Raw genomic sequence first — 55490 nt, forward strand, 5'->3', positions numbered from 1 at the left:
GGTTCCGGAAAGCTTTCAGCTTTGGGCCAGTTATTAAAACCCCTTTTGATTTGTTAAAACACCTTGCGGTCTGGCAACTGCAAGGGTTAAACAAGAAATCAAAAGGGGGTCCCAATGGGGGACGAAAAGAGCTTAGCGCACACCCGATGGAACTGTAAATATCACATAGTTTTTGCGCCCAAATACCGAAGACAAGCATTCTACGGGGAGAAACGTAGGGCGATAGGCAGCATCTTAAGAAAGCTGTGTGAGTGGAAAAACGTGCGGATCCTGGAAGCGGAATGCTGTGCAGATCATATCCATATGCTTGTGGAAATCCCGCCCAAAATGAGCGTATCCGGTTTTATGGGTTATCTGAAAGGTAAAAGCAGTCTGATGTTGTATGAGCAGTTTGGTGATATGAAGTTTAAATACAGGAACAGGGAGTTCTGGTGTCGTGGGTATTACGTAGATACGGTGGGTAAGAACACAGCAAGGATACAGGAATACATAAAGCACCAGCTTGCAGAGGATAAAATGGGCGAGCAGTTATCGATCCCTTATCCGGGTAGCCCGTTTACGGGCCGTAAGTAACGAAGTCTGATGCAAATGTCAGATCGTATGCGCCTGTTAGGGCGCGGCTGGTAACAGAGCCTTATAGGCGCATCAGAAAAACCTCCGGCTATGCCGGAGGATATTTATTATCTCAAATTCTATTGATTTAAGTTGATTGCTTAATCTTTTCTTAATATTCCTGGCGTAATCTGATAAAGAAAATCTTAATTGTTTTAACCATCGTTGACATGATATTCAAAAAAAAGTTAAAACATTATTCTCTTATCAAGATGTACGGCATCATGATTAAATATTAAGATAATACTGAGAGCATGAAATGAAAATCGCCATTTCTGGTACTGGGTATGTTGGTCTGTCAAATAGTCTTCTTATCGCCCAACATCATAAGGTCATTGCTCTGGACATTGTTCCCTCACGTGTCGAGATGCTAAATAATCGGATGTCTCCGATAGTTGATCAAGAAATTGAACAGTATCTGCAATCTAAAGATATAAAATTCGAAGCTACACTAGATAAATACTACGCTTATCAGAGTGCAGAGTTTGTCATTATTGCAACCCCAACAGACTACGATCCTAAAACTAATTACTTTGATACTAGCAGTGTCGAGTCAGTCATACAGGATGTTATTGAAATAAATCCAGATGCCTTAATGATAATAAAATCGACAGTTCCTGTCGGTTTTACTCAATCAATGCGTCAAAAATATAGAACAGATAATATCATCTTCTCCCCTGAATTCCTGCGTGAGGGTAAAGCTCTATACGACAACCTGCACCCGTCTCGTATCGTTATTGGTGAACGTTCTGAACGTGCCGAGCGCTTTGCCGGGTTGCTGCTGAAAGGTGCAGTGAAGAAAGATATCCCGACCTTATTTACCGACTCGACTGAAGCCGAAGCCATCAAGTTGTTCGCTAACACCTATCTGGCGTTACGTGTGGCCTACTTTAACGAACTGGATAGCTATGCCGAAAGCCTTGGTCTGAACTCACGGCAGATTATTGAAGGCGTGTGCCTGGATCCCCGTATCGGTAATCACTACAATAACCCGTCATTCGGTTACGGTGGCTACTGCTTGCCAAAAGATACTAAGCAGCTGTTGGCGAATTATGCATCTGTGCCGAATAACATTATTGGCGCAATCGTTGATGCTAACCGTACGCGTAAGGACTTCATTGCAGACTCTATTCTTGCCCGTCACCCTAAAGTAGTTGGCGTATACCGTTTAATTATGAAAAGCGGTTCCGATAATTTCCGTGCATCATCCATTCAGGGCATCATGAAGCGCATTAAGGCAAAGGGCGTGCCCGTGATTATTTACGAACCCGTCGTTGAAGAGGACGAATTTTTCCACTCTCGGGTAGTGCGTGATCTTAATGTGTTCAAAAATGAAGCGGATATTATTATTTCTAACCGCATGGTGTCAGAATTAGCTGATGTTGCCGATAAAGTTTATACCCGCGATTTGTTTGGTAGTGATTAATCTCGTCTCCATAAAAAAGGCCTTAATATAAGGCCTTTTTTATTTTAATCAGGCCAGTAATCAAACTTTGTAGAAATCACGGTACCAGTCAACAAAGTTCTTCACCCCATCTTTTACCGTGGTTTCAGGTTTAAAACCAATTACCTCATACAGTGCTTTAGTGTCCGCGCTGGTTTCCAGCACATCACCTGGCGGTAGCGGTAGCATATTTTTCTTCGCTTCAATACTCAGTGCATCTTCCAGAGCCTGGATATAGTCCATTAGCTCAACCGGTTAACTATTGCTGATATTGTCGACGTGATAGGGCTCATGCTGGCTGCGGGCGTGCGCGTCTCTACGGTCCATTACGTGTCTGCATCAGTCCACTTTTTTAAACGTATCGTTTTCCAGTAGTGTTTGAAATACCAATCAAAATACCTGAAACAATTTGATTTTTTTATCATTAATCCTATGGTATTGCCGCAATTTATAGCTAAACTAACCCCAGTTTAAGTCTTTCCTTACCTAGGGTTTCTATGTCTGTAAGTGATAACAGCATGTCCGGGCGCAATCACGATCCGGAACAGATTGATCTGATTGATTTACTGGTACAGTTGTGGCGTGGGAAAGTAACAATCGTTATCGCGATTGTTATTGCCATAGTACTTGCTGTGGGCTATTTGGTAGTTGCTAAGGAGAAATGGACCTCAACAGCCATTATTACTCAACCGGATGTTGGTCAGATAGCCACATATAACAACGCCCTCAATGTGTTGTATGGTGTCAGCGCCCCCAAGGCTACTGAACTGCAGACAAACGTGGTTGGTCGTTTCAGTACTTCTCTCTCTGCATTGGCTGAAACGCTTGATAATCAGGAAGAACCACAGAAACTGTCAATTGAACAGTCTGTTAAAGGTCAACCGCTGCCGTTAGCGGTTTCTTATGTGGGTGGCTCACCTGAAGACGCTCAGCGTCAGCTGGCTGAATACATTCAACAAACAGATGAAAAGGTCGCTAAAGAGCTGAAGCTTGACCTGGTTGATAATATCAAGTTGCAAACCACCACGTTGCAAGACTCTCTGAAAACTCAGGAAGTGGTTGCTCAGGAGCAAAAAGATCTGCGAATTAAACAAATTCAGGAAGCGCTGCGTTATGCAGAGCAGGCCGGGGTGACTAAGCCGCAAATTCAGCAGACGCAGGATGTGACGCAGGACAGTATGTTCCTGTTGGGGAGTGATGCCCTGAAGTCCATGATTGAGCACGAATCTACACGTCCTTTGATATTGTCTGATAACTACTTCCAGACCAAGCAAAAGCTTTTGGATATTGAAAATCTTAAGCTTGAAGGGGCTGAGTTACACGCCTACCGCTATGTGATGAAACCAACGTTACCGATTCGTCGTGACAGCCCGAAAAAAGCGATTACCCTCGTACTGGCAGTTCTGCTCGGTGGGATGATTGGTGCAGGCGTAGTGCTGGGGCGAAATGCTCTGCGCGGTTACAAAGCCAAAGCTGAGTAAGTTTGAACCTGACAACAAAAAACCGGGCAGCGCCCGGTTTTTTTACGTCTGCAACTTACTGATGACGCTTACGTAAATTCTCAATCACCGTCGTCAGATCGAGGTCCTGATCTTGCAACAAAACCAGCAGGTGATACATCAGATCAGAAGCTTCATTTGTCAGCTCAAAACGGTCGTTCACCGTAGCGGCCAGCGCGGTTTCTACGCCTTCTTCGCCCACTTTCTGCGCGATGCGTTTGGTGCCGCTGGCATACAGTTTCGCGGTGTAGGAGCTGGCTGGGTCAGCGGTTTTACGTTCGGCCAGCAATTGCTCAAGCTGATACAGGAACAGCCACTGGTGGCTAATGTCGCCAAAGCAGCTTGAAGTGCCTTTATGGCAGGTCGGGCCAATCGGGTTAACCAGCACCAGCAGGGTGTCGTTGTCGCAGTCAGGCGCAATGCTCACCACATTCAGGAAGTGACCGGAGGTCTCTCCTTTGGTCCACAGGCGCTGCTTGGTCCGCGAGAAAAAGGTCACTTTGCCGCTTTCGATCGTTTTATCCAGCGCCTCCGGGTTCATATAACCCAGCATCAGCACCTCACCGGAAACCGCATGCTGCACGATGACTGGTATCAGTCCGTCGGTTTTTTCCCAGTCCAGTTCGCGGCATTGTTGCTTCGTTAACATATCCTGATCTCCACGCCCTGTGTTGCCAGGTACGCTTTTAATTCGCCAATATTGATAATTTGTTTGTGGAAGACGGAGGCGGCAAGCGCGCCGTCAACGTCGGCATCCCGGAAAGCTTCGAGAAAGTGTTCCATGGTGCCCGCACCGCCGGAGGCAATCAGCGGTACGTGGCAAACATCACGCACTTTTTTCAGTTGTTCCAGGTCATAACCGTTACGTACGCCGTCCTGGTTCATCATGTTCAGGACGATTTCGCCCGCGCCGCGTTTTTGGACCTCCTGCACCCAGTCCAGTGTTTCCCACTGCGTGACGCGGGTACGGCTTTCATCTCCGGTATACTGATTTACATGATATTTGCCGGTGTCGGCGTCATACCAGGTATCAATGCCCACCACGATGCACTGCACGCCGAAGCGGTCCGCCAGACGGGTGATAAGCTCCGGTTCGGCCAGCGCCGGGGAGTTGATGGAGATTTTGTCCGCCCCGAAGGAGAGAATGCGCGCCGCATCGTCGATGGATTTAATGCCGCCAGCTACGCAGAACGGAATATCGATCACTTCCGCCACGCGTGATACCCAACTTTTATCCACTACGCGGCCATCGCTGGAAGCGGTGATATCATAGAACACCAGTTCATCTGCGCCTTCATCGGCATAGCGTTTTGCCAGCGGGACGATGTCACCAATAATCTCGTGATTACGGAACTGGACGCCTTTTACCACCTGCCCGTCACGGACGTCCAGACAAGGAATTATGCGTTTTGCCAGCATTGAATGGCCTCCTCAACGGTGAACTTTCCTTCCAGCAGGGCGCGTCCGACGATCACGCCGCGAACTCCGGTCCCGCGCAGGGCCGCTACGTCCTCGATTCCGCCAATGCCGCCAGATGACTGAAATGCCACCTGCGGGTATTTGGCGCACACTTCTTCATACAGCGCGACGTTTGAGCCTGCCAGCGTACCGTCGCGGGAGATATCGGTGCACAGCACGTGCTTCAGGCCGACGGGTAAATAGGTCTCAACCAGTTCTTCCAGTGAAACCCCGGAATCTTCCTGCCAGCCACTGACCGCAACCTGTTTATTCCCGTGCTCGTCAATACGAACGTCCAGCGCCAGTACCAGCGCATCGGCACCAAAACGGGCAAACCAGCTCTTGACTATCTCGGGGGATTTTACCGCCGTCGAACCCACCACCACGCGCGCCACACCTGCGTCAAGAAGCGCCGCCACGTCTGCTTCCGTACGCACGCCGCCGCCAACCTGTACCGGAACATTGACGCCAGCGACCAGCGTTTTGATCAGCGGGATCTGGCGCTGTGCCGGGTCTTTCGCGCCGGTTAAATCAACCAGGTGCAGCACTTCAGCACCCTGGGCTGCATAATCCTGCAAACGGGGGAGAGGATCGTTACCGTAATCACGTTGCTTAGCGTAATCGCCCTGATGAAGACGCACCACCGTGCCGTCGATTAAATCTAATGCCGGAATAATCATTACATCTCCAGAAAGTTTTTCAGCAACTGTGCCCCAGCCGCGCCCGAACGTTCCGGGTGAAACTGTACGCCAAAGAAATTGTCCTTTTGTACTGCCGCGGTAAACGGTTCGCCGTAATTGCACTGGGCGATGGTCCACGGGTTTACCGGCATAGCGTAGCTGTGTACAAAGTAGAAATACGCACCATCTTCAATGCCCTGGAACAGTCGATTTCCCGCCTGCGGATAGACGCGATTCCAGCCCATATGCGGCAGCGGCAGACCGAAATCGGTCATCTTCGGGACGTCCTGCTCAATAATGCCCAGCAGGGAGACACCGTTACTCTCTTCGCTGCGGCGGCCCAGCAGTTGCATGCCTAAACAGATCCCCAGTACCGGTTGCGTGCAGGCTTTAATCAGTTCAATCAGTTCGCGCTCGTGCAACTGGTCCATAGCCGCCTGCGCGGTGCCGACGCCCGGCAGAAACAGTTTATCGGCGCGCAGCACTACGTCCGGGTCACGGCTGACAACCGGGTCGTATCCGTGGCGTGCGACGGCTGATTTTACCGAGTGCAGGTTGGCGCAACCGGTGTCCAGAATCACCACGTTCATTACAGCACTCCTTTTGAGGAGGGCAGCGTGCCGCCTTCTACACGAATCGCCTGACGCAGCGTACGGCCAAAGGCTTTAAACAGGCTCTCCACACGGTGGTGGTCATTTTTGCCTTTGGTTTTCAGGTGCAGGGTGACGCCCATAGTGTAAGAGAGTGAACGGAAGAAGTGTTCGATCATCTCCGTGCTCAGATCGCCCACGCGCTGGTAGGTAAACTCCGCGCGGTACTCCAGGTGTGGGCGGCCGGAGATATCCAGCGCGCAACGTGCCAGGCACTCATCCATCGGCAGTACAAAACCAAAACGATTGATGCCGCGCTTATCGCCTAACGCCAGCTTTAAGGCTTCGCCCAGCGCCAGACCGGTATCTTCAACAGTGTGGTGATCGTCTATATACAGATCGCCCTTGACGGCAATCTCCATGCGAAAACCGCTGTGGGTGGCGATTTGATCCAGCATGTGGTCAAAGAAGCCAACGCCAGTATTGATTTTGCTGCGGCCTTCGCGGTCCAGCCAGACTTTGACGTCAATCTGCGTTTCTTTGGTATTGCGCTCAACGTGTGCGTAGCGGTCACGTTTGGTCAACTGCTCGCCGATCATAGCCCAGTTCAGGGTATCGCGATGGTAACGCAATCCGCTAATGCCCATGTTTTCAGCGAGCTGAATATCGGTCGCCCGATCACCAATGACGTAGCTGTTCGCCATATCCATGGCCTGTTCAACCAGATACTGTTCAACCAGCTTCACTTTTGGCTTACGGCAATCACACTCGTCTGCTGGCAAGTGCGGGCAGATCAATACCTCATCAAACGTTACGCCCTGAGAGGTGAAAATTTGCATCATCAGGTTATGCGGACCGTCAAAATCAGCCTGCGGGAAACTCTGGGTTCCGAGTCCATCCTGGTTAGTGATCATAACCAGCTTAAAACCTGCTTTTTGCAGTTTCAGTAAAACGGGAACAACTTCCGGCTCGAAGGCAAGTTTGTCAAAGCGATCGACCTGAAAGTCACTTGGCGGTTCGGAAATCAGGGTTCCATCACGGTCAATAAAAAGATACTTCTGGCTCATACTTGCTCCGCACGTAAGGCGTCAATGACGCGCTGGCTCTCTTCACGGGTTCCGACAGTAATTCGCAGGCAGCCGCTTAACGAAGGTTGTTTATTCTGATCTCGTAAGATAATGCCCTGATCCCACAAAGATTTAAATACGCTGCTGGAGGCAGTGAAGCGCGCCAGAACATAGTTGGTTTCAGAATCGAATACCTGCTCTACACAGCGAATTGTTTTCAGGTTATCTACCAGATACTGACGTTCTTGCAGGATCTGCTCTACGCGTTTACGCATGGCGGAAATCCCTTGCGGCGTCAGCGCCTGGGCGGCGATATCTGCCACCGGCGTAGAGAGTGGGTAAGGGGCAATCACTTTTAACAGCAGATTGATAACCTCTTCATTCGCCAGCGTAAACCCGCAGCGTAAACCGGCGAGCGCAAACGCTTTGGACAACGTGCGTAATATCACCAGATGCGGATACTCAGACAGCCAGCCTGCCAGCGTGGCCTGCGGGCAAAACTCAATATAGGCCTCATCAGCGACCACAATAGCTTTACCCTGCGTCATGTCGAGCAGTGAACGCAGATCCTGCGGGTTAATCAGCTGGCCGGTTGGGTTATTAGGGCTGCATACGTAGACTACCTTCACGCCATCAAGCTTGTCCGCGATGCCTTGCAAATCCAGTTGCCAGTCGTCGAGTGTTGGAACGGTGCGGCACTCAACGCCAATCGTTTCGGCGCTGACGCTGTACATGCCATAAGTCGGCGGGCAGTACAGAATCGCATCTTTACCGGGTTCGCAAAACGCGCGCACCAGCAGTTCGATCCCTTCATCTGCGCCGCGGCTGACCAGCACCTGCTCCGGTTTGACGCCAGCATACTGCGCGTAATTCTCAATCACCGCTTTCGGCTGACACTCCGGGTAGCGGTTCAACGTTTGCTGAGTGAGCTGGAACTCAACGGCGGTGGGGTATTCATTCGCGTTGAGCCAGACATCGCCGTTACCGCCGAGACGACGGGCAGACTGATAGGGCGTTAATTCGCGAACATTCTTACGGGCTAAATCAGTGACGCTGAGAAAGTTGTCAGTGCTCATGCTTGCTCCTTCAGGGCGTTAACGCGCAGAGTGACGGCATTTTTGTGGGCAGTCAGTCGTTCAGCAGCGGCCAGTGTTTCAATGGTTGAGGCCAGGGCAGAGAAACCTTGTGGGGTTAATTCCTGTACGGTCATCCGTTTTTGGAAATCAGCCAGCCCAAGGCTTGAGCAGGTCGCGGTATAGCCGTAGGTCGGAAGAACGTGGTTGGTGCCAGAAGCATAGTCGCCTGCGGATTCCGGCGACCAGTCGCCGAGGAACACCGAACCGGCGCTGGTGATCTCATCAACCAGTTCACGCGCGTTGCGGGTCTGAATAATCAGGTGTTCCGGACCGTAGGCGTTAGATATTTCAACGCACTGCGCCAGATCTTTCGCCACGATTAAGCGGCTGGAGGAGAGTGCCTGACGTGCGGTCTCAGCGCGGGAAAGCTCAGCAAGCTGGCGTTCAACGGCTTTGGCAACGCCTTCGGCAAGCGTAGCGTCTGGCGTAAGAAGGATAACCTGCGAGTCGGGGCCGTGTTCTGCCTGAGATAGCAGGTCAGAGGCAACAAAGTCCGGTGTCGCACCGCTGTCGGCGATAACCAGCACTTCGGACGGGCCTGCAGGCATGTCGATGGCCGCGCCGTCAAGACGCTGGCTGACCTGGCGTTTGGCTTCGGTCACATATGCATTGCCCGGCCCGAAGATTTTATCGACCTTAGGAATAGATTCGGTGCCCAGCGCCAGCGCGGCAATGGCTTGCGCACCGCCCACATTAAACACCTCTTTTACGCCACACAACTGCGCGGCGTAGAGGATTTCATCGGCAATTGGCGGCGGTGAGCACAGCACCACTTTTTTGCAACCGGCGATGCGCGCCGGGGTCGCCAGCATTAATACGGTGGAAAACAGCGGTGCCGAACCTCCAGGAATATACAGGCCCACGGAAGCGATAGGGCGGGTAACCTGCTGGCAGCGTACGCCCGGCTGGGTTTCGATATCCACCGGCGGTAGAATTTGCGCGCTGTGGAAAGTATCAATATTACGCACCGCCGCCTGCATGGCTTGTTTCAGTTCGTCGCTCAGGCGACTGCTGGCTTGCTGGATTTCTTCCTCGGTGACGCGCAGCGCGCCAACCTCGGTTTTATCAAACTTCGCGCTGTATTCACGCAGCGCCGGGTCGCCGTTATTTTTGACGTTCTCAAGGATCTCAGCCACTGTGCGGCTGATGCTTTCAGAGGCGGAAATTGCCGGGCGCATCAACAGTTCGCGCTGCTGCTCAGGGCTACAGCTATTCCAGTCAATCAGGGTATTGAAGCTCATGGTCGTTACTCCATCATCGGGTGTTGCCGGATGGCGGCGCTGCCTTATCCGGCCTACAAGACCCGTAATATCAATAATTGTGACAATTCTTGTAGACCTGATAAGCGAAGCGCCATCAGGCATCAGATCACTCCATCATCTTCTCAATCGGCAACACCAGAATTGAGCTGGCACCGAGCGCTTTCAGTTTTTCCATTGTTTCCCAGAACAGGGTTTCGCTGCTGACCATGTGCATGGCAACACGCTGCTGGTCGCCCGCCAGAGGCAGAATGGTAGGGCGCTCAGCACCGGGCAGCAGGGCGATGACCTCGTCCAGACGCTCGCTCGGCGCGTGCATCATGATGTATTTGGATTCACGGGCCTGAATAACCCCCTGGATACGGGTTAGCAGTTTGTCGATCAGTTGTTGCTTGGCTTCGGCCATTTCGCCGTCGCGCTGAATCAGACAGGCTTTAGAGCGGTAGATCACTTCTACTTCGCGCAGACCGTTGGCTTCAAGCGTTGCGCCGGTGGACACCAGATCGCAAATCGCATCAGCCAGACCCGCACGGGGAGCAACTTCTACAGAACCGTTTAACAGACAAGATTTAAACGAAACCCCTTTCTGATCGAGATAACGTTTGAGCAGGTGTGGGTAAGAGGTCGCGATACGTTTACCGTTCAGCGCTGCCGGGCCATCCCAGGCTTCATCAACCGGGGTAGCCAGCGAGAGACGGCAGCCGCCGAAGTCCAGACGGCGCAGGGTAAAATAGCGAGGGTCTTCACCCTGTGCCCGGCGGTTGAGCAGTTCCTCTTCCAGAACGTTTTCCCCGATGATGCCGAGATCAACGACACCATCCATCACCAGGCCCGGGATATCGTCATCACGCACGCGCAGAATATCGATCGGCATGTTCTCCGCCATCGCAATCAGGCGCTGGGTGTGAAGATTAATTTTAATGCCGCAACGGGCCAGTAATTCGCGTGAATCATCGCTTAAGCGGCCTGATTTCTGCATAGCTATGCGTAAACGGGTGTTGTCTAACATTCTTTATTCCTCGTTATCCTGTCTGAATCAGTTTGGGTTACGCACAAAAAAAAGCCCCCGGAAGAAATCTTCCGGGGGCTTTCTCATACGCTCATGCACCGCTGGAAGATTTAAACGTCTCCCAGCACACATCGCCTGAAAGACTAGTCAGGATGATGGTGATGATGGTGTTTGAATTGAGCGCGTGTCATAAATTTTCTCGATGAATGTTTATTCATTTGATGTCTTTTAACCTAAACCACTTTAGCTACGGAAAGCAAGGGCTTTTTTTGATCATTAATTCATTTCATATTGATACTATGAATTGTCAGCCACCGTGGGCTGGCGTAGCCTTGCGTTATAGGCCAAAAGTCAGGAGAGAAGGCATGAAAAAGGTCGCAATTGTCGGGTTAGGTTGGTTAGGCATGCCGTTAGCCATGTCGCTGGCGGCGAGAGGCTGGCAGGTTACCGGCAGCAAAACCACATTGGATGGGGTGGAAGCGGCCCGCATGAGCGGTATCGAGAGTTATTCGCTGCGCCTGGAACCTGAACTGGTCTGTGAGGCTGACGATCTCGATGCACTGATGGACGCCGATGCGCTGGTTATTACGCTGCCTGCGCGTCGTAGCGGTCCTGGGGAAGCATTTTACTTGCAGGCAATGCAGGAGCTGGTCGACAGCGCGCTGGCGTATCGGATCCCACGAATTATTTTTACCAGTTCGACGTCAGTCTATGGTGACGTTCAGGGCACAGTGAAAGAGGGGACGGCGCGTAATCCGGTCACGGCGAGCGGTCGTGTCCTGAAAGAACTTGAAGACTGGTTGCACAATTTGCCAGGCACGTCGGTGGATATTTTGCGTCTGGCCGGGTTGGTCGGTCCGGGAAGACATCCTGGTCGCTTCTTCGCTGGCAAGACGGCACCTGACGGACATCATGGCGTCAATCTGGTGCATCTGGACGATGTAGTTTCTGCCATCACCTTACTGCTGCAAGCGCCTAAAGGGGGACACATCTATAATATATGTGCGCCTATGCATCCAGCGCGTAACGTGTTCTATCCGCAGATGGCCCGCCAGTTGGGGATGGAGCCGCCGGAATTTCGCGGCGGTACGGATAACGGTAAAGGTAAAGTCATTGATGGCAACCGTATTTGTAATGAGCTTGGGTTTGAGTACCAGTATCCTGACCCGCTGGTGATGCCGATGGAGTGACAATCCAGCAGAGTGCCGCTGTATACCGCCAGGGGGCGAGTATGAAACCACTGCTGGACGTTCTTATCATCCTCGATGCATTAGAAAAAGAGGGCAGTTTCGCGGCGGCGTCGGCAAAATTGTTTAAGACGCCGTCTGCGCTTAGCTACACCGTCCATAAGCTGGAAAGCGATCTTAATATTCAGCTACTCGATCGCAGCGGACACCGGGCTAAGTTCACCCGCACCGGGCAGATGCTGCTGGAAAAGGGGCGGGAGGTGCTGCACACCGTCCGCGAACTTGAAAAGCAGGCGATTAAACTTCACGAAGGCTGGGAGAATGAACTGGTTATTGGCGTAGATGATACGTTTCCCTTTTCACTGCTGGCCCCACTCATCGAATCTTTCTATCAACACCACAGCGTGACGCGCCTGAAGTTTATCAATGGCGTGCTGGGCGGCTCCTGGGATGCCCTCACTCAGGGCCGGGCGGATATTATCGTTGGCGCCATGCATGAACCCCCTGCAGCGAGTGAATTCGGCTTTGCACGGCTCGGGGTTTTGGAACAGGTGTTTGTGGTTGCGCCGCATCACCCGCTGGCGCAGGAACAGGAACCGTTAAATCGTCGTACCATTCGCCGTTTTCGCGCCATTGTGGTGGGCGACAATGCGCAGCATGCCAACGTCTCAGGTTCCCAGGTGCTGGACGATCAAGAAGCCATTACCGTTTTTGACTTCAAAACCAAGCTGGAACTGCAAATCAGCGGTCTGGGATGTGGCTATATTCCGCGCTACCTGGCGCAGCGATTTCTGGAGAGCGGCGCACTGATTGAGAAAAAAGTGGTCGCGCAAATTGTCTTTGAACCCGTGTGGATAGGCTGGAATGAACAGACCGCCGGGCTGGCCAGCGCCTGGTGGCGGGATGAGATTTTAGCAAATAGTGCTATTGCCGGGGTGTATGTTAAAACGGCTGCTGACAAATCAATCAGTTAAGAAAAAATATTCTTTTGTGGCCGCTTCAATCTCTTGTTATTTCTCCCCAATTTAGGGCAAAATACGCCGCTTGCAAAAAATGACATTAACCGACGTTTTAATACGCGTCGGTTATTTTTTTGCATCAAACCAATCATTCATAAAAGAGGCCGGGCTTCGTACCGGATAGATACTTACTTAAAAATCGACAGTTGTTGTCGCTGAGGATTAACAAAAAATGGGGCAATTTTTTGCTTACGCGACGGTTTTCGCCGTAATGGGGGATAACCATGTCGCATAACGCTACTCCAAACACCTCTCGCGTGGAATTACGTAAAACGCTTACGCTGGTTCCGGTTGTCATGATGGGCCTTGCCTATATGCAGCCGATGACGCTGTTCGATACATTCGGTATCGTATCAGGAATGACCGATGGTCACGTCCCGACAGCTTACGCCTTTGCACTGATCGCCATCCTCTTTACCGCACTGAGCTACGGTAAACTAGTGCGTCGCTATCCGTCTGCAGGCTCTGCCTACACTTACGCCCAGAAATCCATTAGCCCGACCGTTGGCTTTATGGTGGGTTGGTCATCACTGCTGGACTACCTGTTCGCTCCGATGATCAACATTCTGTTGGCAAAAATTTATTTTGAAGCCCTGGTGCCGTCGATACCGTCATGGATATTCGTGGTGGCGCTGGTGGCCTTTATGACCGCCTTCAACCTGCGCAGCCTTAAATCCGTTGCGAATTTCAACACCGTAATCGTGTTGTTGCAGGTGGTGCTGATTGCAGTGATCCTCGGCATGGTCGTTTATGGCGTGTTCGAAGGGGAAGGTGCCGGTACGCTGGCGAGCAGCCGTCCGTTCTGGTCAGGTGATGCACACGTGATCCCGATGATCACGGGCGCGACCATCCTGTGCTTCTCGTTCACCGGTTTTGACGGTATCAGCAACCTGTCAGAAGAAACCAAAGACGCTGAGCGTGTGATCCCGCGTGCGATTTTCCTGACCGCGCTGATTGGTGGCCTGATCTTTATCGTCTCCACCTATCTGTTGCAGCTGTACTTCCCGGATATCTCGCGCTTCAAAGATCCAGACGCTTCACAGCCGGAAATCATGCTGTACGTCGCCGGTAAGTTCTTCCAGGTTGGCGCGCTGATTTTCTCTACCATTACCGTACTGGCGTCCGGTATGGCGGCGCATGCTGGCGTAGCGCGTCTGATGTACGTGATGGGGCGTGACGGCGTGTTCCCGAAAAGTTTCTTCGGTTATGTACACCCGAAATGGCGTACTCCGTCTATGAACATCATTCTGGTTGGTGCGATTGCTCTGCTGGCAATCAACTTCGACCTGGTGATGGCGACGGCGCTGATTAACTTTGGTGCGCTGGTGGCGTTTACCTTCGTAAACCTGTCGGTGATCTCCCAGTTCTGGATCCGTGAGAAGCGTAACAAGACGCTGAAAGACCACTTCCAGTATCTGTTCCTGCCGATGTGCGGTGCGCTGACCGTTGGTGCGCTGTGGGTGAATCTGGAAGAGAGCTCAATGGTTCTGGGTCTGATCTGGGCCGGTATCGGTCTGATTTACCTGGCTTGTGTGACCAAAAGCTTCCGTAACCCGGTGCCGCAGTACGACGAAGATGTCGCGTAATAACAGCATTTAACTAAAAAAAACGGAGACATGTTCTCCGTTTTTTTATGTGTGGGATTTATACAATCTCTTCGGCATACTGCCAGAGTGATTTCAGCAGCATCAACTTTTCTTTGTTATCCGCATACTGCTGGCTCAATAACTGCAGTTCATTGGCGTAATTTTGCAAAAACTCCGGTGTGAATACCTGGCGGCGGTGGTCCAGCCAGCGTTGCTGTTCTGCTTCGTCCAGCGTTCCCGGGAAGTTACGTGCACGGTAATTAAACAACAGTTTTTCAATGCGCTTATCGACAAAGGAGATATCCAGCGCCGGTAAATTGCGTGGTTCTGTTTCCAGAACGATTTTCATCGCCGCACGGTCAGCATCGCTGAAAAAGCCGTTATAAAGTTGGGCATCTACGTTATCTGATGGTGTAAAGGGTTCCGCATCTGCAAAGATCGCGACCACTTTGTCTCGTATCTGCGGATTTTCGCGCAGAACTTTGAGATTATCCAGACAGTGCTGGCGGTTAATGCCAAGACGGTCGGCATCTTCCGGACGCAGGGTATTAGCCTGTGCCAGTACCGGGCATTTGTTGATGTGCACCAGTTTAACCGGTACGGCCGGGTTATCACCCAGATCCGCTTTAGACGTGTAAAGCCGCTCGCGCAGGGCATCACTGTCGAGTTCGAGCAGCGGCGAAATATCACCGGCTAAGTCGACCATAATAACCGCGTTACGATTCTCCGGATGCCACGCCAACGGCGCTACCCAACTGGTGTTGCCGCGCCATGCGCCGAACATACCAGAGACATGGACCAGCGGCTTCATTTGCGGGACATCAATCAGCGCGGCCAGCTTGTGCTTATTACGATGGCTGTAGAGATAATCAAACAGACGCGGCTGGCGCGACTTCACTAATTGCGCCATTGCGATTGTGGCGTATACGTCCGCCATAGCATCGTGAGCATTGGTATGCTCAATACCATTGGCTTTGGTCAAATGTTCCAGGCGGAAGCTGGGTAAGCCGTCGTCGTTTTCCGGCCAGTTAATGCCTTCAGGACGCAGGGCATAGCAGGCGCGCATCACATCCAGCAGATCCCAGCGCGAATTATCGTTCTGCCAGCTCCAGGCATAGGGATCGTAGAAATTGCGATACAGGATGTTGCGCGTCACCTCATCATCGAAGCGCACGTTGTTATAACCCAGGATGCAGGTTTTCGGAACGGTGAACAGGGCGTGGATGCGTGCAGCAAATGCGGCTTCATTCTCTCCCTTTTCTCGTGCTTCCTGCGGTGTGATACCCGTAATCAACACCGCCTCAGGCTGCGGCAGATAATCGTCCGCGGGTTTGCAATAAAAAACTTCTGGTTCACCGATGATGTTGAAATCATTATCTGTGCGGATAGCCGCAAATTGCGCGGGTCTGTCCAGCGCCGGATGGGTACCAAAGGTCTCGTAATCGTGGAAGAGAAAACCAGGTTGCTGCTTGCCGTCATTCATTGTTCAGTTATGTCCGGGATCAATTTAGCGCTGGTTCAAGAATACCAAAAAATAGCGAGATAATCAGCTATGGCATTATCGAAGCTGGATTGTGTACGCAATAAAATTGAGATAAACAGGATATTAATGGAATTAATTAATAAATTTCGCACTGTTAAAATAAATTACGGAAATAAAATGTCTTGAGGTTGCGGGTTTGTAAATAATCTAACTGATAACCATTATTGTTATTTCCCTCTTCTTTGTTGTGTTCTGGAAACTTTAAAAATCTTTTATAAACAATGGGTTTTTATTTATGTTAATTCGCTGTCATACATTGTAATGAAATGTGATTGATGTAAAAAATAAATAATCTAAACGCCATATAATTATTGGATATATCTAATAACAGGAGGTTATATGAGCATTAGTCGGCGTAATTTTTTGCGAGGAGTGGGTATAGGCTGTTCAGCCTGTGCGATAGGCAGTTTCCCGCCTGGGGCACTGGCGCGAAATTCTCCAGAGAGTATCAAAGGGAAAACATCCCTGACGCCAAGTTTGTGCGAGATGTGTTCTTTTCGCTGCCCAATTCAGGCTCAGGTGATTAATAATAAAACGGTTTTTATTCAGGGAAACCCTAATGCGCCACAGCAGGGGACACGTGTCTGCGCTCGCGGCGGCAGCGGCGTTAGCCTGGTCAACGACCCTCATCGCATTGTTAAACCCATGAAACGCACAGGACCTCGTGGGAGCGGTGACTGGCAGGTTATTAGCTGGGAACAGGCGTATAAAGAGATCGCCGAAAAAATGACGGCAATAAAAACGCAATATGGTCCCCAGGGAGTCGTCTTCTCGTCTAAATCTGGCTCGCTGTCTGGCCATTTATTTCACCTCGCGACGGCTTTCGGGTCACCGAATACCTTTACTCACGCATCAACGTGTCCTGCCGGTAAAGCCATTGCCGCTAAAGTGATGATGGGTGGCGATTTAGCCATGGATATCGCCAATACCCGTTATATGGTCTCTTTTGGCCATAACCTCTATGAAGGGATCGAGGTTGCTGATACGCATGAGCTGATGACCGCGCAGGAGAAGGGGGCGAAGATGGTCAGCTTCGATCCCCGTCTGTCCGTATTCTCCAGCAAGGCGGATGAATGGCATGCGCTCAAGCCGGGTGGCGACTTACCGGTGCTGATGGCCATGTGTCACGTCATGATCAATGAAAATCTGTATGACGCGGACTTTGTGGCGCGCTACACCACGGGGTTTGAGCAACTGGCAGAAGCGGTACAAGAGACCACGCCGGAATGGGCGCAGCAGCTCGCGGATGTGCCTGCTGATGTCATTGTTCGGGTCACCCGCGAAATGGCCGCCTGCGCGCCTCATGCTATCGTCAGTCCGGGCCATCGCGCGACGTTTTCGCAAGAAGAAATTGATATGCGGCGCATGATTTTTACCCTCAATGTGCTGCTTGGCAATATTGAGCGTGAAGGCGGTTTGTATCAGAAAAAAGCGGCGGCAACTTACAATAAGCTGGCTGGCGAGAAGGTCGCTCCGGTGCTGGCAAAACCCGATGCCAAATTACCCAAGCCAACGGCGCAGCGTATCGATCTGGTAGCCCCGCAGTTTAAGTACATCGCGGCGGGCGGTGGTGTGGTGCAAAGCATCATTGATGCTGTGTTAAATCAGACGCCTTATCCGGTGAAGGGATGGATTATGTCCCGACACAACCCTTTCCAAACCGTAACCTGTCGACCAGATCTGGTCAAAACCGTTGAACAGCTCGACCTTGTGGTCAGTTGTGATGTCTACCTAAGCGAAAGCGCGGCGTATGCCGACTACCTTTTGCCTGAATGTACTTACCTTGAGCGCGATGAAGAAGTTTCAGACATGTCGGGTCTGAATCCAGCCTATGCCCTGCGTCAGCAGGTAGTAGAACCTATTGGTGATGCGCGTCCGAGCTGGCAAATCTGGAAAGAGCTGGCCGTGCAGTTAGGCCTTGGCCAATTCTACCCATGGCAGGATATGCAAACGCGTCAGTTATACCAGCTTAATGGCGATCATGCGCTATCTGCTGAATTGCGTCAGAAAGGGTATCGGGAGTGGGGTGTTCCGTTGCTGCTGCGTGAACCTGAAGCGGTGCGTCAGTTTGTGGAACGCTATCCGGGCGCGGTGGCGGTTGACAGCGACGGTACCTATGGCAAGCAACTGCGCTTTAAATCTCCGTCAGGAAAAATTGAACTCTATTCCGAAGAGCTGGAAACGCTCCTGCCTGGATACGGTATTCCGCGCGCGCGCAATTTTGCGCTCAAAGGCGACAGTGAACTCTATTTTATCCAGGGAAAAGTGGCGGTTCATACCAACGGTGCGACGCAATACGTGCCACTGCTTAGCGAGTTGATGTGGGATAACGCGGTGTGGATCCACCCGCAAACGGCCCGTGAAAAAGGCATCAAAAGCGGCGATGACATCTGGCTGGAAAATGCGACCGGCAAGGAAAAAGGCAAAGCGCTGGTCACCGCCGGAATTCGGCCCGATACGCTGTTTGTTTATATGGGATTTGGCGCCAAGGCGGGAGCCAAAACCGCAGCGACAACGCACGGTATCCATTGCGGTAATTTGCTTCCGCATGTTACCAGTCCGGTTTCCGGTACGGTGGTCCACACCGCTGGCGTTACGCTTCGTCGGGCATGAGAAAGGAGAACATCATGAATCAATCTACAAACCCTTATGTCATGCTGCATGACGAGAAACGCTGTATCGGCTGTCAGGCATGTACGGTTGCCTGCAAAGTTCTGAATGATGTGCCAGAGGGATTTAGCCGTCTACAGGTGCAGATCCGTTCACCCGAACATGAACCCGAGGTGCTGTCCCACTTCCAGTTTGTTCGCGTTTCCTGTCAGCATTGTGAAGATGCGCCGTGTGTCAGCGTCTGTCCGACTGGTGCGTCATTTCGCGACGAAAATGGCATTGTGCAAGTGGATAAGTCTCGCTGTATTGGCTGTGACTACTGCGTTGCCGCTTGTCCGTTCCATGTCCGTTATCTCAATCCGCAAACGGGAATTGCCGACAAATGTAACTTTTGCGCAGATACCCGACTCGAGAGCGGTCAATCGCCCGCCTGCGTTTCCGTTTGTCCGACGGATGCGCTGAAATTTGGTCGTCGTGACGACCCGGAAATTCAGCACTGGATAAATCAAAAAGAGGTTTATCGCCAGCAGGATACGCGTAGCGGTCCGGTGAGTGTTTATCGGCGTAAAGAGATCCATCAGGAGGGTAAAGCATGAATTCTATCTGGGGAGCAGAGCTTAACTATGCGCCGGACTACTGGCCGCTGTGGCTCATTTATGCAGGCGTTGTTATTGTGCTGATGATTGCGGGCCTGGTTATGCACGCGCTGTTACGTCGGATGCTGGCACCCAAAACAGCAACCGGAGAAGAACATCGGGATTACCTTTATTCTCTGGCAGTCCGCCGCTGGCACTGGGGTAATGCGCTGCTTTTTATCCTGCTTTTGCTGAGTGGCCTGTTTGGTCACTTCTCTCTCGGACCGGTGGCATTGATGGTGCAGGTACATACCTGGTGCGGTTTCGCCTTGTTGGCCTTCTGGGTTGGTTTTGTGCTAATCAACGCAACCAGCGGCAACGGTTGTCATTACCGGGTGAAGTTTAATGGGTTGATACCACGCTGCTTGTTGCAAACGCGCTTTTATCTGTATGGCATCATGAAGGGTGAACCACACCCGTTTGCCGCAACGGCAGAGAGTAAATTTAACCCGCTACAACAGCTGGCTTATCTGGCCATCATGTACGCGCTGGTTCCGCTGCTAATCATCACCGGGTTGTTATGCCTCTACCCGCAGGTGATAGGGGCAGGGCCTGTGATGCTGGTGCTGCATATGGTGTTAGCGATTGTCGGCTTACTGTTCATCTGTGCGCATATTTACCTGTGCACGCTGGGTGACACGCCGGGGCAAATTTTCCGCAGTATGATAGATGGCTATCATCGTCATCGTAGCCATCACGCAGAAACGGCACCGCGCAAAGGGTAACGCCAGACGCGGTCGATATCTGAAATCCTTTCCTTACAGCAAGAAAATGTGCCTTATGTCACATTTTCTTGCAATTTATCCATGTTTGTTCGCCAGAACTTCCGTAAAAAGAACGGCTATTTCTCCATTTCCTGAGGACATGCTGTTGAAACGCCGTTTGTTTATTGCCGCTTCACTATTTGCGATGAGTTTTTCGCCCGCGTACGCGACCGACGTCGCCAGTTTCGCTCCACAGCCTCCGGCAATTAATGCCGGTGCGTGGGTATTAATGGATTACACCACGGGCCAAATCCTGACAGCCGGAAATGAACACCAGCAGCGCAACCCTGCCAGCCTGACCAAGCTGATGACCGGCTATGTTGTCGATCGCGCAATCGACAGCAAGCGTATTAGTCCGACAGATATTGTCACCGTAGGACGAGATGCCTGGGCGAAAGATAATCCGGTCTTCGTCGGTTCATCCTTAATGTTCCTGAAAGAAGGGGATCGCGTTTCTGTGCGCGATCTGAGTCGCGGGTTAATTGTTGATTCCGGTAATGATGCCTGTGTGGCGCTGGCGGATTACATCGCCGGAGGGCAGCCGCAGTTTGTCGCGATGATGAACAGCTATGTGCAAAAGCTGAACCTGCGGGACACGCATTTTGAAACGGTACATGGTCTGGATGCGCCAGGTCAGCATAGCTCAGCTTACGATCTGGCCGTGCTGTCGAGAGCTATCATCCATGGAGAGCCGGATTTCTACCATATGTACAGTGAAAAAAGCCTTACCTGGAACGGAATCACGCAGCAAAACCGTAACGGTTTGTTGTGGGATAAAACTATGAACGTCGATGGTCTGAAGACAGGACATACCTCCGGCGCTGGATTCAACCTGATTGCTTCTGCCGTTGATGGGCAGCGCCGCCTGATTGCAGTTGTGATGGGGGCGGAGAGTGCGAAAGGGCGTGAAGACCAGGCGCGAAAACTGCTGCAATGGGGACAACAGAACTTCGATACCGTGCAGGTATTACGTAGCGGTAAGCAGGTTGGTATTGAACGGATCTGGTACGGCGATAAAGAAAAAATTAGCCTTGGCACAGAGCAGGATTTCTGGATGGCCCTGCCTAAAGCCGAAGTCGCTAATATCAAGGCAAAATATGTTCTTGATAAGAAAGAACTGGTTGCCCCCATTGCTGCCCATCAACGTGTGGGGGAAATTGAACTCTACGATCGGGATAAACTGGTGGCGCACTGGCCTCTGGTTACGCTGGAGTCTGTCAACGAAGGCGGCGTCTTCTCGCGTTTGAGCGATTACTTCCACCACAAGGCGTAGTTTTTCCTGATGTGCCTGACTGGCAAGAGTGCGAATCTGCTCACATAATAATCACTGATTCCTTGTGGCCGTCATACCTAAAAATTACACTGTATATAAATACAGTGTAATAACGGAGGTTATATGGAGTACGAGATAAAGCAGGTTGAGAAACGCATAATTGCCGGTTTCCATATGGTTGGACCGTGGGAACAAACGGTAAAGCAGGGTTTCGAGCAGTTAATGATGTGGGTCGACGGTAAGCAGATCGTACCGCTGGAATGGATAGCCGTTTATTACGACAATCCTGACGTTGTTCCGGCGGAAAAACTGCGTTGTGATACCGTGGTGTCTGTGCCTGAAGGTTTTGAGATCCCAGAAAACAGCGAAGGGGTGATCCAGACCGAACTGGCGGGGGGCGACTATGCTATCGCCGTTGCCCGCGTTGAAAATCATGACTTCGCGACGCCGTGGTATCAGTTCTTTGAGCGCCTGCTGCAGGATTCGACGTATGCGATAGCCGCTAAACCTTGCTTTGAAGTTTATATGAACAATGGCATGGAGGACGGCTACTGGGACATTGAAATGTACGTGCCGGTACAGTCGAAGTAACTGTTTTTGGTGTAAATCAGGATGAATGTCCTGGTCATCAGGGTGATGTTTTCACTCAAAAAACAGGTACAATTCTGTTCTTTGCAATTCCCTGACGGAGTGCATGAGTGCGTGCAGATAAGTCACTGAGTCCTTTTGAAATTCGTTTGTATCGTCATTATCGTGTGGTGCATGGTGTTCGCATTGCGCTGGCGTTTCTTTTTACTTTTCTGTTGGTTCGCCTGTTGAACATTCCTGAAGGTACATGGCCTCTGATTACGTTGGTGGTAATTATGGGGCCTATTTCCTTTTGGGGGAACGTTGTCCCCAGAGCGTTTGAGCGTATTGGCGGGACAATTCTGGGTTCGGTACTTGGGCTGGTGGCTCTTCGTCTGGAGCTCTTTTCACTTCCGCTAATGCTGATATGGTGCGCGGTGGCGATGTTTCTCTGCGGCTGGCTGGCACTGGGTAAAAAGCCGTATCAGGCGTTGCTGATTGGTATAACGCTTGCGGTCGTTGTGGGTGCCCCCGCTGGAGATATGAACACAGCGTTATGGCGCGGTGGCGATGTTATTCTGGGTTCATTACTTGCAATGCTGTTTACCGGTATCTGGCCGCAGCGGGCATTTATACACTGGCGAATTCAGCTGGCGCATTGCGTTACGGGGTACAATCGGGTGTATCAGGCTGCGCTATCTCCCAACCTGCTGGAGCAACCGCGACTGGAGAAGCATTTACAACAGCTTTTAAGTGATGTTGTCAAAATGCGTGGGCTCATCGTTCCTGCCAGCAAAGAAACCCGCATTCAAAAATCAATCTTTGAAGCTATTCAGACGGTTAATCGTAACCTGGTCTGCATGCTTGAGCTGCAAATCAATGCGCTCTGGGCCAGCCGTACAAGCCACTTTGTTATGTTGAATGCGCATACTTTGCGTGAAACACAGCTCAGGACACAACAGGCGCTACTGACGATAACCCACGCATTGTATGAAGGTAATCCACAACCGGTGCTTGCCAATACGGAAAAACTCAATGACACCGTGGTGGAGTTACGTCAGCTTATTGCTGAGCATAAGGGCGATAATGTCGCTGAAACGCCCATTCACGGCTACGTTTGGCTAAATATGGAAATGGCGCGACAGCTGGAGTTGCTCTCTCATTTGATCTGTCGCGCGCTGCGCAAATAAAGAGCAGATGAGGGGATTGGTTATACTGCTGCTTCGATTCAGCAACGATTAGAGGTATGATACTGAAAAAGGCTAAAACCATTGGTAACTGCAATGGCTTTACCCTCGATAATTCAGGTTTCAACCATGCATGGTCGATGCAGATGCAACTTGAAGTATGGCGGGCATGAAAGTAATGTTGACCCACTTTAGCCGTTGTTTTAACGAATCCGAATCTCACATTATCAGGGGTGTAAAAATGGAAACTACCAAGCCTTCTTTCCAGGACGTGCTGGAATTTGTTCGTCTGTTCCGTCGTAAAAACAAACTGCAACGTGAAATCCAGGACGTTGAGAAAAAGATCCGTGACAACCAGAAACGTGTTCTGCTGCTGGACAACCTGAGCGACTACATCAAGCCTGGAATGAGCGTGGAAGCGATTCAGGGCATTATCGCCAGCATGAAAAGCGATTATGAAGATCGTGTTGATGATTACATCATCAAAAACGCTGAGATCTCTAAAGAGCGCCGCGACATCTCTAAAAAGCTGAAAGCGATGGGCGAAGTGAAGAACGGCGAAGCGAAAGCCGAGTAACGATTTTATGCTTGTCCGGGTCGCTGCTTAGCGGCGGCCCTTATTGCAGTTCGACCCCGCCAGTTACCATCCGCAACAAATGCTGTTCCGGCCAGTGTTCCGTTAATTTTTTCTGCGTCAGCATCCATTTAATGTAGTCCACATCATGACGCTTTCTGTCGAGCATCAGACCGACTACGCTGCCACTGTGCGCAACGTTGACACCGTATAAATCACATTCTTCTACCAGCGCTAAAAGTGAATCAAAATTTGGTTTAGGTAACAGCAACTGGCTGGCGATCGCGCTCAGCGTGGCGGCTTCACCCATCCGATAAGGATTTTGACTGATACAGGCTTCCTGTACCTTTTCCCATGCGCGTTTCAGCGCTGGAGCGCCTGCCAGTAACCCTGACTGGCGTGGAGTACGGTGATAATCAGCAGTAAGCAAGATTTCCGGACTTTCGAGAACCAGCAGATCGAGTTGAGGCTGGGCTTCACAGGCAATTTGCGTGGAGGCGTCGTTATGATCGAACAGCGTAAGCTGGCGGAAAACGGTGCTGTCGGTAGGTTCCAGCGAAACGCAAAGCTGCGCCAGAGTGGATTCGTCTAGCTGATGCCCCAGATACTGCGCCGTGGCGATTGCCGTGGCGGCGATATCCGCTGTGCTGCTGGCCATCCCTTTAGCGACAGGAATGGTTGACTGGACATCAATTCGAATATCCTGACTCATTTGTGCCGGGTATTGCCAGTGCAGCAATAACCTCTCAACCATCGCCCGAGAAAGTGGACGTTCATCTGTCAGCGGTGAACCTGAAGTGACCTCAACGGTGCTATACCATTCAACCGGGCAGGAGACCAATTTCTCACTGCCCAGAATCCAGCCCTGGATAAGTTCTCCGCACGATGCGGGACATTGCGCAACAGCCACGTCTTCACCTATGTGATCAGCAATCCTCGGCGCATAGTGTCATGGCGATCGCGCTATTACCATGATTTGCCGCAATTTGCGGTGCGGCAGTATTATGCAGGAATGCCCAATGTCACAGTTTCAGATATCGCTAAACGCATAACGTCTTGCGCAATCATCAGCTCTTCATTGGTATTAATCACAGCTACTTTGACCATCGCATTTTCCGTCTGAATGAAGGTGGCATTACGCTGATTTTTTTCCTCATCAACGGCCAGCCCCAGGAAATTCAGGTTACGACAAATCGCAGCGCGCGCCCGTGCGGAGTTTTCGCCAATACCACCGGTAAATACCAGGGCATCCAGACCGCCCATCTGCATAATATAGCTACCAATGGTGGCACGAATGCGCTCAGCAAAAAGCGTCAACGCCAGCGCAGCCTGGTGATTGCCCGTATCTGCGGCATGTTCAACGTCGCGGTAGTCAGGGGAGATGCCAGAAACACCGAGCAATCCGGACTCATTGTTGAGCAATTGGTTGAGCTGCTGCGGTGTTTTGCCTTCTCGCAGGGCAATCCACGGTAAAATGGACGGATCGATATCGCCACTTCGCGTGCCCATCATCACGCCAGACTGCGGCGTAAAGCCCATTGACGTATTCACCGATTGTCCGCCTTTGATGGCGCAGATGCTGCTGCCGTTGCCCAGATGACAACAAACAACGCGCAGGGCGCTGAGTGGTACACCCAGTTTTTCAGCAAGCTGTGAGCTAACGTATTTGTGGCTGGTACCATGAAAACCATAGCGACGAATACCCAACTCTGAATAGTAACGCCAGGGCAGGGGATAGATGAAAGAAGGCTCATCAAGCGTTTGATGAAAGGCAGTGTCGAACACCGCAACGGCTGGCGTTTTGGGCAATAGCTGGCGGAATACCGCGATCCCCAACGCATTTACCGGGTTATGCAGAGGGGCCAGTTCCGCGAGTCGCTCGATTTCTGCCAGCGTTTCATCAGTTACCAGCGCGGAGTCTTTAAAGGATTCTCCGCCGTGCGCGACGCGATGGCCCACGCCGTCGATCTCTTCCAGACTGTTGATAATGTGGTGGTTGAGCAGTTTTTCCAGGAGCAACGTTACGGCTTCACGGTGATCGGCTACGGGCAAAGTCTCCTGCCATTTCTGCGCTGGCGTTTTTAGGGTGACCTGCGCATCAGACAAACCGATACGTTCAATCAACCCCTGACAGATCATTTCACCCTGCGGCATCGCCAGTAGTTGAAATTTAAGCGAGGAACTACCTGCATTAATGGCCATTATTTTGTGAGACATGAAGGTTCCTTTGCATTCAGAAAAATGAACATCTCATCGACCCCAGTATTCTCCAGCGCGCTGGTGACAAATACTTTTTGCGCACCAGCCTGAACTAACCAACTCTCCACAAGAGAAATACGCTGCGGATTGGCTAAATCGGCTTTGGTAACGAGGCCAATAACGGGTCGGTTCATTGGTCCGGTAAAACCGGGAGAAAATGGTGACCACGGCGCGTCAGCATTGAGTACCAGCGCAATAATGTCTGCTTCACAGGCGCTGACCAGCAGCGCACTGTACAGGCAGCGGTTCTCAAGATATTCACCCGGTGTGTCTATTGTCGTAGGAGACCAGACTATGGCCTGAGTTTTCTGGTAGTGAAGCGCTTCTCCCCGCATGCACTGTGTGAGCGATGTTTTACCGCACTGGCTGGGGCCAATTAGCATGATACGTTTCATGAGATTACGTCCGAGTGATGGGACACGCGGTAAAACGCATCATTTCGCCGAGCGTTCGGGTTACCTGTTTCAGCGCGTACTCAACGGCGGAAACATCACCCGTCAGAACCACCGCACCGGTAAACCTGTCGAGAAAACCAATCTCTACCGCCCCGGATTTCGTGGCGATATCGCAGGCGATAATTGAGGCTTCGCTGGGGGTTATCGTCAAAATCCCGATTGCGGATACTGAATCCTGTAATCCCAGCTTCTTGAACAAATCTTTACCTGGATTAGCAATAAGATGCGCCAGCGTGACCTGTTTGCCAGGAACATATTCCTGAATCATTCGATCCGTGGTGGGTTGTCTTTCCATTATCCCTCCACCATTTGTCGCCACATGCTTTCATGCGGGCGAGGTATGACCGAGCGGTAAACCAGCAGGCCTTTTTCACCCGCACTTTCACTGGCAACCGTCACTGCGTTATTCACATCGGATACATCGCCAGCAACGACCATGTAGCACTTACCGCCAATACCAAATGCCATATGGACGCGTACCAGCGTGACGTTGGAGGCTTTAACCGCCCGGTCGGCGGCGCAGATGCAGGCAGCAACGCTCCATGTTTCGACAATACCAACTGCCTGACGCTTATCCACGCTGTTTAGCCCGCTGATTGCGGGGAGTACGCTGGCATGAATGTTGGGGAGTACCAGACTGTCAACGAGCATATCGCCGGCAAGAGATGTTCCAGTGGCAATCGCCTGTTGTACGGCACCTACGTCACCACCGAGCATGAGTAGAAATTTTCCCGGGCAGATGGTCTTGCTGACCAGTAAATTCACATTCGCGCTTTTTAACATGGCATCACCCGCTTCCATTCCTTTGGCAATGCTGGTGAGTTCTAAAATCCCTATAGCCTGAGACATGATTAACCTCTAATTACCGTGATAGATTGCTCAGTGATTTCGCTGACAATACCGTCAATGCTGGCGTGAACAGGCGCGCCTAATGCACCGGACGGCACATCGGCAACGCATTGACCGCGAACAACGTGTTCGCCTTGTTCTACACATGGGATGGCGCTGGCACCAATATGCTGGCGTAACAACAGCGTCGTTTTATCTGTGGAATAATCAGTCTCAGCCAGTGGCGCATCGTGATACCAGTCGCTAAGACCCAGTTTGGTAATAAGGCGCTTAACCGGGATCAGCCGGTACTTCGCCATTTCATCCTCAGGATTTAGCGGCCCTTCATAACGATGGTTGAGCGCCCGCAGCTCGCGTTTCAGCATACGGTTGATGCGCATCGGTGAAATCCCAACCGGGCAGGCTACGCTTTCACACACGTTGCATTCTGAACAGGTCAGGGCCGTGAGCAGCAGCTGCGGTGTGGCCGCCTGCTGATAATTAACCGCACGAACCAACAGGTGCGGGGATAATTCATGGCCGATCAAATGCCTTGGGCACAAATCCGTACACAAACGGCACTGCTCGCAAACGGTTTTTGCTACAGAAAGCACGGTGCGTTCATCCTGCATCCGCCGCTGAATCAACGCATGAGACTTAGGCAAAACCAGCAGGCCCCCGGTGGTCTTGCTTACGGGGGTATCCAGTGAAGTAATCAGGCCGCCCATCATCGGACCACCGTTAATAAAGCCGGGATCGTCAACGGTTGCGCCACCGGCCAGCGCCAGAACGTCACGTAAAGACATTCCGATAGGGACATTGAGTGTGATGGGACTGGCGACTGCGCCGTTAACAGTCAGGGTACGACGCGTAACGGGGTACTGCTGCTCAACTGCTCTCGCGATGTTGAGCACGGTCTGGACGTTATTGACCACCACACCGACGCTGACTGGCAGCGCGGCAGGCGGAACTCTCCGACCTGTTGCCATCCAGATGGTCAGAACCTCGTCACCAGCCGGGTAGACATCAGGCAAAATATGTAAGCGGATCCCGGCAGGTAGAAGGGGCGTTAATGCATTGATAGCACCTTGGTATTTCTCCTTGAGCGCAATAATTCCGGCACTGGCTCCCGTCGCCGTCATGGCATATTGAACGCCGCGGATAAGTCGCTCAGCCTGGACGGCCATCAACTGCTGGTCAACTTTCAGCATTGGCTCACATTCAGCCGCATTGACCAGAAAGGTATCGACCTGCGCCTGTAATTTTACGTGAGCAGGAAAGCCTGCGCCTCCGGCTCCGACAACACCCGCTGCGCGAACGCGTTCGCGAATGGTCTGCGCATCATAAAGCGTGGACTCTGCCGTCATGGCTGTCTTCATAATAATTCCTCAAGCAGTTCCTGCATGGCACTGGCATCGGCAACACGAGGATTGGTTTGCAGCGTGACGTCAGCCAGCGCGGCCTGAACCATCGATGGGATACGTTGTGACCAGACTTGCTTTCCGTCTTTAAGCGCGTCAACGAAAGAAGGTAACGTACACTGTTTTTTGAGAAGCTCAATTTGATGAATGAGCGCATTCAGCGCAGCCGTATCGTTCGCATTATCCGGGCATAAATGGCAGGCTTTAGCAAAACGGGCATAGCGCTTCGCAGCTCGCGGATCGCGGGAATTAAAATAAATGACATGGGTCAGCAGCAGCGCATTGGCAAGTCCATGCGGCAGATGAAACTGACCACCCAATTGATGGGCAATCGCATGATTGATCCCCAGTCCAGCCTGACTAAATGCCATTCCCGCGAGCGTTGATGCATTGTGCATTTTCCCCCTGGTTGCCAGACAGTCGCCTTTGCTGACGGCGACAGGCAGGTACTGGAAGACGATTTGAGCGGCTTTTTCAGCCAGTGCGTCTGTGAAGTCGCTGGCCTTCGTGGACACGTAAGCCTCCAGCGCATGCGTTAACACGTCCATGCCGGTATTCGCGGTGATGGCAGGTGGTACGCTGACGACCAACGTTGGATCAAGGATGGCCATGTCCGGGTAAAGCGCATTATTAAACAATGGATATTTAATGCCTTTATCCGGATCGCTAATCACGCAGGCACTGGTTACCTCGGAGCCTGTGCCGCTGGTGGTGGGAATTGCGACACAGGTTTCAATTTCAATACCGAACTGTCGGCTGAACCAGACGATGGCTTTTGCGGCGTCCAGTGCTGAGCCGCCACCAAAACCCATCACGACGTCCGGTCGCAGGGACTGCATTTGTGCAATCCCTTGTACTACCGTGCCGATGGTGGGATCGGGGGTGATATCGCTGAAAATGCTGATGCGGTTATCCGCTGGCAGAGCGTTGCGCAGCTTTTCAATCAGGGGAGAACGCGCGAGAAAACCATCGCAGATAATCCAGATATGCTTATTCGTGAAGCGCTTGAGCACATCCAGACTTCCCTGGCCGCTGTACAATCGAGTTTGCAGTGAAAAGCTTTTCATAACGGCCCCATTAGCGAATAGAAAAACCGTTTGTCAGCACGCAACGACGAGAGCGTGCGAAAGTGCGTGCAGATGTTGTTCCTTCACCGGTTGGCGTCGCAATAGTGAAGGTTGTAAAACCTTCGCCACCAACGCCGATCCCGGCGTAAGAGGGGCCATTTTTCACAAAGATGGAGGTCTGAAGCGTGCGCGCGGCAAGGTTCAAACGTGACACATTTTGCGAATGCATAATGGCGGTGTGATGCAATCCCTCTTCAACTTTCAGGGCCAACGTTAATGCACTGTCAAAATCGCTCACCGTTACGACGGGGAGCATTGGCATCAATTGCTCGCTGGTAACCCACGGGTCGTCAGCCTTGACGATGCCTGTCAGTAATCGAGGTACTTTTGCCGGAACCGGTATTCCTGCTGCTTCCAGTAAGGTTGCCGGGCTTTTACCCACCAGTTTTTTATTGGCTATGCCTTCTGGTAGACAGACAGCGCGCAGTTTGTCTACCTCTTCGCTATTGAGAAGCATCGCACCAAAAGACTGCATCTGTTGAACCAGTCGTTCGGCAACGGCATCAACAACAATCAGGCTCTTCTCAGCGATGCAGGGGAGGTTGTAATCAAAGGATGCGCCATTGATGATATCCTCTGCCGCCTTAACCAGGTCGGCCGTTTCATCAACAATGCAGGGTGGATTTCCTGCGCCTGCGCCGATGACTTTTTTCCCGCTTTTCATGCCCATAGCAACAATGCCTGGGCCACCGGTAATCGCGAGAACTGCGATTTTAGGGTGCGCCATCATCTGCTGGGTAGCCTCAAAGGTGGGTTCTGTGACCGTAACGACAAGATTACGAATTCCGCAGCAACGGAAAGCAATATCTTCGATCATGGCAATCAGCTTGAGTGAAACCTTTTTGGCACCCGGATGCGGACTGAAGTAAACGCTATTCCCTGCCGCCAGCATGCTGATGCTGTTGTTAATAATGGTCTCTGTCGGGTTAGTACTGGGGGCGACAGAACCAATCACGCCAAATGGGGAATACTCGAATAACACCATGCCGCCGTCACCGGTTAACGCCGTGGTAGTGAGATCTTCGATTCCTGGAGTGTTGTCCAGCGCGGCTTTATTTTTAAGGAACTTATCCTCTTTGTTGCCCATTCCTGTTTCAGCTGCGCTCTCAGCGGCCAGTGAAGCAAGATGAGGCGTCAGTTCCTCGCGTAGGGCGTTTATGATGGCGCTGCGGGTTTTCAATGGACATTGCTGGTAACGCAGAAAAGCCTGATGCGCTGCATCGATAGCTTCGCCAACGGACGGAAAAATACCGTTACCCTGAACTTCTGCTTTTGCCGGGGCGAGTTGCTCACTCAAAATGTTACGAATAAGGGTTTCAAGTTCTGAAGTATTCATTGATGTGTTCTCACGTTAATCGCCGCAATGGCCGTTTCTGCAATGTCCATATCCTGTTCAACGCTTCCTCCGCTGATGCCAAGACCCCCGAGGAGTAAACCCTCACGCCATAATGCGTATCCGCCACCGAAGGTGACGACTTTTCCCTGCATATGGCTTTCCAGACCGTAAAGCGCAGCGCCGGGTTGCACTGCCGATGTCAGCTCATGTGTGGCGGTTTTCATCGCCACGGCAGTCCAGGCTTTTTTGGGTGCCAGTTCGCTACTCACGAGTAAAGCGTCAGGCATGCGCCAGGCCACCATTTGGGTCCCGTTCGCATCAACAATGCTTATGACGACCGGAACCTGAAGTTCTTCTGCTCTCGTCACCGCAGCGCGAGTGAGTTGGTGGAGCTCCTGAAAAGACAGAGACATAGTCGGCTCCTTTATGGCTGGTGCTTGAACGGCAGCGAGATAGCGCTCAGCCACTTTCTGAATGATGTCGTTTTGATGGGCGTCATGATCTTCTGCTCGTGCAAGCGCATATAAGCAGTCGGACAGGCGATTGATATAACGCATCAGCACGTGTCTGACGGATATCTCGGTGGAGAGCTCGACCAGTCGTCTCTCTGCGCGGCGTGCTAGCGTACGGGCAAAGTGCAGTCGGCTGGCGGCTTCGCTGCGGCCAGGTAGAATAAAGCTGCGCAGGGGCGGTACTCTTCCCATTGCGGTATCGATGGCCGCTTCCAGTGCCGCAATTTCTTCTGAGCTGATGTAGCGCTGCTCTGGCGTTGGTTCTTCGCTTTCGCTTGCCAGTTCGGCGCTGAACCAAAAAAGCTGCAGCTGGATATTTTCAAGTAACTGCTGGTGCTGCGGGGTTTTCGCTGCACAAACGCACAGACTTAGCGCCGCGTTCAGTTCGTCCAGCGTACCGTAGGCTTCCACGCGTGGATGCGTTTTGCTCACGCGCTGTCCGGTAAAGAGGGCTGTTGTTCCGGCATCACCAGTGCGGGTATAAATCGCCATAGTTCCTCCTAACGAGAAAGCGTGTCGACAATGCCGACGATAGCCAGATCGATGGCCTCATTAGGGCCAGAAAAAACGTGTCTGGCGCTGGATCCGCTGCTGAGTAATACCAGTTCGCCGGTCCCTGCGCCGACAGAATCAACAGCGACTTCATCTCCACTCACAGGGGATGCAGGAAGCTCTCCGTCAGCACTTACCCGACGTACCAGCAACAGTTTTTTTCCCACCAGTGATGGGGATTTTTGCGTGGAAACCACAACGCCTGTAACCCGGGCCAGATGCATAGCTCACTCCTGCTTAATTAGTTGGACATTTCGCAGACTGACTGCTTCCTGAGCCAGAGCCGTCACGACACACCGACGGCGCAACACCAGTACGCCATCCCTTAATTGGGCGACGTCGGCATAGCTGAGAAGCTTCTCAGGATGCAAAAAGATGGTTCGTCCCCGTTCGTCATTGAACTCCAGCGGCAGACGTGCGAGTTTTTTCACGGGGATTGCGGGTAACAATCGGTGTTGTAGTAAAATTTTCACGCGGACTCCGCATGCCAGCGCGTCGTGAATCTTTCCCACCGACATGTTGGCTGGGCAGCCTTCGGCAATTTGCTCCAGTAATGGCAGATCCACTTGCTGGAGAAGGAGCGACGAGTACTGGCAGCATACTGTTCGTGAATCGATTTCCCGTAACTGCGCGACGCTAAGAGTGAGCGTGCTTTCCGCGCGTTTTTTTAATCGGGAAACAACCTCCTCGATAATGCGTTGCAGCAGTTCGTTGTTCATCGTGAGGTCACCAGTGTGGCGAATGCCTGGGGATTATCAGCGCCTGCAGCATTGGCTTCGTCTGTATCGATATGCATTTCGAGGCGCATATCCGGCGAAACGCGTACGGCGACGTTATCGAAAATCAGTCGACGTTCATCGCCATTAATGGCGACCGAAACTTTATCGCCATGGGAAACCCGCAGAATCAGAGCATCGAGCGGAGACATATGGATATGCCGTTGGGCGACGATCACCCCGGATGCTAAGTCCAGTTCAGCAAATGGGCTGACGAGACGAACACCGGGTGTGCCCTGAATATTGCCCGACATCCGCAGCGGAGCAGCAATCCCCAACGTGCGGGCGTCGGTACGAGAAATTTCGACCTGGCTGGTACTGCGCAGCGGGCCGAGTAAACGCACATTTTTTAACTGACCTTTTGGCCCCACCAGCGTGACAGTCTGCTCTGCTGCATATTGTCCTGGCTGCAGCAGCCCTTTTTTCTCACTAATGGGGTGATTGGGAAACAAGCGACCGTAATCTTCAGCGCACAGATGAATATGACGATTAGAGATCCCCAGCGGAATCGGGCGCTCGCGCATTTCGTCCAGAACCTTAGCGACAGTGGTCTCCAGTTGCTGTTTATCCATTACGCTTCACCTCGTTTGCCAGAGTGAAGACAAAGCGTGCGCGGCTCGCCTTTTTGGCGAGGGCAGGCAGGGTCAAGACACAAATTGCAGCTAATCAACTCTGCATCTTGCGGTGCTTCGGGTACATCATGGTCTACAAATATCTCTTCATGCGCTACGGCTGGTATGGGTTCGGGCGTTGGCTCAGGCTCCAGGACAACGCTATGCGACAGGATCCCATCCCCGGGTCTGGAAATGACTTTGTGAGCCACCAGTCCATCTCGCTGGTCAGCGAAACTGACACCGGTGGAAATGGCCGCCTGGACGGAGGCCACATCCCCGATTATCTTGATCACCGTCCAGCCTGAGCCGTTGGTTTTTTCGAGGCCCACCAGCGTGATGGAGGCGGCTTTCGCCATGACGTCCGCGCAACTGATGGCTAATGCCAGACCACTAACTTCAAGTAATCCCAGTGATTGCTTCACGCTGTTCTCCTTGGTTGCAACGACTTATGCGGATTTAGGTAAAATGGCTTCAACGTCGCTGTGCGGACGCGGGATAACGTGGCAGGATTTCATCTCACCAACGGCGCTTGCGGCTGCGCTTCCAGCATCTACGGCTGCTTTCACTGCGCCGACATCACCGCGAACCATAACGGTGATAAGGCCAGAGCCGATTTTTTCGTAACCAACCAACTGCACGTTTGCGGATTTCACCATGGCATCAGCGGCTTCAATAGCGCCGACAAGCCCTTTTGTTTCAACCAGTCCCAGTGCGTTATTCATACTGCTTTTCTCCTGTGGGTTATGAGTGGCATTCCCGGAACGGAATGCCTTTAACCAGCCGCGCAGCGTTGTTACCAATGCTGCGGCGATCGTGGCTATTTTGTTGATACGTCAGCGTAAAAAGTGGTGCTGATGTGGGTAAGTTTTTGTAGTGCACGACCAGTTTTTCGCGGCTACAGCCAATACCGACCAGCAATGGAGACTGGCAGGCGGCCAACCATGCGTTGTGGATAACGTCAGCTGAGCCACTCTCCTGAATCACAAAGGGAATCCCTTCTTCTTCAATACCCAGCAGTACGTCATTCCAGACGTCAGCACAGTCAGCACTGGTGAAGATAACGATGGCTGGTGTGGTGAGATTACTTTCCATGAGCGAATGCCTTATGCCAGGAGAGAATCAGTCCTGTCGCAACCGCATTGCGCGGACCTTCGGTACCACGAATGTTGCCGCGCCCGGCAACCAGTCGATAATGCGCCAGAGCATCGGTGACCAGCTGTGGAACTTCAAAATCCAGAGATGAGCCGCCAACCAGCACCACAAAGGGAATATCTCGAATGTTCCCGGTCGGACTGACCTGACGTAGCGCTCTGAGTGCGTTAGTAACGAAAACGCGCTCCTTGGCGCTTCGACGAATGGCCCGTACTTTCTCCAGCGCCAGTTCACCAGGCAGTGGCACCAGTTCATCGGGTTTCACTACGCACACGCGCGCAAAAACCGTTGGTGGGAGAGGCGCAGGGAAGAACTGAACGCTGCCGTCTTCGTGGCGAAGGTGGAACAAGCTCTCAACTTTCGCCAACGGATACTTTTTAATTTCTTCAGCGAGATAACGGTCATCCAGACCCAGTTCACGGGCAATGATCATCGTGACCATATCGCCTGCGCCTGCCAGGTGCGTGGCAATAATTTCGCCCTTAGGATTGATGATAGAAGCGTCGGTTGAACCCGCGCCGAGATCCAGAATAGCCAGTGGTCGTGTTGTGCCCGGAGTTGTTAAGGCTCCCAGAATGGCAGCTTCGGCTTCGGCCCCGCCAACCTGGACGTCAATGTTGAACTTTTGCTTGATCTCCTGGGCAATCATCGCCATTTGCAGGCGGTCTGATTTCACCATGGAGGCTATGCCGACAGCCTGCTCCAGCGAGAACTCACCGGCAAGTCCACCCGTCACGCTGACGGGAACCGAGGTATCGACCGCCAGCAGATCCTGAATAAAAATTTCATGACTGGGTTTGTTGGTTAATTCTGCCATCGTCTGGCGCACATGCTCCAGCATGCCGCCAATATTGGTGCCAGCTTCTCCGGTCACGTTATCCAGTTTTGGGCATTCACCAACCGCTTTCATAATCGCTTCGGCGCCCGCGGCAACGTCGACCCGTACGGTACGACCCTGAGACTGTAGCTCCAGATTTCCGGCAGGAATCGCTCGCGCTTTCACATCACCTGACGGCGTTTTCACCACCACGGCTGAACGGTTGCCGATCAGCGCCCGTGCCATCGGAACAATGTTTTTAGTCTCATCGGCATTGAGGCCAAAGACAGTTGCAATGCCGTAGGGGTTAGAAAGGGTTTCAATGACCTTTCCTGGTACAGCGACCTCAATGGCAGCCAGCATCCCCAACGGGATACGGTCGATATGAAGGACTTCATCGACGATGGGCAGGGGATGAGTCAGACGATTACTGACCAACACGCCATCGTCCTGCTGCAAAATAACGCCAGTCAACTGGTATCCAGCACGGACGGAGGCATTAATCATCGTAGCGACATCGGCGAAATCAAATGCCGACGACACCACCAGAATATAGGGCGTATCCGCCGGGCGACTGAGAAGGTCTTCCGGCGTAATAGTGACGCCCACGCCTAACCCGACGCCGCCCGGTGTTTTAGGGTTATGGCCGATCATGGTGGATTCAGTGATGATGGTTTCGGTTATTGTTTCCATCGCCACATCGCCAATGACCGGGGTGGCTTCGTTAATACGGATGAGCGAAATATCGCTGACATTGATACCGGCGTTTTTTGCCGCCAGCGTAAGGGCCTCCTGAATGCCAAACACATTACGTAATGTGCCCTTAATTCCGGTGGTTTCTGCCAGCGCGCTGCCGGTGATGCTCAGCACGCCAGACTCATCCAGAGTAGCCAGAGCGACTTCCGTTGATGAGTTGCCTATGTCAATGCCAGCTATATATCGCATGATCCTTTCCCTGAGTTAGTCGTCGCCTTTGAGTTTTTTACGCTCAACGTACAGCGCTGCCGCTTCACGAACGAAAGCTGCACAGATTTTTGCCTGATAACGATTTTCGAGATCGTCGGCGATAGCCATCAGCTCATCTTTTGTTGAGCGGTACGGGCGCAGCGCGTTGTAGATCTCAAGAATGCGATCGTCAGGAACAGCGGTTAGCTCGGCTGCGCGCTCGAAGTTCATCGCCAGCCTGTCACGTCCGGCATCTTTGGCGATTTCCGCCTGCAGGCGCAGTGTTTCAGGGGTGATGCGCATGTCCTGCGCGGTCACTTTGTTGCTCAGAACATTTTCAAGCGTGAAGTCGTCCAGCGTTTTGTTGGTCGCAGTTTTTACCCACTCAGGATGTTTATTCGCGAGAGGGTAATCCGTGACTTTCGCGGTATGTGCTGATGAACTCGCCGCGGGCGGAGTCGCAGACTCGCCTTGCAGGCTGTTCATCCGGCTCAACACATCCCGAACCATCGATTCAATTGCGTCGGTATTCATGGAGGTATCCTTTATCAAAGCGCCACGCGCAGTTCCTGCGGGTTTTTGCCTGTCACAACGTATTTGGTCTCTTTAATGTGCAGAATGGCTGATTTCGCCTGGTACTTAGGACGGGCCATCTGGTCATTCAGAGTAGGGACCGGTTGCGGAGATTCACGCTTGGCATAACGCGCGGCGTTTTTACCGATCTGACGATAGGTTTCCAGCGTCAGAAGCGGTGCCTGAGGGAACAGCTCCAGGTTTGAAAGCGGCGGTAACCCCTGCTGGTGGATAACCGTGGTACCTTTTGACTGGATGCCGATAGAGATCCCGGAACCGCTCAGACGGTTCCCCTCAACGGCGACAAACGCCACATCGGAGGATTTAAAGCAGCGGATAACGCGCGCTTTAATGCCTTCTTCTTCAATACCGGCAATCACTTCGCGCAAGATATTCTTATGCGGGATACCTACGATATTGACGGTTTGCGAGAGCCCGAACGCCGGCCCTACGGCAATAATCACTTCGTCCTGTTGCTGGCCTTGTTTGGCTTCACCAATCTCGGTCAGAAAGCTGTCTCCCTGTGTCGCCGCAGCCTGAGGTGCGCTTGCCGCTGTATATGCGCGGAAAGAGACGGGTTTGTCGCTGGTCTGCATTTCAGACAACACATCTTCAATTATCTGGCGCAGTAGTTTTTCATTAATTTCCATTTTTCACCCCTTAGCCAAGCTCGTTGGGATCAAGTGCGCCAGGGATGTTTTTGATTTCTTCCCAGCGTTCGCCCTGCAGGCGATAACCTGTTGCCGGACCGGCGTAGTCGTTAACATCATTGACAGCGGATAGCACCTGTCCGTCGCCAACGATAATGGCGGAGGTATGCAGGTAATCCCCGGTTAACTTGGCTTTCTGGATGTTGAGCATGTCCTGAGCGACATCGGTAAATCCGCCCTGAGCAAGGGCTTTCACCACTTCCAGACCGTTACGGTTTTTATTGATGATCTCTTGTGCAAACTTGATGTCTTCAACGATGTTACGTTCCGGCATATCTTTCGAACCGTGGGCGTAGGTCGCAGCTTCCACTTCTTCATCAGTGATTGGTGGTAATCCCATCCCGGCAAAGACGGCCTGCAGCGCACGTGCCGCTTTGTTACGAATGGCGATAACATCTTCTTCGCGAACCGGGCGCAGACCACCGTCTACTTTCAGGTCACGCTGGAGAACGTTGTAGTCGTCAAAATCTTCAGCATCTTCGTTCGAACCCGCAAACATGTTGTCGTAGTTCGGCACCGCGGAATAACCAGAAGAAATGAAGTCAGTACCCGGCAGGAACTGCATCAGCAGACGCGCAGTACGACGCATATCCGAGTGGGTAAAGGTTTGGTCGTTGCTGGAGGCGCATTCCAGATCCAGAGAGGAACAAATCAGGTTTTCAGCCAACACTGCACGAATGCCTGACGGCACGGCGGAAGGGACACCGATGCAGCTTACTGAACCGTTTTGCAGGCCCTGTACACCCGCAGCTTTGGTGATGTAAATGCAGCGGGCTTCCAGATAAAGCATTGATTTGCCTTCGGCGTAACCCATTTGAACTTCTGAGCCAGAGCCGGAGGTAAAGCGCATTTTCAGACCACGGGAAGCATAGGACGAGGCGAGGAAGCCTTTCGACCATGGCGTGTCATCGCCGTCGGTAAAGACGGGTTCAGTACCATAGACGGAGATGGTTTCCGCGTAGCAGGTGTGGCCTAGCATGCCGAGTTTAAGTTCGGTAGCTTCTTCCAGCGAGCACTGGGTTAATACGCCCGGGCGTCCAACCTGTGAGCCGACTAACAGCGCAATGGCGTTAAATGGCGCATAACGTGCAACGGCAACGGTTGTTTCCTGTTCGTCAAACCCGCGCCATGCGCCTTCAGCGGCATCAGCGGCAATCTGCACCGGGTTATCTTTGACGTTAGTGACGTGCGCTTGTTGAGATGGTGTACGACGAGCACGCATTTTCTGCATCGCCATCATCATCTCAACGACGTTCATATGGGACACCACTTCGACAATTTTTGCCGGCGTCATTGCGGTGGTCAGCGGCACAATGTCTTTGCGCTTCACGTTAGGGTCGCAAAGCATATTGGCCAGTTTGACCGAGTCCATCGCCATGACCTCTTCAGCGCGCGCCAGGTTAATGCCATAGCGGGCAATGAAATGGTCGATTAAGTCAAATTCACTGGCGGATTTACCGTCCAGTTCAGTGACTGTACCGTTGACGATTTTAATCGACGGTTTGGGGTCGTTCGGGCTTTCCATCGCAATGAAGCCTTCTTCGATCCACTCCTTAACGAAACCATCCTGATTCACAGGGCGCTTCGCCAGTGCTTCAAATCTTTTCGATCTCATGAATCAGCCTCACTGATATCAGATGTAGGACGGACGATCGTTTTTCGGCTCTGAGCCGAGGGTCCCGAGTACGGTTTTACCGATTTCACGGGCGGAGATAACGGCCTGACGAACAGCGCCAGAGTCACCCGAAATAACCAGAATGGCTTCGTTACTGAAGCTGGTGCCATGGGCAGGGGAGCTGTAGGCCACAACTTCCACGTTGGCGGATTTCAGGGCCGTATCGGCCATCAGGACACCAACGGATGCTGGCGCGCCGACGATAACGCCACAGGCACGGCCAATCGGTGCGCCAAAGGCTTTTTCCAGCGCGTAGCTGGCGCGTGCGGTGTACTGCATTTCGATGTGACCGGCTTCGTTGGCATAAACATCGCCAAAGGTGCGATCCAGTTCTTTCAGTGCGACTTCAATGCCGCGTTTCACGTCGGAAACATCGTTGCCACCAAGAATAATCAGCGAGCCATGACCTGCGCCGCCTTTGGTATCACGTGGTAACTCAATACTGACGACTTCAGTATTGGTGGCTTTTACCGCTTCATCGGCGGCCATGATGTGCGGGCCTGCGCCAGTACGGGCGCCAAGGATGCCAATGGAGCGATACCGTTTTTCAAGTTTCATCGCGTCCAGTAGGGCGCTGTCTACGTTGGCGATTACCAGACCGACGGTGTCGCCAATCGCGGTACCGACAAACTCCGTTAAACTGCAGCTTTTCTCTGCCATAGCCGTTTCTCGTGTTGGAGGATTATTTTCAGGGATAGCCTGCTGTTCCGGCGTTGCCACGCGAGCAATCACCTGCGCCATGATCTGTTCAACCAGCTCATTGCTGCTCATTAGCTAATTCCCTTCGGTAAGATTTTTTCTACATCGGTATGCGGGCGTGGGATGACGTGTACGGCTTTCACTTCTCCCACATTACGGGCTGCGGCGGCACCTGCATCTGTTGCTGCTTTGACTGCGCCGACATCGCCACGGACAATGACTGTTACCAGTCCCGAACCAATTTTTTCGTAGCCGACCAGCATTACATTGGCTGACTTCACCATTGCATCTGCGGCCTCTATGGCTGCAGTTAAGCCTTTGGTTTCTACCATTCCTAACGCTTCTTGTTGCATAAAGACCTCGCCTGGGTTGTCCCGATTTTCATGACTATAAAAAGAAGCGAGGAAAAAGAATGGCTGAGTTGAAAGTAAGAGTGAAAAAATAGTGGGGTTATGGTGAGATAAAATTGCTATATACCATCATAATAATTTGTTTTTGTTGGTTATTTTTAGTTTAAGTAATGTGACTATTTGGTTATGTTAATTCCATATTTACACTTTTCCGAGTGACAGTTTAAATATCATTTGCTATGCGAGAAAAATGAAATTGTGATGATCGTTTGAAAATGGAATTCTGCTGTTCGCAATATTTTATTATTTTGAAAATGTACTTTTAATAGGGTAAATCCTCGTTTTACCGCCTGCCTTAATAAAGGTGATAGCAAGAATTTGCTATCACAACACGATTTTTAAGGGCATGTCGCTTGCAGATTGCCAACAATTTGCCGATACAGATTTTTATAGTAAGCCTTGAAGTAATCTTCCTGCCAGCAAGGAGTCCGCTGGTAAAGACACGAACTCTGCTTAGAAGGTGTCACAATGAACGATTCACTAAGAGCGCAATGTATTGCTGAGTTTTTGGGTACCGGACTATTTTTGTTTTTTGGTATTGGGTGCCTGAGCGCCCTGAAGGTCGCGGGTGCCAGTTTGGGATTGTGGGAGATCTGCATCATATGGGGTTTGGGGATCTCGCTTGCAGTTTACCTGACAGCCGGGATTTCTGGGGCCCATCTCAACCCCGCTATTACCATCGCACTTTGGTTGTTTGCCTGTTTTCCGGGTCGTAAGGTACTACCTTATTCTGTCGCTCAGATAGCGGGGGCCTTTGGTGGCGCTATGCTGGCCTATTTGTTGTACGGCAGCTTATTTATTGAGTATGAATCAGCCCATCAAATGGTACGCGGTAGTCTGGAAAGCCTGCAACTTGCCAGCATTTTTAGTACGTATCCTGCCGCCGCACTGAGTGTCTGGCAGGCCGCACTGGTCGAAGTGGTGATTACCTCCATTCTGATGGGGATGATTATGGCGCTGACGGATGACGGTAACGGTGTTCCCAAAGGCCCGTTAGCACCACTGCTGATTGGTATTCTGGTTGCTGTTATCGGCGCATCAACCGGTCCACTTACCGGTTTTGCGATGAACCCGGCACGTGATTTTGGTCCTAAATTGTTTGCCTGGATGGCTGGGTGGGGTGATGTTGCGATGACAGGTGGGCGTGATATCCCTTATTTCATCGTGCCGATTGTGGCACCTATCATCGGCGCCTGTGCGGGCGCAGCAATTTATCGTTATTTTATTGGCAAAAATTTACCGTGTAATTCGTGTAAGTTGGAGGAAAACGAGAGCTAGCTTCACGAAAGATGTTTATTATTGAAAGGTAAAAACTGTTTTCGTGATCCGGTTTCCTGAACGGCTTAAAAAGTCTCCCAACAATGGGAGACTTTTGTTATGTTCAATGCTGACTTTCATCAGAGCGCTGGATCGCGAGATGAAAATGAATGTGTGAATAATATGTTTTATTTATAACAATAAATTAACTGAGAGGTTTTATCATGATTTCTGCGAGTGCCCTGAACTCAGAACTCATTAATAAAATCGCACAGGATTTTGCACAGGCCACCAGTCTGGCTGTTGTGGTTGTCAATATTCACGGTGATGAAATCTCTGAGCTTTTTAATTTCACTCCTTTTTGCCAGTTGATGCGCCAGCATCCTCAGCATAGTACGCGTTGTCGTATGAGCGACCGCTGTGGAGGGTTGGAAGCCTCTAAATCCGATCAACCCTGCATTTATCGCTGCCATGCCGGGCTTACCGATTTCTCAATTCCGCTGGTCATCGCGGGACACCTGGTAGGGTTCGTGCTTTGTGGACAAGTACGCTTAAGTAACGATGTAGGCCTCGTTGATATTCTGAACGTCGATGACCGCTGGCAAGCCGATCCCGAACTGGTCAACGAGTTCCGTAATGTACCTGAAATGGACTATTCTCGAGTCATTGCTTCAGCGGATTTACTCAAGCTCATCGTCGAAAATTGCCTTAAGAAACAACTTAATTTTGTTGTTATCAAAGATAACCCGCAGCAGTCAGAGCCGGTACGCGCTAACCGTAGTACCAACCCTCATGACAGTAAAATGAAAAAAGCCCTGCGCTATATTGATGCACATTTATCAGACGATCTGCGTCTGGAAGATGTTGCCTCTCATGTTTTCCTTAGCCCGTACTATTTCAGCAAATTGTTCAAAAAATATCAGGGTATTGGTTTTAACGCATGGGTAAACCAGCAAAGAATGGCCAGTGCCAAAGAGCTGCTTTGTCACAGTGACTGGAGTATAGCCAGCATTGCGCGTAATTTAGGCTTTTCGCAAACAAGTTATTTTTGCAAAGTTTTCCGCCAGACCTATCAGGTTACGCCGCAGGCATTTCGCCAGCAAATAAATGTCATTTCACGCGGTGAATCCGCTTAAATAGCAATATTTTGCTATTGCCGATTTTTGATATCGGGCGCTATGTCAGTCATTATAAAATGAAATGTGACAACAGCAGTCAATAAATTGTCATAGCGCAACAAAATAATGGTATTAGAGGGATAAACTGCACCAGTTTTTATTTTTGTGATGAGATACAGTGTCTGTGTGAATGATTTTCTTTATTCTTAGCTGATACTTTCATTCAAAAAGTGAACGTGTGAATAAGTGGGTTAAGGCCAGAAAATTGGCTGAATGAACTCGGAAAGATATTAAATTGAATTATTGTCATGAGGTCGTGAATTTACCTCATAACAGAGAGCTTAATTAACCAGGCTCTTGAACTGACAGGTTTGCCACATTTGTGGTAGGGAAGGGGGTGAAAATCCCCCGCAGCCCCCGCTGCTGTGATGCTGACGACCCCGTATGGACCACTGATCGCAAGATTGGGAAGGACGGGTGAGGATGACGCTAAGCCAGAAGACCTGCCTGTCAGTGACTACCAACAACTTCGGTGGGAAGTGGGTGGTTCAGATGCATACAGTCGAGAGACTGGGTATCTCTACACCCCTACCACCCTGAACAGGATCAGGGTATGGCGGCCAATTTTCACGCATTTGTTCTTGCAGGTACCGGAAGCGGCTGTGGTAAAACCACGGTGACGCTGGGCTTGTTGAGCTTGTTGAAAAAACGCGGTTTGCGCGTCCAGCCTTGCAAAGTAGGTCCTGATTACCTTGATACCGGCTGGCATACAGCGGTATGCGGTACCGCTTCCCGCAATCTTGATAGCTTCATGCTTCCCGTCCCCACGCTGAACGCTCTATTCAACGAGCAGATGCAACATGCGGATATCGCCGTTATTGAAGGTGTGATGGGGCTGTATGACGGCTATGGTACCGACCCAAACTACTGCAGCACCGCCGCGATGGCTAAACAGTTAGGCTGTCCGGTCATCTTACTGGTTGATGGCAAAGCCGTTTCCACTTCAATCGCCGCAACGGTAATGGGTTTTCAGCATTTTGATCCCACCCTGAACATCGCCGGGGTTATTGTTAATCGGGTTAACAGCGAAACGCATTACCAGTTACTGAAAGTCGCAATCGAACGTTACTGCGATGTACCCGTCTTGGGCTACGTACCCCGTATGGATGGGGTTGCCCTTCCCGAACGTCATCTGGGTTTAGTAACCGCACGTGAGTCGGTTATCAATCAGCAACCGTGGCAGGCTTTTGCCACGACACTGGAGCAAACCCTTGATATCGACGCACTTCTGACATTAAGCCAGTCAACCAATCTTCCTGCTGGCGAATGGCCCGCGCTTCCTGCCGCAGACGCCGGAGCAGGGCTAACGCTTGCAATTGCCGATGATGAAGCCTTCAACTTCTACTACCCGGATAACATTACGCTGCTGGAACGTACGGGACTAAATATTGTTCGTTTTAGCCCGTTGCACGACACCTGTTTACCGGACTGTCAGATGATCTGGTTAGGTGGCGGATATCCTGAGCTACACGCTGCGGCGCTGGCTCGCAATGTCTCGATGCTGAATCAACTGCGAGAGGCACATCAACGTGGCGTCGCGATTTATGCAGAGTGCGGCGGGCTGATGTATCTCGGCAGTTCGCTTGAGGACAGCAACGGCGATACCTGGCTGATGGCGGATATCATTCCCGGCCACAGCAAAATGGGGAAACGTCTGACCCGATTTGGCTATTGCGAAGCGCAGGCCGCGCAGCAAACATTGTTAGCTGCAGAAGGCGAAGTGCTGCGCGGGCATGAATTCCACTACTCCGATTTTACCCCTGAAACGCCAGCGGTGATGAACTGTCGCAAAGTGCGCGATGGTAAAACGCTGCAAGCATGGTCCGGCGGCTGGCAGGTCGGAAACACCTTCGCCAGCTATCTACACGTTCATTTTGCTCAACGTCCGCAGATGCTTAACCATTGGCTGGCAGCTGCGAGGAGTGCGCTATGACGATCCTTGCGTGGTGTGTTGCCTGGCTGCTTGATTTTATCATCGGCGATCCGCAGAACTGGCCACATCCGGTGCGCTGGATTGGCAATCTGATTTCTGCCGTGCAGCGAGTTATTCGGCGTTATTGCCATAGCGGCCGTGCACTGCGCATTGGCGGCGCGGTGATGTGGATTGTGGTGGTTGGTCTGACCTGGGCTGTGTCCTGGGGCGTGCTGGCACTGGCAGAATCTATTCATCCCTGGTTGGGTTGGGTGGTAGAGGTATGGATGATCTTTACCGTGCTGGCCGGACGCTGCCTGGCAAAGGCCGCGCAGGATGTCGAACGTCCGCTACGGGCCGGTGACCTTGCTCAGAGTCGGGAAAAACTATCGTGGATTGTGGGGCGTGATACCTCACAGCTGCAACCGCAGCAGATCAATCGTGCGGTGGTGGAAACCGTGGCTGAAAACACCGTAGACGGCATTATCGCGCCGTTGTTCTTTCTCCTCCTCGGCGGTGCGCCCCTGGCGATGGCCTACAAAGCGGTAAACACCCTTGACTCCATGGTGGGCTACAAACATGAAAAATACCGCGCTATTGGTATGGTCAGCGCGCGTCTGGACGATGTCGCGAACTTTATTCCTGCAAGACTGAGCTGGCTGCTGCTGAGCGTGGCGGCATTTTTATGCCGTAAAGACGGCTCGCGAGCTTTACAGATTGGCTGGCGCGATCGCTACAACCATAGCAGCCCAAACTGTGCGTGGTCAGAGGCATCCGTAGCCGGGGCATTAGGCATTCGTCTGGGTGGTCCTAATGACTACTTTGGCGAGCGCGTTGAGAAACCGTGGATCGGTGATGCACAACGTGACATTTCGGTAGACGACATTTCCCATACGATTCGACTGATGTGGGTGGCATCGACGCTGGCACTGGCGCTGTTTATTGCGCTGCGGTGGCTGTGGGTCGGTGTAGCCTGAGGACAACATAATGCAATACATCCAGCAACCCCAGGCGATTGAAGCCAAAAGTTTCGACATTATTGGCGAGATCATCCGTGAAACCCGTCCGGACTATCAGTTTGCCAGTCCGTTACATGAAGCCATTATCAAGCGGGTTATTCACACGACGGCAGATTTCGACTGGCTGGACATTCTGTGGTTTTCCAGTGATGTGCTGGAGCAGTTTTGTGCGGCGCTTAGCCGTTCGAGCGTGATTTATACCGATACCACGATGGCGCTTTCCGGGATCAATAAAACGCTGCTGGCAAAATTCGGCGGTGAATGCCGCTGCTACATCAGCGACCCGCGGGTTGTGCGTACGGCAAAAGAGCAGGGTATTACCCGGTCCATGGCGGCAGTCGACATTGCGGTGAAGGAAGAGGGGGAAAAGCTCTTTGTCTTTGGCAACGCGCCGACTGCGCTGTTCCGCCTGCTTGAGCATGATGTTGCCGTCAGCGGTGTGGTGGGTGTACCGGTCGGGTTCGTTGGTGCTGAAGAGTCGAAAGATGCCCTGACCCAAAGCAATTTGCCCGCCATTGCAGCGTTAGGCCGCAAAGGGGGAAGCAATGTCGCCGCCGCTATCGTCAACGCCATGCTTTATCACATGCAGGGGGCGCGATGAGCGAGGCCTTCGATACGCCGGTGTGGCACAACGGTAAAGCGCTGCGTAAAGGGTATACCACGGGATCGTGCGCCACGGCGGCGGCAAAAGTTGCCGCGTTGATGGTATTGCGCCAACACCTCATCCATCAGGTTTCCATCGTGACGCCTTCCGGGGTGACGCTGTGCCTGAACGTGGAGTCACCGCATATCGAAGGGCAGCAGGCAATAGCGGCCATCCGCAAAGACGGTGGAGATGATGTGGACGCCACCCACGGCATGCTGATTTTTGCCCGCGTGACGTTAGACGATAGCGGCGTGATTGCCTTACAGGGCGGTGAAGGGGTCGGTACGGTAACCCGCAAAGGGATTGGCCTGCCGGTGGGCAGTTCGGCGATTAACCGTACACCTCGCCAGACCATTGAATCAGCTGTCCGCGAAGCGATTGGCCCAAATCGTGGGGCGCAGATTGAAATCTTCGCGCCAGAAGGCGAAGAACGGGCGCAAAAAACCTACAACTCTCGCCTTGGCATTCTTGGCGGCATTTCGATTATCGGCACCACGGGTATTGTCACGCCGATGTCAGAAGAGAGCTGGAAGCGTTCACTGTCGCTTGAGCTGGAAATTAAGCGGGCGGCAGGGCTGGAGCGTGTTGTACTGGTGCCGGGAAACCACGGCGAGCGTTTTGTGCGCGAGCAGATGGGTATCGACACCCAGGTTGTGGTCACCATGAGCAACTTTGTCGGTTACATGATTGAAGAAGCCGTACGTCTGGGGTTCCGGCAAATCGTGCTGGTGGGACATCCAGGCAAGCTCGTCAAAATCGCGGCGGGGATCTTCCATACCCATAGCCATATTGCCGATGCCCGCATGGAAACGCTGGTGGCCCACCTCGCGCTACTTGGCGCACCGCTGGAACTGCTGACGTTGGTCAGCGAGTGCGATACCACCGAAGCGGCGATGGAACATATCGACGCGTACGGTTTCCAGCACATTTATGACCATCTGGCTCAGCGCATTTGTATGCGTGTCCTGCAAACATTGCGCTTTACCAAAAATCCCCCGACCTGCGATGCCATCATGTTTTCTTTTGATAATCAGGTTATTGGAAGTAATCGTCCGGTCGCAGAGATTGCTGAGGAGATGCAATGTTAACCGTTGTAGGGATGGGCCCCGCCGGTTTGCATTTGATGACGCCTGCGGCACGAGAAGCGGTCGCGACGGCGGATGTTCTGGTCGGTGGAAAGCGGCATTTGCAGCAATTCCCGGATTTTACCGGTGAACAGTTTGCTCTTGGCGCCAATATCCCGGAACTCCTGAGCTGGATTAGCGCGCACCAGGAGAAGCACGTTGTGGTACTGGCGTCTGGCGATCCCCTGTTTTACGGCATCGGGACGCGCATGGTGGCGCATTTTGGTATTGAGAATGTGCGGATTATTCCCGGCATTAGTGCGGTGCAGTACCTGTGCGCGCAGTCCGGTATTGATATGAACGATATGTGGCTGACCAGTAGCCATGGCCGCAGCGTCTGTTTTGATGAGCTGGCGCGACATAACAAGGTGGCGATGGTGACTGATGCGCTGTGTGGCCCGCGTGAAATCGCGCAGCAGCTCATTGCCCGAGGCAAGGGGCATCGCTGGATGGTGATTGGCGAAAACCTGGCGATGGAAAACGAACAGATCCATTTCCTGCCTGTGCGTGAAGTTAACGCTGACTATGACATGAATGCAGTGGTGATCCTTGATGAAAGATGAGCTGTTTCTGCGTGGAGAGAAAGTGCCGATGACCAAAGAAGCGGTACGCGCACTTGCCCTCTCAAAACTTGAATTACACCGCGCCAGTCACCTGATTGATATTGGTGCCGGAACCGGCAGCGTGTCGATAGAGGCGGCGTTGCAATATCCCGGATTACGTGTAACGGCCATCGAACGTAACCCGGCTGCGCTCAGGTTGCTGGATGAAAACCGCCAGCATTTTGCCTGCGCAAATATCGATATTTTTCCCGGCGTTGCTCCCATGACCATCGCGGAAAAAGCCGATGCCATTTTTATGGGCGGCAGCGGCGGCCATCTGACCGAACTGATTGACTGGTCGATGCGCCAATTGCATCCCGCAGGGCGTTTGGTGATGACGTTTATCCTCCAGGAAAACCTCAACACCGCGCTGGCACATATGGATCATCTTGGCGTACAGGGAGTGGATTGCCTGCAGCTACAGGTTTCCTCGCTTACCACGCTTGGCAATGGTCACTATTTTAAACCGAATAACCCCGTATTTGTTATCGCCTGTCAGAAGGAAGGAAACCATGTCTGAGATTTTTGATCCCCGTAGCGTGTGGTTTGTTGGCGCAGGTCCTGGCGATCGCGAGCTGATTACCCTCAAAGGTTACCGGTTGCTGCAGCAGGCGCAGGTTGTTATCTACGCCGGATCGCTGATTAACACTGAATTGCTGGAGTATTGTCCTGCCGGTGCTGAATGTCACGACAGTGCCGAACTGCATCTGGAGCAGATCCTTGATCTGATGGAGGCCGGAGTGAAAGCGGGCAAGACCGTTGTGCGCCTGCAAACCGGTGATGTCTCATTGTACGGTTCCGTACGCGAGCAAGGTGAGGAGCTGACCAAACGCGGGATTGACTGGCAGGTGGTGCCCGGCGTCAGCGCGTTCCTCGGCGCGGCGGCGGAGCTGGGCGTGGAGTATACCGTGCCCGAAGTTTCACAGAGCCTGATCATTACGCGCCTGGAAGGCCGCACCCCGGTACCAGAGCGTGAACAGCTGGAGTCTTTTGCCAGCCACCAGACATCAATGGCGATTTATCTTTCCGTCCAGCGCATTCATCGGGTGGCTGAGCGTCTGATTGAAGGCGGCTATCCGGTGACCACGCCCGTGGCGGTGATCTATAAAGCGACCTGGCCGGAAAGTCAGACCGTGCGCGGGACCCTGGCGGATATTGGCGACAAGGTTCGCGATGCGGGCATCCGTAAAACGGCCCTTATTCTGGTCGGTAATTTCCTGGGCTCGGAGTATCACTACTCCAAACTCTATGCGGCGGACTTTAGCCATGAATACCGTAAAGCCTGAGTCAATTGCGCTTTTTTGCCTGACTCCTGGTGGCGTTGTGCTGGCGAAACGTCTGGCAGCCATGCTGCCGGTTACCTGTTTTACCAGTGAAAAGCTGCTGGAGGAGGGGTTTATTCCCTTTGAAAACGGCTTTGCGAATACCGCCCGCGAAGCGTTTACGAATTACTCGGCGCTGATTTTTATCGGTGCGACCGGCATTGCGGTGCGCGTACTGGCCCCGCTGGTCAATGACAAATTCTGCGATCCGGCGGTGGTGGTCATTGATGAACGTGCCCAGCATGTCATCAGCCTGCTCTCCGGTCACGCGGGCGGTGCCAATGCGTTGGCGCGTTATCTGGCGGGCATGTTGGGCGCTGACCCGGTTATCACTACCGCGACGGATGTGAACGATATGGCGGCTCTGGATACGCTGGCATTTCAACTGAATGCCCGGATGAGTGATTTCCGTTCGGCGGTGAAGATCGTGAATCAGATGCTGGTCAGCAATAAGCGGGTTGGTCTGTGGTGGGATGACGAACTGACGCAGGATGTCAGCCATTGCGACCGGCGCGGATTTATCACGGTTACCGATCTCAACCAGCTCCCTGAACTGGATGCGTTGGTGTGCATCACCTTACGTACCAATTTACCTGACCTGCCTGTTCCGCACTGGAAGTTGGTGCCACAGCGGGTTGTGGCCGGAATTGGCTGTCGCCGTGATACGCCGTTCCCTCTACTGGCTGCGCTGCTTGCCCGGCAACTTGAAGCTCAACAGCTTGATCCGTTGGCGCTAAAAGCGATTGGCAGCATCACGCTGAAAAAAGATGAACAGGGACTTATCCAACTGGCTTCGTGCTGTCGCGTTCCTTTCGAAACCTTTACCGCTGACGCGCTGCGTGAGCATGAGCACCGTTTTCCGGCCTCATCGTTTGTTCGCAAAACGGTGGGTACAGGAAGCGTTTCCGGTCCTGCAGCCTGGCTGTTGAGCCACGGAAAACTGTTAGGCGAGACCCTGCGAGAACAGGGCGTCACTATCACTTTGGGAGTTTCACACTGATGTTAAGCGTAATTGGAATTGGCCCTGGCTCGCAGGCAATGATGACCATGGAAGCCGTTGAAGCACTGCAGGCAGCGGAAATCATCGTTGGCTATAAAACCTACACCCATCTGGTAAAAGCGTTCACGGGTGACAAGCAGGTGATCAAAACCGGGATGTGCAAAGAGATTGAACGCTGCCAGGCGGCGATCGAACTGGCACAGGCGGGTCACAACGTGGCGCTGATCAGTAGCGGTGACGCGGGGATTTACGGTATGGCCGGGCTGGTGCTCGAACTGGTCAGCAAGCAAAAGCTGGATGTTGAGGTCAGGCTAATCCCAGGCATGACCGCCAGCATTGCCGCCGCCTCTTTGCTGGGCGCGCCGTTGATGCACGATTTCTGCCACATCAGCTTAAGCGACTTGTTAACGCCGTGGCCGGTTATCGAAAAACGCATCATTGCCGCCGGTGAGGCAGACTTTGTTATCTGTTTCTACAACCCGCGCAGTCGGGGTCGCGAAGGTCATCTGGCGCGCGCATTTGAACTGCTTTCCGCCAGCAAAAGCGCACAAACGCCGGTGGGTATTGTGAAGTCTGCCGGACGTAAAAAGCAGGAAAAATGGTTAACCACGCTCGGTGAAATGGATTTCGAACCGGTTGATATGACCAGCCTTGTGATCGTGGGTAACAAAACAACCTATGTTCAGGACGGCCTGATGATCACGCCACGAGGTTATGTGCTGTGAATTACGGTGATGTGCTGGTCATGGGCGGTACGAGCGATGCGCGCATGCTGTGCCAGCAACTGGATGCGGCAAACGTGGCCTACACCTTGTCAGTTGCAACCCCAACAGGGAAACAACTGGCGGGAGACATCAAAGGCCAGGTGCGCTGCGGGCGTCTGGAGCGCGAACAAATGATTGCCTGGCTACAGGAAAATCGGACGCGCTGGGTGATCGATGCCTCGCATCCGTACGCCGAGGTGGTGAGCCGCAACATCATGAGCGCCTGCGAAGCGGCGGGCGTACTGCTGAGCCGCTACCAGCGTCCTGAGCAGTTGAGTGGTTTAACTCACCCGCACCTGTATACCGTACAAAGCATTCAGCAAGCCTGTGAGTTGGCGCGACGCTTCGGCGATCGTGTGCTGCTGACGACCGGCAGTAAAGATCTGGCTATCTGGCGCGAAGGGTTGCCTGAAAAAACGCTGCTGGCGCGCGTTCTGCCTGTTCCTGAGGTCATTCAGCAATGCGCGGATCTGGGATTTGGCGTCGGTGAAATCTTCGCACTGTGCGGACCGTTTAGCGCCGAGTTCAACGCTGCGTTTTATCGCCAGTGCCAGGCTGATGTGGTGATCACCAAAGCATCTGGCGCTGAAGGTGGTTATCAGGAAAAGGTTCAACCCTGTCTGGATGCCGGAATCCCCTGCATCGTGATTACACGTCCGGCACCGTTGGTGACGGGAGAAGAGTTACTGGAAAGTCAGGCCGCCTTTGGGGCGCGTTTAACGCGCTGGCTGGCCACTGCTTAAGGAGTTTGAGATGAAAAAGGCGCTTCTGGTGGTCAGTTTTGGCACCAGCTATCACGACACCTGCGAGAAAAATATTGTGGCCTGTGAGCGCGATCTTGCAGCTAGCTGCCCTGACCGCGACCTGTTCCGGGCGTTTACCTCCGGGATGATAATCCGCAAGCTCAAGCAGCGAGACGGTATTGAAATCGACACGCCGCTGCAGGCGCTGCAAAAACTGGCGGAGCAGGGGTATCAGGATGTGGCTATTCAGTCGCTGCACATTATTAATGGTGACGAATACGAAAAAATTGTCCGCGAAGTGCAAAGTATGCGTCCGCTGTTTTCACGCCTGACGCTGGGTGTACCGCTGCTGAGCAGCCATGAAGATTACGCACAGTTGATGCTGGCGCTGCAACAGCAGATGCCGGCGCTTGGCGAAAGTGAAAAAGTGGTCTTTATGGGACACGGCGCCAGCCACCATGCTTTTGCCGCCTATGCCTGTCTCGACCACATGATGACGGCGCAGCGCTTTCCGGCGCGGGTTGGGGCGGTGGAAAGCTATCCGGAAGTGGATGTGCTGATTGAAAGTTTATCTCAGGAAGGGGTGACGGCGGTGCATCTGATGCCGCTGATGTTAGTCGCTGGCGACCATGCCATCAACGATATGGCCTCCGACGAAGATGATTCCTGGAAAACGTTGTTCAATGCAGCAGGGATACCGGCTACGCCGTGGCTTAGTGGTCTGGGTGAGAACCCAGCGGTTCGCGCTATGTTCGTGGCACATTTACAGCAGGCGCTTAATGTGGCGCTGGAGGAAGCAGCATGAGCGGAAAACTGTATGCACTGAGCACCGGGCCAGGTGCTTCCGACTTGATTACCGTGCGTGCCGCACGCACGCTGGGCGTGCTGGATATTCTCTATGCGCCTGCCGGGCGTAAAGGCGGTGACAGTCTGGCATTGTCGATTGTACGTGAGTATATCGGTGAACAGACCGAAGTCCGCTGCTGCCATTTTCCTATGAGTGCCGATAGCGCTGAAAAAGAGGCCGTCTGGGATGAAGTTGCTGCCGCGCTGGTTCAGGAAGTCGAGGCCGGTAAGCAGGTGGGGTTTATCACTCTCGGCGATGCGATGCTGTTCAGCACCTGGGTCTTTTTACTTCAGCGTATTGGTTGTCCTGACTGGCTGGAAATCGTTCCTGGCGTCACGTCTTTCGCCGCGATTGCCGCGCGTTCCAAAACGCCGCTCGCTATGGAGCAGCAGTCACTGGCGGTGGTCTCCTGTACCGCGCCGGAAGTGGAAATCCAGCAAGCGTTAAAACAGCATGACAGTCTGGTGTTGATGAAAGTGTACGGTCGTTTTGCACGTATCAAAGCGCTGCTACAACAAGAGGGTTTGTTGGACTGTGCATTAATGATGTCTGAAGCCACGCTGCCAGGTGAACAGTGCTGGCGTCATCTCGATGAGGTGAGCGACGATCAGCCGCTGCCTTATTTCTCGACCATTCTGGTCAATAAACAGTGGGAGTATGCACAATGAAGCTTGAACAACAGCTAAAACAGCTGTCTTTCAGCGGGTTGGCTGCGGCGCTATTACTGATGATTGTTCCTGAACAAGCGTTCGCCATGCACATTATGGAAGGTTTCTTGCCGCCGATGTGGGCGCTGGCCTGGTGGCTGCTGTTTTTACCCTGCCTGTGGTACGGACTGGTACGTCTGCGCCAAATTGTGCAGGAGGATAACCACCAGAAGGTTTTGCTGGCCCTGTGTGGCGCTTTTATTTTTGTGCTGTCGGCGCTGAAAATTCCTTCCGTTACCGGAAGCTGCTCACATCCTACCGGTGTAGGCCTGGCGGTTATCCTGTTTGGACCGGGCGTGGTAGCCATCCTTGGGGCGATTGTCCTGCTGTTCCAGGCTCTGCTGCTGGCACACGGTGGTTTAACAACGCTCGGCGCGAACGGCATGTCGATGGCGGTAATTGGCCCGGTAGTGGGTTACATGGTGTGGAAAATGGCCTGCCGCGCAGGGCTGCGTCGTGATGTCTGCGTCTTCCTGTGTGCGATGCTGGCGGATCTCGTCACCTATTTCGTGACTTCTGTACAGCTGGGCGTTGCGTTCCCGGATCCCTCTGCTGGCGCTACCGGCTCAATCATTAAGTTCATGGGGATTTTCTGCCTGACGCAGATCCCAATTGCGATTGCGGAAGGGTTACTTACCGTGCTGATTTACGATCAGCTAACCAAACGCCAGTTGATAACCGCACAAGGGCATTAACGATGAAAAAGACGCTGATTATATTGGGCATGGTAGTGGCACTGGTGATCCTGCCGTTCTTTATCAACCACGGTGGGGAGTACGGCGGGTCAGATGGTGAGGCGGAAAGCCAGATTCAGGCTATTGCTCCGCATTATGAGCCCTGGTTCCAGCCGTTGTATGAACCCGCAAGCGGTGAAATTGAAAGTCTGCTGTTTACACTCCAGGGATCGCTGGGCGCAGCTGTGATTTTCTATATCCTGGGTTACACCAAGGGCAGGCAACGCCGTGATGACCGGGCTTGACAGGCTTAGCTATCAAAGCCGTTGGGTTCATGTCTCGCCGGTGCGGAAATTTCTGCTCTGGCTGGTGATGATGATTCTGGCGTTTACCCTGCCCCCATTGGGGCAGGGTATTGAGCTTTTACTTATTGCCGCGCTGAGCTGCTGGCTGCTGCGTATTTCCTTCTGGCGCTGGTGCCGTTGGATGGCATTACCGTTTGGTTTTCTCACGGTTGGCGTGGTGACCATTTTGTTTAGCATCAGCCGCGATCCACAGACGCTGTTGGCCAGCATACCTGTGGGAAGTTACTGGTTGGGGATCAGCGCACCAGGTGTGGTAACCGCCAATGAAACCTTCTGGCGCAGCCTTGCCGCGCTGGCGGCAACTTTCTGGCTGGTGCTGAATCTGCCGTTTCCGCAATTAATTATCTTACTTAAACGCGCGCACGTTCCTCGCCTGCTAACTGAGCAGATCCTGCTGACCTGGCGGTTTATTTTTATCCTGTTAGACGAGGCGCTGGCTATTCATCGCGCACAAACGCTGCGTTTTGGTTATCGTAGCTTGCAGTTGGGCTACCGCTCTCTGGCAATACTGGTGGGATTGCTGTTTACCCGCGTGTTGATCCGCTACCAGCAAATGACCACCACACTGGATATCAAACTGTATCAGGGTGATTTTCACCTGTAAGGAAAAGTATGCTTGCCACCTCAGCGCTTTGGTTTCGCTATCAGGATGACCCGATCCTCAAAGGGCTAACGCTGGATTTTTCGACGCATGCCGTCACCGGACTGGTAGGCGCTAATGGCTGCGGGAAATCTACGCTGTTCATGAACCTGAGTGGTTTACTGCGCCC

Annotated in this window: 62 protein-coding genes, 2 pseudogenes, 1 riboswitch and 1 other annotated feature (1 of these 66 running past the window's edge); of the genes and pseudogenes, 32 read left to right on the forward strand and 32 right to left on the reverse strand. The window is 52.4% G+C overall.

The annotated features are described in order from the left end of the window. The first annotated feature begins 114 nt into the window (after positions 1 to 114). Entirely contained in the window at positions 115 to 573 is a 459-nt protein-coding gene (tnpA, locus tag OGY08_RS02040) for an IS200/IS605 family transposase (protein WP_057069660.1), read from the forward strand. A 298-nt stretch (positions 574 to 871) separates the two neighbouring features. Continuing rightward, positions 872 to 2038, forward strand: a complete 1167-nt coding sequence (gene ugd, locus OGY08_RS02045) for a UDP-glucose 6-dehydrogenase (RefSeq protein WP_057067497.1) — start codon at positions 872 to 874, stop codon at positions 2036 to 2038. A gap of 60 nt (positions 2039 to 2098) precedes the next feature. Here the strand turns inward: ugd and OGY08_RS02050 are convergent. Further along, positions 2099 to 2382, reverse strand: a pseudogene (locus OGY08_RS02050) (protein CapI); the annotation flags it as partial. A gap of 171 nt (positions 2383 to 2553) precedes the next feature. Here OGY08_RS02050 and wzzB point away from each other — a divergent pair. Beyond that, on the forward strand, positions 2554 to 3537 hold the full coding sequence (gene wzzB / locus OGY08_RS02055) for an LPS O-antigen chain length determinant protein WzzB (RefSeq protein ID WP_057067499.1): 984 nt from the start codon (positions 2554 to 2556) through the stop codon (positions 3535 to 3537). A gap of 55 nt (positions 3538 to 3592) precedes the next feature. On the opposite strand, the gene hisIE is transcribed toward wzzB, so the two are convergent. The 9 genes from hisIE to hisL form a co-directional block, all read right to left on the reverse strand. Then, positions 3593 to 4204, reverse strand: coding sequence for a bifunctional phosphoribosyl-AMP cyclohydrolase/phosphoribosyl-ATP diphosphatase HisIE (gene hisIE, locus OGY08_RS02060; protein ID WP_125363445.1), 612 nt, complete (start codon positions 4202 to 4204; stop codon positions 3593 to 3595). Next, positions 4198 to 4974, reverse strand: a complete 777-nt coding sequence (gene hisF, locus OGY08_RS02065) for an imidazole glycerol phosphate synthase subunit HisF (RefSeq protein WP_000880132.1) — start codon at positions 4972 to 4974, stop codon at positions 4198 to 4200. Before hisF ends, hisIE begins: the two co-directional genes overlap by 7 nt. Further along, a complete protein-coding gene (gene hisA, locus OGY08_RS02070; protein WP_008785166.1) occupies positions 4956 to 5693 on the reverse strand; it encodes a 1-(5-phosphoribosyl)-5-[(5-phosphoribosylamino)methylideneamino]imidazole-4-carboxamide isomerase in 738 nt (245 codons plus the stop codon). The genes hisF and hisA overlap by 19 nt, the downstream gene beginning before the upstream one ends. Next, complete coding sequence (gene hisH / locus OGY08_RS02075) at positions 5693 to 6283, reverse strand: imidazole glycerol phosphate synthase subunit HisH (protein ID WP_001103544.1); 591 nt, start codon at positions 6281 to 6283, stop codon at positions 5693 to 5695. The genes hisA and hisH overlap by 1 nt, the downstream gene beginning before the upstream one ends. Further along, on the reverse strand, positions 6283 to 7350 hold the full coding sequence (gene hisB, locus OGY08_RS02080) for a bifunctional histidinol-phosphatase/imidazoleglycerol-phosphate dehydratase HisB (protein ID WP_125363443.1): 1068 nt from the start codon (positions 7348 to 7350) through the stop codon (positions 6283 to 6285). The genes hisH and hisB overlap by 1 nt, the downstream gene beginning before the upstream one ends. Next, positions 7347 to 8426 (reverse strand): histidinol-phosphate transaminase, encoded by a 1080-nt coding sequence (gene hisC / locus OGY08_RS02085; RefSeq protein WP_032943909.1) that lies wholly within the window; start codon positions 8424 to 8426, stop codon positions 7347 to 7349. Before hisC ends, hisB begins: the two co-directional genes overlap by 4 nt. After that, the gene (gene hisD, locus OGY08_RS02090; protein ID WP_125363442.1) at positions 8423 to 9727 is read right to left on the reverse strand and encodes a histidinol dehydrogenase; all 1305 of its coding nucleotides are present in this window, start codon (positions 9725 to 9727) and stop codon (positions 8423 to 8425) included. The genes hisC and hisD overlap by 4 nt, the downstream gene beginning before the upstream one ends. A 127-nt stretch (positions 9728 to 9854) precedes the next feature. After that, the gene (gene hisG / locus OGY08_RS02095) at positions 9855 to 10754 is read right to left on the reverse strand and encodes an ATP phosphoribosyltransferase (RefSeq protein ID WP_003834191.1); all 900 of its coding nucleotides are present in this window, start codon (positions 10752 to 10754) and stop codon (positions 9855 to 9857) included. 45 nt (positions 10755 to 10799) lie between these two features. Further along, positions 10800 to 10922, reverse strand: a sequence feature (His leader region). After that, on the reverse strand, positions 10898 to 10945 hold the full coding sequence (hisL, locus tag OGY08_RS02100; RefSeq protein ID WP_100250077.1) for a his operon leader peptide: 48 nt from the start codon (positions 10943 to 10945) through the stop codon (positions 10898 to 10900). (Overlaps the previous feature by 25 nt.) A gap of 174 nt (positions 10946 to 11119) precedes the next feature. On the opposite strand from hisL, the gene OGY08_RS02105 reads away from it, so the two are divergent. The 4 genes and pseudogenes from OGY08_RS02105 to plaP all read left to right on the forward strand — a co-directional run bounded on the left by OGY08_RS02105 (position 11120) and on the right by plaP (position 14546). Further along, positions 11120 to 11944, forward strand: a complete 825-nt coding sequence (locus OGY08_RS02105) for an SDR family oxidoreductase (RefSeq protein WP_003834190.1) — start codon at positions 11120 to 11122, stop codon at positions 11942 to 11944. A gap of 41 nt (positions 11945 to 11985) precedes the next feature. Then, a pseudogene (locus tag OGY08_RS02110) lies at positions 11986 to 12970 on the forward strand (LysR family transcriptional regulator). Positions 12971 to 13132: 162 nt separating this feature from the next. After that, positions 13133 to 13195 (forward strand): membrane protein YoeI, encoded by a 63-nt coding sequence (gene yoeI, locus OGY08_RS25185; protein ID WP_099045591.1) that lies wholly within the window; start codon positions 13133 to 13135, stop codon positions 13193 to 13195. Beyond that, on the forward strand, positions 13185 to 14546 hold the full coding sequence (plaP, locus tag OGY08_RS02115) for a putrescine/proton symporter PlaP (RefSeq protein ID WP_003834188.1): 1362 nt from the start codon (positions 13185 to 13187) through the stop codon (positions 14544 to 14546). The genes yoeI and plaP overlap by 11 nt, the downstream gene beginning before the upstream one ends. 58 nt (positions 14547 to 14604) lie before the next feature. On the opposite strand, the gene sbcB is transcribed toward plaP, so the two are convergent. Then, positions 14605 to 16029 (reverse strand): exodeoxyribonuclease I, encoded by a 1425-nt coding sequence (sbcB, locus tag OGY08_RS02120; RefSeq protein ID WP_048215987.1) that lies wholly within the window; start codon positions 16027 to 16029, stop codon positions 14605 to 14607. A 399-nt stretch (positions 16030 to 16428) separates the two neighbouring features. On the opposite strand from sbcB, the gene phsA reads away from it, so the two are divergent. From phsA to OGY08_RS02155, 7 genes are all read left to right on the forward strand, one after another. Continuing rightward, entirely contained in the window at positions 16429 to 18702 is a 2274-nt protein-coding gene (phsA, locus tag OGY08_RS02125; RefSeq protein WP_125363441.1) for a thiosulfate reductase PhsA, read from the forward strand. A gap of 14 nt (positions 18703 to 18716) precedes the next feature. Then, entirely contained in the window at positions 18717 to 19295 is a 579-nt protein-coding gene (gene phsB, locus OGY08_RS02130) for a thiosulfate reductase electron transport protein PhsB (protein ID WP_003834185.1), read from the forward strand. Next, positions 19292 to 20059 (forward strand): thiosulfate reductase cytochrome B subunit, encoded by a 768-nt coding sequence (gene phsC, locus OGY08_RS02135; protein WP_125363440.1) that lies wholly within the window; start codon positions 19292 to 19294, stop codon positions 20057 to 20059. Before phsB ends, phsC begins: the two co-directional genes overlap by 4 nt. Before the next feature lie 139 nt (positions 20060 to 20198). Continuing rightward, a complete protein-coding gene (dacD, locus tag OGY08_RS02140; RefSeq protein WP_048235085.1) occupies positions 20199 to 21371 on the forward strand; it encodes a serine-type D-Ala-D-Ala carboxypeptidase DacD in 1173 nt (390 codons plus the stop codon). 123 nt (positions 21372 to 21494) lie between these two features. Further along, positions 21495 to 21962 carry a DNA gyrase inhibitor SbmC gene (gene sbmC / locus OGY08_RS02145; protein ID WP_008785156.1) on the forward strand — a complete coding sequence of 156 codons (468 nt, stop codon included), beginning with the start codon at positions 21495 to 21497 and terminating at the stop codon, positions 21960 to 21962. 107 nt (positions 21963 to 22069) lie between these two features. Further along, positions 22070 to 23128, forward strand: coding sequence for an FUSC family protein (locus OGY08_RS02150; protein ID WP_008785155.1), 1059 nt, complete (start codon positions 22070 to 22072; stop codon positions 23126 to 23128). 238 nt (positions 23129 to 23366) lie between these two features. Further along, positions 23367 to 23702, forward strand: coding sequence for a DUF496 family protein (locus OGY08_RS02155; RefSeq protein ID WP_003834176.1), 336 nt, complete (start codon positions 23367 to 23369; stop codon positions 23700 to 23702). Between the two features lie 40 nt (positions 23703 to 23742). Here the strand turns inward: OGY08_RS02155 and OGY08_RS02160 are convergent, their stop codons facing one another. From OGY08_RS02160 to pduA, 21 genes are all read right to left on the reverse strand, one after another. Further along, positions 23743 to 24609 carry a GHMP family kinase ATP-binding protein gene (locus OGY08_RS02160; protein WP_125363439.1) on the reverse strand — a complete coding sequence of 289 codons (867 nt, stop codon included), beginning with the start codon at positions 24607 to 24609 and terminating at the stop codon, positions 23743 to 23745. 92 nt (positions 24610 to 24701) lie between these two features. After that, complete coding sequence (locus OGY08_RS02165) at positions 24702 to 25916, reverse strand: acetate/propionate family kinase (protein ID WP_125363438.1); 1215 nt, start codon at positions 25914 to 25916, stop codon at positions 24702 to 24704. Beyond that, the gene (gene pduV, locus OGY08_RS02170) at positions 25901 to 26353 is read right to left on the reverse strand and encodes a propanediol utilization protein PduV (protein ID WP_125363437.1); all 453 of its coding nucleotides are present in this window, start codon (positions 26351 to 26353) and stop codon (positions 25901 to 25903) included. The genes OGY08_RS02165 and pduV overlap by 16 nt, the downstream gene beginning before the upstream one ends. 4 nt (positions 26354 to 26357) lie before the next feature. Further along, the gene (gene pduU, locus OGY08_RS02175) at positions 26358 to 26708 is read right to left on the reverse strand and encodes a propanediol utilization microcompartment protein PduU (protein WP_032939586.1); all 351 of its coding nucleotides are present in this window, start codon (positions 26706 to 26708) and stop codon (positions 26358 to 26360) included. Next, positions 26708 to 27262 (reverse strand): propanediol utilization microcompartment protein PduT, encoded by a 555-nt coding sequence (gene pduT, locus OGY08_RS02180; RefSeq protein ID WP_003030201.1) that lies wholly within the window; start codon positions 27260 to 27262, stop codon positions 26708 to 26710. Before pduT ends, pduU begins: the two co-directional genes overlap by 1 nt. A 2-nt stretch (positions 27263 to 27264) precedes the next feature. Continuing rightward, complete coding sequence (gene pduS / locus OGY08_RS02185; protein ID WP_125363436.1) at positions 27265 to 28620, reverse strand: cobalamin reductase PduS; 1356 nt, start codon at positions 28618 to 28620, stop codon at positions 27265 to 27267. Further along, positions 28617 to 29729, reverse strand: a complete 1113-nt coding sequence (locus OGY08_RS02190; RefSeq protein WP_125363435.1) for a 1-propanol dehydrogenase PduQ — start codon at positions 29727 to 29729, stop codon at positions 28617 to 28619. Before OGY08_RS02190 ends, pduS begins: the two co-directional genes overlap by 4 nt. 10 nt (positions 29730 to 29739) lie before the next feature. Further along, positions 29740 to 31125, reverse strand: coding sequence for a CoA-acylating propionaldehyde dehydrogenase PduP (gene pduP / locus OGY08_RS02195; protein ID WP_008785148.1), 1386 nt, complete (start codon positions 31123 to 31125; stop codon positions 29740 to 29742). Next, complete coding sequence (gene pduO, locus OGY08_RS02200; RefSeq protein WP_125363434.1) at positions 31122 to 32129, reverse strand: two-domain cob(I)yrinic acid a,c-diamide adenosyltransferase PduO; 1008 nt, start codon at positions 32127 to 32129, stop codon at positions 31122 to 31124. Before pduO ends, pduP begins: the two co-directional genes overlap by 4 nt. A gap of 8 nt (positions 32130 to 32137) precedes the next feature. Further along, the gene (locus OGY08_RS02205; RefSeq protein ID WP_003030211.1) at positions 32138 to 32413 is read right to left on the reverse strand and encodes a EutN/CcmL family microcompartment protein; all 276 of its coding nucleotides are present in this window, start codon (positions 32411 to 32413) and stop codon (positions 32138 to 32140) included. Positions 32414 to 32416: 3 nt separating this feature from the next. Beyond that, positions 32417 to 32908: a microcompartment protein PduM gene (pduM, locus tag OGY08_RS02210; protein WP_125363433.1), complete on the reverse strand. Its 492-nt coding sequence runs from the start codon at positions 32906 to 32908 to the stop codon at positions 32417 to 32419. Next, positions 32905 to 33537, reverse strand: a complete 633-nt coding sequence (locus OGY08_RS02215) for a phosphate propanoyltransferase (protein WP_008785145.1) — start codon at positions 33535 to 33537, stop codon at positions 32905 to 32907. Before OGY08_RS02215 ends, pduM begins: the two co-directional genes overlap by 4 nt. Continuing rightward, positions 33537 to 34001, reverse strand: a complete 465-nt coding sequence (locus OGY08_RS02220) for a BMC domain-containing protein (RefSeq protein ID WP_048235096.1) — start codon at positions 33999 to 34001, stop codon at positions 33537 to 33539. The genes OGY08_RS02215 and OGY08_RS02220 overlap by 1 nt, the downstream gene beginning before the upstream one ends. A 24-nt stretch (positions 34002 to 34025) precedes the next feature. Then, positions 34026 to 34301 (reverse strand): propanediol utilization microcompartment protein PduJ, encoded by a 276-nt coding sequence (gene pduJ, locus OGY08_RS02225; RefSeq protein WP_096296286.1) that lies wholly within the window; start codon positions 34299 to 34301, stop codon positions 34026 to 34028. 19 nt (positions 34302 to 34320) lie between these two features. Next, positions 34321 to 34671, reverse strand: a complete 351-nt coding sequence (locus OGY08_RS02230) for a glycerol dehydratase reactivase beta/small subunit family protein (RefSeq protein ID WP_111465407.1) — start codon at positions 34669 to 34671, stop codon at positions 34321 to 34323. Continuing rightward, positions 34661 to 36493: a diol dehydratase reactivase subunit alpha gene (locus tag OGY08_RS02235; protein ID WP_125363432.1), complete on the reverse strand. Its 1833-nt coding sequence runs from the start codon at positions 36491 to 36493 to the stop codon at positions 34661 to 34663. Before OGY08_RS02235 ends, OGY08_RS02230 begins: the two co-directional genes overlap by 11 nt. Before the next feature lie 15 nt (positions 36494 to 36508). Further along, on the reverse strand, positions 36509 to 37027 hold the full coding sequence (pduE, locus tag OGY08_RS02240; RefSeq protein ID WP_003030243.1) for a propanediol dehydratase small subunit PduE: 519 nt from the start codon (positions 37025 to 37027) through the stop codon (positions 36509 to 36511). A 14-nt stretch (positions 37028 to 37041) separates the two neighbouring features. After that, on the reverse strand, positions 37042 to 37716 hold the full coding sequence (pduD, locus tag OGY08_RS02245; protein WP_125363431.1) for a propanediol dehydratase medium subunit PduD: 675 nt from the start codon (positions 37714 to 37716) through the stop codon (positions 37042 to 37044). 10 nt (positions 37717 to 37726) lie between these two features. Then, complete coding sequence (pduC, locus tag OGY08_RS02250) at positions 37727 to 39391, reverse strand: propanediol dehydratase large subunit PduC (protein WP_003030249.1); 1665 nt, start codon at positions 39389 to 39391, stop codon at positions 37727 to 37729. 18 nt (positions 39392 to 39409) lie between these two features. Next, positions 39410 to 40222, reverse strand: coding sequence for a propanediol utilization microcompartment protein PduB (gene pduB, locus OGY08_RS02255; RefSeq protein ID WP_003834129.1), 813 nt, complete (start codon positions 40220 to 40222; stop codon positions 39410 to 39412). Beyond that, positions 40222 to 40503: a propanediol utilization microcompartment protein PduA gene (gene pduA / locus OGY08_RS02260; protein WP_003030255.1), complete on the reverse strand. Its 282-nt coding sequence runs from the start codon at positions 40501 to 40503 to the stop codon at positions 40222 to 40224. Before pduA ends, pduB begins: the two co-directional genes overlap by 1 nt. Positions 40504 to 41028: 525 nt before the next feature. Between pduA and pduF the strand changes: the two genes are divergently transcribed. The 18 genes from pduF to OGY08_RS02350 all read left to right on the forward strand — a co-directional run. Beyond that, on the forward strand, positions 41029 to 41838 hold the full coding sequence (gene pduF, locus OGY08_RS02265) for a propanediol diffusion facilitator PduF (RefSeq protein WP_003030258.1): 810 nt from the start codon (positions 41029 to 41031) through the stop codon (positions 41836 to 41838). Positions 41839 to 42041: 203 nt separating this feature from the next. Continuing rightward, entirely contained in the window at positions 42042 to 42953 is a 912-nt protein-coding gene (gene pocR / locus OGY08_RS02270) for a transcriptional regulator PocR (protein WP_003834122.1), read from the forward strand. Between the two features lie 332 nt (positions 42954 to 43285). Beyond that, positions 43286 to 43460, forward strand: a riboswitch (cobalamin riboswitch). A gap of 88 nt (positions 43461 to 43548) precedes the next feature. Continuing rightward, positions 43549 to 44928 (forward strand): cobyrinic acid a,c-diamide synthase CobB, encoded by a 1380-nt coding sequence (locus OGY08_RS02275; RefSeq protein WP_125363430.1) that lies wholly within the window; start codon positions 43549 to 43551, stop codon positions 44926 to 44928. Continuing rightward, positions 44925 to 45884 carry an adenosylcobinamide-phosphate synthase CbiB gene (gene cbiB, locus OGY08_RS02280; protein ID WP_125363429.1) on the forward strand — a complete coding sequence of 320 codons (960 nt, stop codon included), beginning with the start codon at positions 44925 to 44927 and terminating at the stop codon, positions 45882 to 45884. The genes OGY08_RS02275 and cbiB overlap by 4 nt, the downstream gene beginning before the upstream one ends. A 10-nt stretch (positions 45885 to 45894) precedes the next feature. Then, positions 45895 to 46527, forward strand: a complete 633-nt coding sequence (locus OGY08_RS02285; protein ID WP_008785140.1) for a cobalt-precorrin-8 methylmutase — start codon at positions 45895 to 45897, stop codon at positions 46525 to 46527. Continuing rightward, a complete protein-coding gene (gene cbiD, locus OGY08_RS02290) occupies positions 46524 to 47660 on the forward strand; it encodes a cobalt-precorrin-5B (C(1))-methyltransferase CbiD (RefSeq protein ID WP_125363428.1) in 1137 nt (378 codons plus the stop codon). The genes OGY08_RS02285 and cbiD overlap by 4 nt, the downstream gene beginning before the upstream one ends. Beyond that, positions 47654 to 48259: a cobalt-precorrin-7 (C(5))-methyltransferase gene (locus OGY08_RS02295; protein WP_008785139.1), complete on the forward strand. Its 606-nt coding sequence runs from the start codon at positions 47654 to 47656 to the stop codon at positions 48257 to 48259. The genes cbiD and OGY08_RS02295 overlap by 7 nt, the downstream gene beginning before the upstream one ends. Then, the gene (locus OGY08_RS02300) at positions 48249 to 48818 is read left to right on the forward strand and encodes a decarboxylating cobalt-precorrin-6B (C(15))-methyltransferase (protein ID WP_125363427.1); all 570 of its coding nucleotides are present in this window, start codon (positions 48249 to 48251) and stop codon (positions 48816 to 48818) included. The genes OGY08_RS02295 and OGY08_RS02300 overlap by 11 nt, the downstream gene beginning before the upstream one ends. Further along, a complete protein-coding gene (locus tag OGY08_RS02305; RefSeq protein WP_125363426.1) occupies positions 48811 to 49584 on the forward strand; it encodes a cobalt-precorrin-4 methyltransferase in 774 nt (257 codons plus the stop codon). Before OGY08_RS02300 ends, OGY08_RS02305 begins: the two co-directional genes overlap by 8 nt. Further along, a complete protein-coding gene (gene cbiG / locus OGY08_RS02310; protein ID WP_003834107.1) occupies positions 49565 to 50620 on the forward strand; it encodes a cobalt-precorrin 5A hydrolase in 1056 nt (351 codons plus the stop codon). The genes OGY08_RS02305 and cbiG overlap by 20 nt, the downstream gene beginning before the upstream one ends. Then, positions 50620 to 51345, forward strand: coding sequence for a precorrin-3B C(17)-methyltransferase (locus OGY08_RS02315; RefSeq protein ID WP_032943891.1), 726 nt, complete (start codon positions 50620 to 50622; stop codon positions 51343 to 51345). The genes cbiG and OGY08_RS02315 overlap by 1 nt, the downstream gene beginning before the upstream one ends. Beyond that, the gene (locus OGY08_RS02320) at positions 51342 to 52127 is read left to right on the forward strand and encodes a cobalt-precorrin-6A reductase (protein WP_008785136.1); all 786 of its coding nucleotides are present in this window, start codon (positions 51342 to 51344) and stop codon (positions 52125 to 52127) included. The genes OGY08_RS02315 and OGY08_RS02320 overlap by 4 nt, the downstream gene beginning before the upstream one ends. A gap of 10 nt (positions 52128 to 52137) precedes the next feature. Then, positions 52138 to 52932, forward strand: a complete 795-nt coding sequence (cbiK, locus tag OGY08_RS02325; RefSeq protein ID WP_008785135.1) for a sirohydrochlorin cobaltochelatase — start codon at positions 52138 to 52140, stop codon at positions 52930 to 52932. Further along, on the forward strand, positions 52929 to 53642 hold the full coding sequence (locus OGY08_RS02330; protein ID WP_125363425.1) for a cobalt-factor II C(20)-methyltransferase: 714 nt from the start codon (positions 52929 to 52931) through the stop codon (positions 53640 to 53642). Before cbiK ends, OGY08_RS02330 begins: the two co-directional genes overlap by 4 nt. Further along, positions 53639 to 54376: a cobalt ECF transporter S component CbiM gene (cbiM, locus tag OGY08_RS02335; RefSeq protein WP_003834098.1), complete on the forward strand. Its 738-nt coding sequence runs from the start codon at positions 53639 to 53641 to the stop codon at positions 54374 to 54376. The genes OGY08_RS02330 and cbiM overlap by 4 nt, the downstream gene beginning before the upstream one ends. A gap of 2 nt (positions 54377 to 54378) precedes the next feature. Continuing rightward, complete coding sequence (locus OGY08_RS02340) at positions 54379 to 54660, forward strand: energy-coupling factor ABC transporter substrate-binding protein (protein WP_003030289.1); 282 nt, start codon at positions 54379 to 54381, stop codon at positions 54658 to 54660. Then, on the forward strand, positions 54647 to 55324 hold the full coding sequence (locus OGY08_RS02345; RefSeq protein ID WP_125363424.1) for an energy-coupling factor ABC transporter transmembrane protein: 678 nt from the start codon (positions 54647 to 54649) through the stop codon (positions 55322 to 55324). The genes OGY08_RS02340 and OGY08_RS02345 overlap by 14 nt, the downstream gene beginning before the upstream one ends. A gap of 8 nt (positions 55325 to 55332) precedes the next feature. Then, positions 55333 to 55490: the beginning of an energy-coupling factor ABC transporter ATP-binding protein gene (locus OGY08_RS02350; RefSeq protein ID WP_125363423.1), read on the forward strand. 658 nt of this gene lie beyond the right edge of the window; only the first 158 of its 816 coding nucleotides appear in the window; the start codon lies at positions 55333 to 55335; the stop codon falls past the right edge of the window.

It is taken from the genome of Citrobacter sp. Cpo069 (assembly GCF_030332785.1).
Classification (GTDB): Bacteria; Pseudomonadota; Gammaproteobacteria; order Enterobacterales; family Enterobacteriaceae; genus Citrobacter; species Citrobacter portucalensis.

What these genes read in the sequence shown, in the direction of transcription:
- tnpA (WP_057069660.1), top strand. Translation starts at nt 115, where the DNA reads ATGGGGGACGAAAAGAGCTTAGCGCACACCCGATGGAACTGTAAATAT.
- ugd (WP_057067497.1), top strand. Translation starts at nt 872, where the DNA reads ATGAAAATCGCCATTTCTGGTACTGGGTATGTTGGTCTGTCAAATAGT.
- wzzB (WP_057067499.1), top strand. Translation starts at nt 2,554, where the DNA reads ATGTCTGTAAGTGATAACAGCATGTCCGGGCGCAATCACGATCCGGAA.
- hisIE (WP_125363445.1), bottom strand. Translation starts at nt 4,204, where the DNA reads ATGTTAACGAAGCAACAATGCCGCGAACTGGACTGGGAAAAAACCGAC.
- hisF (WP_000880132.1), bottom strand. Translation starts at nt 4,974, where the DNA reads ATGCTGGCAAAACGCATAATTCCTTGTCTGGACGTCCGTGACGGGCAG.
- hisA (WP_008785166.1), bottom strand. Translation starts at nt 5,693, where the DNA reads ATGATTATTCCGGCATTAGATTTAATCGACGGCACGGTGGTGCGTCTT.
- hisH (WP_001103544.1), bottom strand. Translation starts at nt 6,283, where the DNA reads ATGAACGTGGTGATTCTGGACACCGGTTGCGCCAACCTGCACTCGGTA.
- hisB (WP_125363443.1), bottom strand. Translation starts at nt 7,350, where the DNA reads ATGAGCCAGAAGTATCTTTTTATTGACCGTGATGGAACCCTGATTTCC.
- hisC (WP_032943909.1), bottom strand. Translation starts at nt 8,426, where the DNA reads ATGAGCACTGACAACTTTCTCAGCGTCACTGATTTAGCCCGTAAGAAT.
- hisD (WP_125363442.1), bottom strand. Translation starts at nt 9,727, where the DNA reads ATGAGCTTCAATACCCTGATTGACTGGAATAGCTGTAGCCCTGAGCAG.
- hisG (WP_003834191.1), bottom strand. Translation starts at nt 10,754, where the DNA reads ATGTTAGACAACACCCGTTTACGCATAGCTATGCAGAAATCAGGCCGC.
- OGY08_RS02105 (WP_003834190.1), top strand. Translation starts at nt 11,120, where the DNA reads ATGAAAAAGGTCGCAATTGTCGGGTTAGGTTGGTTAGGCATGCCGTTA.
- plaP (WP_003834188.1), top strand. Translation starts at nt 13,185, where the DNA reads ATGTCGCATAACGCTACTCCAAACACCTCTCGCGTGGAATTACGTAAA.
- sbcB (WP_048215987.1), bottom strand. Translation starts at nt 16,029, where the DNA reads ATGAATGACGGCAAGCAGCAACCTGGTTTTCTCTTCCACGATTACGAG.
- phsA (WP_125363441.1), top strand. Translation starts at nt 16,429, where the DNA reads ATGAGCATTAGTCGGCGTAATTTTTTGCGAGGAGTGGGTATAGGCTGT.
- phsB (WP_003834185.1), top strand. Translation starts at nt 18,717, where the DNA reads ATGAATCAATCTACAAACCCTTATGTCATGCTGCATGACGAGAAACGC.
- phsC (WP_125363440.1), top strand. Translation starts at nt 19,292, where the DNA reads ATGAATTCTATCTGGGGAGCAGAGCTTAACTATGCGCCGGACTACTGG.
- dacD (WP_048235085.1), top strand. Translation starts at nt 20,199, where the DNA reads ATGCTGTTGAAACGCCGTTTGTTTATTGCCGCTTCACTATTTGCGATG.
- sbmC (WP_008785156.1), top strand. Translation starts at nt 21,495, where the DNA reads ATGGAGTACGAGATAAAGCAGGTTGAGAAACGCATAATTGCCGGTTTC.
- OGY08_RS02155 (WP_003834176.1), top strand. Translation starts at nt 23,367, where the DNA reads ATGGAAACTACCAAGCCTTCTTTCCAGGACGTGCTGGAATTTGTTCGT.
- OGY08_RS02165 (WP_125363438.1), bottom strand. Translation starts at nt 25,916, where the DNA reads ATGTCTCACAAAATAATGGCCATTAATGCAGGTAGTTCCTCGCTTAAA.
- pduV (WP_125363437.1), bottom strand. Translation starts at nt 26,353, where the DNA reads ATGAAACGTATCATGCTAATTGGCCCCAGCCAGTGCGGTAAAACATCG.
- pduU (WP_032939586.1), bottom strand. Translation starts at nt 26,708, where the DNA reads ATGGAAAGACAACCCACCACGGATCGAATGATTCAGGAATATGTTCCT.
- pduT (WP_003030201.1), bottom strand. Translation starts at nt 27,262, where the DNA reads ATGTCTCAGGCTATAGGGATTTTAGAACTCACCAGCATTGCCAAAGGA.
- pduS (WP_125363436.1), bottom strand. Translation starts at nt 28,620, where the DNA reads ATGAAGACAGCCATGACGGCAGAGTCCACGCTTTATGATGCGCAGACC.
- OGY08_RS02190 (WP_125363435.1), bottom strand. Translation starts at nt 29,729, where the DNA reads ATGAAAAGCTTTTCACTGCAAACTCGATTGTACAGCGGCCAGGGAAGT.
- pduP (WP_008785148.1), bottom strand. Translation starts at nt 31,125, where the DNA reads ATGAATACTTCAGAACTTGAAACCCTTATTCGTAACATTTTGAGTGAG.
- pduO (WP_125363434.1), bottom strand. Translation starts at nt 32,129, where the DNA reads ATGGCGATTTATACCCGCACTGGTGATGCCGGAACAACAGCCCTCTTT.
- OGY08_RS02205 (WP_003030211.1), bottom strand. Translation starts at nt 32,413, where the DNA reads ATGCATCTGGCCCGGGTTACAGGCGTTGTGGTTTCCACGCAAAAATCC.
- pduM (WP_125363433.1), bottom strand. Translation starts at nt 32,908, where the DNA reads ATGAACAACGAACTGCTGCAACGCATTATCGAGGAGGTTGTTTCCCGA.
- OGY08_RS02215 (WP_008785145.1), bottom strand. Translation starts at nt 33,537, where the DNA reads ATGGATAAACAGCAACTGGAGACCACTGTCGCTAAGGTTCTGGACGAA.
- pduJ (WP_096296286.1), bottom strand. Translation starts at nt 34,301, where the DNA reads ATGAATAACGCACTGGGACTGGTTGAAACAAAAGGGCTTGTCGGCGCT.
- OGY08_RS02230 (WP_111465407.1), bottom strand. Translation starts at nt 34,671, where the DNA reads ATGGAAAGTAATCTCACCACACCAGCCATCGTTATCTTCACCAGTGCT.
- OGY08_RS02235 (WP_125363432.1), bottom strand. Translation starts at nt 36,493, where the DNA reads ATGCGATATATAGCTGGCATTGACATAGGCAACTCATCAACGGAAGTC.
- pduE (WP_003030243.1), bottom strand. Translation starts at nt 37,027, where the DNA reads ATGAATACCGACGCAATTGAATCGATGGTTCGGGATGTGTTGAGCCGG.
- pduD (WP_125363431.1), bottom strand. Translation starts at nt 37,716, where the DNA reads ATGGAAATTAATGAAAAACTACTGCGCCAGATAATTGAAGATGTGTTG.
- pduC (WP_003030249.1), bottom strand. Translation starts at nt 39,391, where the DNA reads ATGAGATCGAAAAGATTTGAAGCACTGGCGAAGCGCCCTGTGAATCAG.
- pduB (WP_003834129.1), bottom strand. Translation starts at nt 40,222, where the DNA reads ATGAGCAGCAATGAGCTGGTTGAACAGATCATGGCGCAGGTGATTGCT.
- pduA (WP_003030255.1), bottom strand. Translation starts at nt 40,503, where the DNA reads ATGCAACAAGAAGCGTTAGGAATGGTAGAAACCAAAGGCTTAACTGCA.
- pduF (WP_003030258.1), top strand. Translation starts at nt 41,029, where the DNA reads ATGAACGATTCACTAAGAGCGCAATGTATTGCTGAGTTTTTGGGTACC.
- pocR (WP_003834122.1), top strand. Translation starts at nt 42,042, where the DNA reads ATGATTTCTGCGAGTGCCCTGAACTCAGAACTCATTAATAAAATCGCA.
- OGY08_RS02275 (WP_125363430.1), top strand. Translation starts at nt 43,549, where the DNA reads ATGGCGGCCAATTTTCACGCATTTGTTCTTGCAGGTACCGGAAGCGGC.
- cbiB (WP_125363429.1), top strand. Translation starts at nt 44,925, where the DNA reads ATGACGATCCTTGCGTGGTGTGTTGCCTGGCTGCTTGATTTTATCATC.
- OGY08_RS02285 (WP_008785140.1), top strand. Translation starts at nt 45,895, where the DNA reads ATGCAATACATCCAGCAACCCCAGGCGATTGAAGCCAAAAGTTTCGAC.
- cbiD (WP_125363428.1), top strand. Translation starts at nt 46,524, where the DNA reads ATGAGCGAGGCCTTCGATACGCCGGTGTGGCACAACGGTAAAGCGCTG.
- OGY08_RS02295 (WP_008785139.1), top strand. Translation starts at nt 47,654, where the DNA reads ATGTTAACCGTTGTAGGGATGGGCCCCGCCGGTTTGCATTTGATGACG.
- OGY08_RS02300 (WP_125363427.1), top strand. Translation starts at nt 48,249, where the DNA reads ATGAAAGATGAGCTGTTTCTGCGTGGAGAGAAAGTGCCGATGACCAAA.
- OGY08_RS02305 (WP_125363426.1), top strand. Translation starts at nt 48,811, where the DNA reads ATGTCTGAGATTTTTGATCCCCGTAGCGTGTGGTTTGTTGGCGCAGGT.
- cbiG (WP_003834107.1), top strand. Translation starts at nt 49,565, where the DNA reads ATGAATACCGTAAAGCCTGAGTCAATTGCGCTTTTTTGCCTGACTCCT.
- OGY08_RS02315 (WP_032943891.1), top strand. Translation starts at nt 50,620, where the DNA reads ATGTTAAGCGTAATTGGAATTGGCCCTGGCTCGCAGGCAATGATGACC.
- cbiK (WP_008785135.1), top strand. Translation starts at nt 52,138, where the DNA reads ATGAAAAAGGCGCTTCTGGTGGTCAGTTTTGGCACCAGCTATCACGAC.
- OGY08_RS02330 (WP_125363425.1), top strand. Translation starts at nt 52,929, where the DNA reads ATGAGCGGAAAACTGTATGCACTGAGCACCGGGCCAGGTGCTTCCGAC.
- cbiM (WP_003834098.1), top strand. Translation starts at nt 53,639, where the DNA reads ATGAAGCTTGAACAACAGCTAAAACAGCTGTCTTTCAGCGGGTTGGCT.
- OGY08_RS02340 (WP_003030289.1), top strand. Translation starts at nt 54,379, where the DNA reads ATGAAAAAGACGCTGATTATATTGGGCATGGTAGTGGCACTGGTGATC.
- OGY08_RS02345 (WP_125363424.1), top strand. Translation starts at nt 54,647, where the DNA reads ATGACCGGGCTTGACAGGCTTAGCTATCAAAGCCGTTGGGTTCATGTC.